Origin of the sequence: Apibacter mensalis, from assembly GCF_001418685.1 — a bacterium.
Classification (GTDB): Bacteria; Bacteroidota; Bacteroidia; order Flavobacteriales; family Weeksellaceae; genus Apibacter; species Apibacter mensalis.
Genome location: NZ_LIVM01000003.1, coordinates 173,014 through 222,676, shown reverse-complemented (window position 1 = coordinate 222,676; position 49,663 = coordinate 173,014). Strand labels below are relative to the sequence as shown.

At 29.3% G+C, this 49,663-nt stretch carries 52 protein-coding genes and 1 pseudogene (1 of these 53 cut by a window edge); 36 read left to right on the top strand and 17 right to left on the bottom strand.

The window, feature by feature from the left end; translation table 11 throughout:
* The 5 genes from ASC36_RS03490 to ASC36_RS03470 all read right to left on the bottom strand — a co-directional run.
* The coding region (locus ASC36_RS03490) for a hypothetical protein (protein WP_141656189.1) at positions 1-197 on the bottom strand (197 nt) is incomplete at its 3' end.
* 30 nt (positions 198-227) lie between these two features.
* Entirely contained in the window at positions 228-842 is a 615-nt protein-coding gene (locus tag ASC36_RS03485) for a P-loop NTPase family protein (protein ID WP_055425104.1), read from the bottom strand.
* Positions 839-1,693, bottom strand: coding sequence for an AAA family ATPase (locus ASC36_RS03480; RefSeq protein ID WP_055425103.1), 855 nt, complete (start codon positions 1,691-1,693; stop codon positions 839-841). Before ASC36_RS03480 ends, ASC36_RS03485 begins: the two co-directional genes overlap by 4 nt.
* Positions 1,694-1,736: 43 nt before the next feature.
* Positions 1,737-3,740: a hypothetical protein gene (locus ASC36_RS03475; RefSeq protein ID WP_055425102.1), complete on the bottom strand. Its 2,004-nt coding sequence runs from the start codon at positions 3,738-3,740 to the stop codon at positions 1,737-1,739.
* 33 nt (positions 3,741-3,773) lie between these two features.
* Entirely contained in the window at positions 3,774-3,977 is a 204-nt protein-coding gene (locus ASC36_RS03470; RefSeq protein WP_055425101.1) for a hypothetical protein, read from the bottom strand.
* A gap of 82 nt (positions 3,978-4,059) precedes the next feature.
* Between ASC36_RS03470 and ASC36_RS10900 the strand changes: the two genes are divergently transcribed.
* The 10 genes from ASC36_RS10900 (at position 4,060) to ASC36_RS03410 (ending at position 13,904) form a co-directional block, all read left to right on the top strand.
* The gene (locus tag ASC36_RS10900; RefSeq protein WP_055425100.1) at positions 4,060-4,533 is read left to right on the top strand and encodes a hypothetical protein; all 474 of its coding nucleotides are present in this window, start codon (positions 4,060-4,062) and stop codon (positions 4,531-4,533) included.
* Positions 4,534-5,310: 777 nt separating this feature from the next.
* On the top strand, positions 5,311-5,943 hold the full coding sequence (locus ASC36_RS03460; protein ID WP_055425099.1) for an O-methyltransferase: 633 nt from the start codon (positions 5,311-5,313) through the stop codon (positions 5,941-5,943).
* 10 nt (positions 5,944-5,953) lie between these two features.
* Positions 5,954-6,724 (top strand): C40 family peptidase, encoded by a 771-nt coding sequence (locus tag ASC36_RS03455; RefSeq protein ID WP_055425098.1) that lies wholly within the window; start codon positions 5,954-5,956, stop codon positions 6,722-6,724.
* A complete protein-coding gene (locus ASC36_RS03450; RefSeq protein WP_055425097.1) occupies positions 6,725-7,321 on the top strand; it encodes a ribonuclease HII in 597 nt (198 codons plus the stop codon).
* 82 nt (positions 7,322-7,403) lie between these two features.
* Complete coding sequence (locus ASC36_RS03445) at positions 7,404-8,270, top strand: decaprenyl-phosphate phosphoribosyltransferase (protein WP_055425096.1); 867 nt, start codon at positions 7,404-7,406, stop codon at positions 8,268-8,270.
* 4 nt (positions 8,271-8,274) lie between these two features.
* A complete protein-coding gene (locus ASC36_RS03440) occupies positions 8,275-9,600 on the top strand; it encodes an FAD-binding oxidoreductase (RefSeq protein WP_055425095.1) in 1,326 nt (441 codons plus the stop codon).
* A 574-nt stretch (positions 9,601-10,174) separates the two neighbouring features.
* Complete coding sequence (locus tag ASC36_RS03430) at positions 10,175-10,891, top strand: hypothetical protein (RefSeq protein WP_055425093.1); 717 nt, start codon at positions 10,175-10,177, stop codon at positions 10,889-10,891.
* A gap of 5 nt (positions 10,892-10,896) precedes the next feature.
* Positions 10,897-11,625: an SDR family NAD(P)-dependent oxidoreductase gene (locus ASC36_RS03425; protein WP_055425092.1), complete on the top strand. Its 729-nt coding sequence runs from the start codon at positions 10,897-10,899 to the stop codon at positions 11,623-11,625.
* A 283-nt stretch (positions 11,626-11,908) separates the two neighbouring features.
* Positions 11,909-13,324: a hypothetical protein gene (locus tag ASC36_RS03415; protein WP_141656188.1), complete on the top strand. Its 1,416-nt coding sequence runs from the start codon at positions 11,909-11,911 to the stop codon at positions 13,322-13,324.
* Entirely contained in the window at positions 13,314-13,904 is a 591-nt protein-coding gene (locus ASC36_RS03410; RefSeq protein WP_055425089.1) for an HAD-IB family phosphatase, read from the top strand. Before ASC36_RS03415 ends, ASC36_RS03410 begins: the two co-directional genes overlap by 11 nt.
* Positions 13,905-13,977: 73 nt before the next feature.
* On the opposite strand, the gene ASC36_RS03405 is transcribed toward ASC36_RS03410, so the two are convergent.
* The 3 genes from ASC36_RS03405 to tyrS form a co-directional block, all read right to left on the bottom strand.
* Entirely contained in the window at positions 13,978-14,403 is a 426-nt protein-coding gene (locus tag ASC36_RS03405) for a DUF6646 family protein (RefSeq protein WP_055425088.1), read from the bottom strand.
* A 15-nt stretch (positions 14,404-14,418) separates the two neighbouring features.
* Positions 14,419-14,913 carry a hypothetical protein gene (locus tag ASC36_RS03400; RefSeq protein WP_055425087.1) on the bottom strand — a complete coding sequence of 165 codons (495 nt, stop codon included), beginning with the start codon at positions 14,911-14,913 and terminating at the stop codon, positions 14,419-14,421.
* Positions 14,914-15,003: 90 nt separating this feature from the next.
* Positions 15,004-16,299: a tyrosine--tRNA ligase gene (gene tyrS / locus ASC36_RS03395; protein WP_055425086.1), complete on the bottom strand. Its 1,296-nt coding sequence runs from the start codon at positions 16,297-16,299 to the stop codon at positions 15,004-15,006.
* Positions 16,300-16,518: 219 nt separating this feature from the next.
* On the opposite strand from tyrS, the gene ASC36_RS03390 reads away from it, so the two are divergent.
* The 5 genes from ASC36_RS03390 (at position 16,519) to ASC36_RS03365 (ending at position 20,545) form a co-directional block, all read left to right on the top strand.
* Positions 16,519-17,523, top strand: a complete 1,005-nt coding sequence (locus ASC36_RS03390) for a lipoate--protein ligase (RefSeq protein ID WP_317038627.1) — start codon at positions 16,519-16,521, stop codon at positions 17,521-17,523.
* Positions 17,524-17,660: 137 nt separating this feature from the next.
* Positions 17,661-18,584, top strand: coding sequence for a 1,4-dihydroxy-2-naphthoate octaprenyltransferase (gene menA / locus ASC36_RS03385; protein ID WP_055425084.1), 924 nt, complete (start codon positions 17,661-17,663; stop codon positions 18,582-18,584).
* Between the two features lie 11 nt (positions 18,585-18,595).
* On the top strand, positions 18,596-19,300 hold the full coding sequence (locus ASC36_RS03380; RefSeq protein WP_055425083.1) for an HAD family hydrolase: 705 nt from the start codon (positions 18,596-18,598) through the stop codon (positions 19,298-19,300).
* 6 nt (positions 19,301-19,306) lie between these two features.
* A complete protein-coding gene (gene rnhA / locus ASC36_RS03375) occupies positions 19,307-19,789 on the top strand; it encodes a ribonuclease HI (protein ID WP_055425082.1) in 483 nt (160 codons plus the stop codon).
* Positions 19,790-19,906: 117 nt separating this feature from the next.
* Complete coding sequence (locus ASC36_RS03365; protein WP_245630730.1) at positions 19,907-20,545, top strand: C40 family peptidase; 639 nt, start codon at positions 19,907-19,909, stop codon at positions 20,543-20,545.
* Positions 20,546-20,713: 168 nt separating this feature from the next.
* Here ASC36_RS03365 and ASC36_RS03360 read toward each other — a convergent pair whose 3' ends face one another.
* Positions 20,714-22,336 (bottom strand): ABC-F family ATP-binding cassette domain-containing protein, encoded by a 1,623-nt coding sequence (locus tag ASC36_RS03360; protein ID WP_055425080.1) that lies wholly within the window; start codon positions 22,334-22,336, stop codon positions 20,714-20,716.
* Between the two features lie 44 nt (positions 22,337-22,380).
* On the opposite strand from ASC36_RS03360, the gene smpB reads away from it, so the two are divergent.
* The 5 genes from smpB (at position 22,381) to ASC36_RS03335 (ending at position 27,256) form a co-directional block, all read left to right on the top strand.
* Positions 22,381-22,839 carry an SsrA-binding protein SmpB gene (gene smpB / locus ASC36_RS03355; RefSeq protein WP_055425079.1) on the top strand — a complete coding sequence of 153 codons (459 nt, stop codon included), beginning with the start codon at positions 22,381-22,383 and terminating at the stop codon, positions 22,837-22,839.
* Positions 22,840-22,916: 77 nt separating this feature from the next.
* Positions 22,917-24,344: an OmpA family protein gene (locus ASC36_RS03350; protein WP_055425078.1), complete on the top strand. Its 1,428-nt coding sequence runs from the start codon at positions 22,917-22,919 to the stop codon at positions 24,342-24,344.
* 240 nt (positions 24,345-24,584) lie between these two features.
* Positions 24,585-25,334, top strand: a complete 750-nt coding sequence (gene kdsB, locus ASC36_RS03345; protein ID WP_055425077.1) for a 3-deoxy-manno-octulosonate cytidylyltransferase — start codon at positions 24,585-24,587, stop codon at positions 25,332-25,334.
* 4 nt (positions 25,335-25,338) lie between these two features.
* A complete protein-coding gene (locus ASC36_RS03340) occupies positions 25,339-26,412 on the top strand; it encodes an iron-containing alcohol dehydrogenase family protein (RefSeq protein WP_055425076.1) in 1,074 nt (357 codons plus the stop codon).
* 181 nt (positions 26,413-26,593) lie between these two features.
* Complete coding sequence (locus ASC36_RS03335; RefSeq protein ID WP_073961200.1) at positions 26,594-27,256, top strand: hypothetical protein; 663 nt, start codon at positions 26,594-26,596, stop codon at positions 27,254-27,256.
* Between the two features lie 82 nt (positions 27,257-27,338).
* Here ASC36_RS03335 and ASC36_RS03330 read toward each other — a convergent pair whose 3' ends face one another.
* Both ASC36_RS03330 and ASC36_RS03325 read right to left on the bottom strand, forming a co-directional pair.
* Complete coding sequence (locus tag ASC36_RS03330; protein WP_055425074.1) at positions 27,339-30,020, bottom strand: reprolysin-like metallopeptidase; 2,682 nt, start codon at positions 30,018-30,020, stop codon at positions 27,339-27,341.
* 375 nt (positions 30,021-30,395) lie between these two features.
* Positions 30,396-30,860 (bottom strand): hypothetical protein, encoded by a 465-nt coding sequence (locus ASC36_RS03325; RefSeq protein WP_055425073.1) that lies wholly within the window; start codon positions 30,858-30,860, stop codon positions 30,396-30,398.
* A 185-nt stretch (positions 30,861-31,045) separates the two neighbouring features.
* On the opposite strand from ASC36_RS03325, the gene ASC36_RS11040 reads away from it, so the two are divergent.
* Both ASC36_RS11040 and ASC36_RS11035 read left to right on the top strand, forming a co-directional pair.
* On the top strand, positions 31,046-31,210 hold the full coding sequence (locus tag ASC36_RS11040; protein ID WP_245630729.1) for a hypothetical protein: 165 nt from the start codon (positions 31,046-31,048) through the stop codon (positions 31,208-31,210).
* 125 nt (positions 31,211-31,335) lie between these two features.
* Positions 31,336-31,515 (top strand): hypothetical protein, encoded by a 180-nt coding sequence (locus tag ASC36_RS11035; RefSeq protein ID WP_245630728.1) that lies wholly within the window; start codon positions 31,336-31,338, stop codon positions 31,513-31,515.
* A 147-nt stretch (positions 31,516-31,662) separates the two neighbouring features.
* Here the strand turns inward: ASC36_RS11035 and ASC36_RS11030 are convergent, their stop codons facing one another.
* A complete protein-coding gene (locus ASC36_RS11030) occupies positions 31,663-31,803 on the bottom strand; it encodes a hypothetical protein (protein WP_245630727.1) in 141 nt (46 codons plus the stop codon).
* A gap of 189 nt (positions 31,804-31,992) precedes the next feature.
* Here ASC36_RS11030 and ASC36_RS11025 point away from each other — a divergent pair, with 189 nt between their 5' ends.
* From ASC36_RS11025 to mnmA, 10 genes are all read left to right on the top strand, one after another.
* Complete coding sequence (locus tag ASC36_RS11025) at positions 31,993-32,136, top strand: anion permease (protein WP_245630726.1); 144 nt, start codon at positions 31,993-31,995, stop codon at positions 32,134-32,136.
* Positions 32,137-32,343: 207 nt separating this feature from the next.
* A complete protein-coding gene (gene miaB / locus ASC36_RS03320) occupies positions 32,344-33,774 on the top strand; it encodes a tRNA (N6-isopentenyl adenosine(37)-C2)-methylthiotransferase MiaB (RefSeq protein ID WP_055425072.1) in 1,431 nt (476 codons plus the stop codon).
* 8 nt (positions 33,775-33,782) lie between these two features.
* Positions 33,783-35,060 carry a sigma-54 interaction domain-containing protein gene (locus ASC36_RS03315; RefSeq protein WP_055425071.1) on the top strand — a complete coding sequence of 426 codons (1,278 nt, stop codon included), beginning with the start codon at positions 33,783-33,785 and terminating at the stop codon, positions 35,058-35,060.
* Positions 35,044-35,553 (top strand): LptE family protein, encoded by a 510-nt coding sequence (locus tag ASC36_RS03310; RefSeq protein ID WP_055425070.1) that lies wholly within the window; start codon positions 35,044-35,046, stop codon positions 35,551-35,553. The genes ASC36_RS03315 and ASC36_RS03310 overlap by 17 nt, the downstream gene beginning before the upstream one ends.
* A gap of 3 nt (positions 35,554-35,556) precedes the next feature.
* Positions 35,557-36,669: a hypothetical protein gene (locus ASC36_RS03305; RefSeq protein WP_055425069.1), complete on the top strand. Its 1,113-nt coding sequence runs from the start codon at positions 35,557-35,559 to the stop codon at positions 36,667-36,669.
* A gap of 1 nt (position 36,670) precedes the next feature.
* On the top strand, positions 36,671-36,997 hold the full coding sequence (gene secG, locus ASC36_RS03300) for a preprotein translocase subunit SecG (protein ID WP_055425068.1): 327 nt from the start codon (positions 36,671-36,673) through the stop codon (positions 36,995-36,997).
* 62 nt (positions 36,998-37,059) lie between these two features.
* Positions 37,060-37,965, top strand: a complete 906-nt coding sequence (nusB, locus tag ASC36_RS03295) for a transcription antitermination factor NusB (protein WP_055425067.1) — start codon at positions 37,060-37,062, stop codon at positions 37,963-37,965.
* A gap of 12 nt (positions 37,966-37,977) precedes the next feature.
* Complete coding sequence (locus ASC36_RS03290) at positions 37,978-38,430, top strand: DUF1573 domain-containing protein (RefSeq protein ID WP_055425066.1); 453 nt, start codon at positions 37,978-37,980, stop codon at positions 38,428-38,430.
* An 18-nt stretch (positions 38,431-38,448) separates the two neighbouring features.
* The gene (gene yajC, locus ASC36_RS03285; RefSeq protein WP_055425065.1) at positions 38,449-38,775 is read left to right on the top strand and encodes a preprotein translocase subunit YajC; all 327 of its coding nucleotides are present in this window, start codon (positions 38,449-38,451) and stop codon (positions 38,773-38,775) included.
* 64 nt (positions 38,776-38,839) lie between these two features.
* Complete coding sequence (mnmA, locus tag ASC36_RS03280) at positions 38,840-40,024, top strand: tRNA 2-thiouridine(34) synthase MnmA (RefSeq protein WP_055425064.1); 1,185 nt, start codon at positions 38,840-38,842, stop codon at positions 40,022-40,024.
* Positions 40,025-40,041: 17 nt separating this feature from the next.
* Here mnmA and recO read toward each other — a convergent pair whose 3' ends face one another.
* From recO to ASC36_RS03265, 3 genes are all read right to left on the bottom strand, one after another.
* Positions 40,042-40,752, bottom strand: a complete 711-nt coding sequence (gene recO / locus ASC36_RS03275; RefSeq protein WP_055425063.1) for a DNA repair protein RecO — start codon at positions 40,750-40,752, stop codon at positions 40,042-40,044.
* Between the two features lie 14 nt (positions 40,753-40,766).
* Positions 40,767-43,013, bottom strand: a complete 2,247-nt coding sequence (gene porZ, locus ASC36_RS03270) for a type IX secretion system anionic LPS delivery protein PorZ (RefSeq protein ID WP_055425062.1) — start codon at positions 43,011-43,013, stop codon at positions 40,767-40,769.
* A gap of 89 nt (positions 43,014-43,102) precedes the next feature.
* On the bottom strand, positions 43,103-44,116 hold the full coding sequence (locus tag ASC36_RS03265) for an acyltransferase family protein (protein WP_055425061.1): 1,014 nt from the start codon (positions 44,114-44,116) through the stop codon (positions 43,103-43,105).
* Positions 44,117-44,381: 265 nt separating this feature from the next.
* Between ASC36_RS03265 and rplM the strand changes: the two genes are divergently transcribed.
* From rplM to tsf, 4 genes are all read left to right on the top strand, one after another.
* On the top strand, positions 44,382-44,837 hold the full coding sequence (gene rplM, locus ASC36_RS03260; protein WP_055425060.1) for a 50S ribosomal protein L13: 456 nt from the start codon (positions 44,382-44,384) through the stop codon (positions 44,835-44,837).
* 5 nt (positions 44,838-44,842) lie between these two features.
* The gene (gene rpsI / locus ASC36_RS03255) at positions 44,843-45,229 is read left to right on the top strand and encodes a 30S ribosomal protein S9 (protein ID WP_055425059.1); all 387 of its coding nucleotides are present in this window, start codon (positions 44,843-44,845) and stop codon (positions 45,227-45,229) included.
* Positions 45,230-45,399: 170 nt separating this feature from the next.
* On the top strand, positions 45,400-46,200 hold the full coding sequence (gene rpsB / locus ASC36_RS03250; RefSeq protein WP_055425058.1) for a 30S ribosomal protein S2: 801 nt from the start codon (positions 45,400-45,402) through the stop codon (positions 46,198-46,200).
* A gap of 23 nt (positions 46,201-46,223) precedes the next feature.
* Positions 46,224-47,042, top strand: a complete 819-nt coding sequence (gene tsf, locus ASC36_RS03245; protein WP_055425057.1) for a translation elongation factor Ts — start codon at positions 46,224-46,226, stop codon at positions 47,040-47,042.
* A 92-nt stretch (positions 47,043-47,134) separates the two neighbouring features.
* Here the strand turns inward: tsf and ASC36_RS03240 are convergent, their stop codons facing one another.
* Both ASC36_RS03240 and ASC36_RS03230 read right to left on the bottom strand, forming a co-directional pair.
* A complete protein-coding gene (locus ASC36_RS03240; protein WP_055425056.1) occupies positions 47,135-47,725 on the bottom strand; it encodes a Pr6Pr family membrane protein in 591 nt (196 codons plus the stop codon).
* A gap of 725 nt (positions 47,726-48,450) precedes the next feature.
* Positions 48,451-49,663 (bottom strand): annotated as a pseudogene (locus ASC36_RS03230) (Nramp family divalent metal transporter) (its annotated part continues 176 nt past the right edge of the window); the annotation flags it as partial.

Here is a 49,663-nt window from a genome sequence, read left to right as displayed (position 1 = left end):
TTAACAATTTCTAATAGCTCAGGTGTTTTTTCAATAAGCCTTGCATTTTGTGCTTGTTTTAAACTTTTCATTCCTATAGGTTCTGGAATTATAGCTATAGGAGTACGAAATCCGTCATTTTCGCTTATTATCCATGCTCCGTTATAGTCATATAAATGGTTATATTCCTTAATCCATTTTTGTCTTATGTTTAACATATGTTTGTGTTTTTATTTGTTTTTTTAAGATTATTCAATTGTTAAACTATATTTAGCTGCACCTTCCTCCCAAATGATATAGCTTTCCTTTCCTCCATATCTACTTACAGCATTTGCTATATATCCTTCAACATAAATTTTAACAAAGGCATCATATCTTACTTTTTTTGCTACACGTCCCTCAGGATTACGTCCTTCCGCATGTGAAATCCATATAAATAATTTGTTCGGGTATTTTTTTAGTAATTCTTTATAAGCTGTATAATTAACTCCCGAATATTGTAAACTATCGATTATTATTATATCCGGTGACTTGTGTAGATTTAACCGTTTATCCAGCTCTTCTATACTATCTTCAATTAATACAAATCTTCTTTTGCATTTATCCATATTATTTCTTTTACAAGCTTCTGCAAAGGACTCGCTGTTTCCTTCTTCTAAGCCGTTGTAAGCTACTCTGCCAAACCGTGTAAGATATTTTGCTAATTGTATTGCGTAGCCGGTTTTTCCATTTCCTGAATTTCCCCAAATAATCCAACTGCCTTTTAATTCGGGTTTTCCGATATGCGCTTCCCATATCCCATCAAATGGTAATACTTTTCTTTTTTTAGTATAAATCTCATGGATGGATATTGCTCGTTTCATTCAGTATCTTTATTTATCTTTTTTATAGCATATATTTTTCTTTTCACCCTTCGCAAATCCCCTTCACTATCTCGCCATATATCTTTAATATGATTTTTATTTTCTATCCCATTAGCTAAGCATATAGAGGCAACATCGGTAGCATTAATTCCTCCAAAATCGACAAAACGTCTGCCAATTCGGCTAAAAATTTCTTTATAGCCTTTTTTGTTTAATTTTAAACCTCTTTTTATTCTTTTTTCTAGGTGATCGGTCGCCATTAAGATAATGGCACAATGATCTTCTAATTGATTATAGAGCGCAATAAAAAAGTAAAGAACTTGATCACTTAATTTATCGGCTTCATCCAGAATCAAACCCGGTTTATATTTTTTTTGTAAAATACGTACAGCCTCAATCATCATTTCTGCAGTTGTTAGTCCGCTGTAATCCTTACCTAATGCGGTCAATAATTCAGCTAAAAAATATTTTCTATTCCAATACTCATTACATTGTAAGAGATAGGTATTAGGTGTATTTTCAACAAATGCTTTTGCCGTTTCTGATTTGCCGCTACCCGCCGAATTTATAACCGCAAAGACTTGGGAATCTTCCACGGCATCTTGAAATAGGGTATGTAGTTTTTTAAAATTAGCTGTTTCAACAATATTCCAATTATTCCTTTTAATACCGATTTGCGCAGCTACATCCCGCCACATTTCGTCTTTTATAAGGGACCAATTCCCATTAAGCATTTGCGATAAGGTTGCAGAACTGATTTTTAAAGTATTTGCAAGTTTATTTTGCGATCCCTTTAATTTTACCAGCTCTCCCAGCTTGATAACAATTTGTTTTTTTTCTTCTTTATTCATATTTTTGTTTGCTTTTATGTTCCCCTTAGGGGGATTTTTTTATTTAATAAAGTTCTCTTACATCTTCTACTGCGGTATACCCGCTTTCTTTTTTCTGCCAGCTTCCTATGTCTTCACTTTGCACCTTTTTACGTTTTCTTCCAACCTTGGAATTTTCTAAACCTTTTAAATTTGGTTTAACCAATCCATAGGACTCTGCATCCATATTGAAATTTTTAAGGATATCATCCATCTCATCTCTTCGTTGTATACGCTTATTCTTATTTTGATTATGTACCTTTTTAATCCATTCCGCCTCGATTTTTTCTTGTTCTTGCTTTCCTCGGTGTATTTCGGTTTTTAAAACGGCCTCTCTAACAAATCGTAATTGTCCTTGCGTATCTTTCTGGTATAAATAAATCATGCTCATATCTTCCGGATCGTGTTTTACGTAGAAAGATTGATCGACGGCTTTTTCGTGAAAATTCAGATCAGGCAGTCCATCTTCACGATAAACAAAATAATCATAGCTTACCTTTTTTTCAGTAAAGGAAAATCCGAAAGAAGACCATTTAACCGGTTGCTTTCTTTCCACCCAGAAGCAATTAACCATATCCCATATTTCTATTTTAGGCGCTTTTTCGTTTTGGCTGTCTAAATAGGTTTGCTTACGGGTTTTTCCGCTTATGGGGTGTGGGGAATTATTCCATTCTTCCCGTACCTTTTTGTAAATTTCTTTTACTTCATCAAGAGAAGGAAGGCTGCTTTTATTAGCTAAAATAAATTCCATGTTTGCCTTGGATATTTCTTTTTTAGCCTGTATGTTCTGCCCGGTGAAGAACCAATAACGGGCAAGATGTTGAGTTTGCAAACGACAAAATGCGTTTTCTATAGTCTTTGATTTACCGTTGTATGGTTGTGTCTTTATAGTTAAATGAGCTATTTTATTTAAAAAATTACCAACTTCGAGTTTTTTATGGCCACCTTGATTATCGAAACCTATTTGATAAGGTTTATGTCCTGAAAATTGTATTGCCATCCGATACGCCGAATATTGAGCTTGGTAGTTTTCTTCTTTACTGATATGATATCCAAGCAAAACTTCACTGTAAGCATCCATAACCTCATATACTGATATGGTTTCCATTTTGCCGTCTTCTGTGAGGTAAAAAAAGTTTAATTTAGTTCCGTCGCTGTACCAGAGCGAATCTCTTAATGTTGGTAATTTAGTTTTTTGCTGGTAGTTGTATTTTTCTTTGTATTTAAGTTCTCCGAATTTATGACCATACCACAGGGGCATAACTTCTTCATCATATATAAAGTTGTAAATGGTTTTTTCTTCCACGGGTTTTAAACCTTCCTGCAAGGCAAACTGATTATATTCATGATGTAATTGCGCAACGCTAGTAATACGTTCTACTTGGTTGCTCCATTTGGCTAATAACCATAACTTGGAGGATTCTGTTAATTTCTGGCTGTTGGTATGACAATAGTTTTTATGTATTAAGATTTGATATCCGTGGTTTTGATATAATTTTAATCGTTCTCGTAAACGGCGGTAATTTTCCGGTAAAGAATGCGGCCATTTACTTTTATCTAAATTTTTTATGATTTCTGCTATATTTTCCCATATTTTTTTTTGATTACCGCCTAAGGCTCTTCTACGTATAAGGGTATCATTTATAATTTTGGAAATTGTGTTTAATATGGAAGCGTTGTTGGTGTATTCAAGTTTTCGGTTTTCCGGGAGAAATTCCCCGCTTTCCAATATATACTCGTTGTAATATTTTTCTGCATTATCATCTTTTTCTAAATACTCAATGAATGAATATTTTTTACCAATTTTATAAGGGTCTCCGGCTAGAGAAATTACTTTTTCTTTAATGTCAGAACGCATACTATCAAATTCTACTAGAGCTGTACGGCCATTACCTCCCTTGCGTAAAAGGATTAAGTGTTTTCTTCTGGTTAAAGTCTTATAAGTAGTTTTCAGTAAAATACCAGACTTTTCAAATAGCCAATTTGATAGCACTCCCCATTTATTGTTATAGAATTCGTATACTTCCATTTTTATTTTTTTAAATACCGGCTTAATCGTATCTTATTGATTTTGTAATTTATATTCTTTGATTATTTTTCTTCTGGTTTCTATAATAATACTTAATGCTTCTTTAGCTTTTTTATCTCCTCTTTCATATCTCATGCGAGCTGCCTGACTGGTGCATCCCAACATTTCTGATAGGGTTACAAAATCACCATATTGTATTTTTTGTGCGTTTTTATTAACATCCTTCGCTCTTTTCATAACTTTGTATAAATGTTGTTACAAATATATAAACAATAGTCTAAATATAATAAATATTTAGACAATATTTTAATGTTTTATTATGAAGGCCATAAATAGAATTAAGCAATATATTGATTATAAGGGACTTAATAATAGTTCATTTGAGAAAAAAAATAATCTTTCTAATGGATATATAGCCATTCAGTTAAAAAGAAAATCAGATTTAGGGGAAGGTATTCTTAATAAAATATTAGACAATTGTTTAGATATTAACCCTGAATGGCTTTTAACGGGAAAAGGGAATATGTTGAAAAGTCACAATGATAAAAAACTATATAAGTTTGAAGAGCCTCAGGTAGAGTATAGTGCTGAGAAAAATAAGGATACTGAAATTATATCTATATTAAAAGATACTATACATGCTTTAAAAGAAAGTTTGGAACTTAAAGATTATAAAATAAACAAGTTAGAGCAGGAAAATGAAGCGTTAAAAAAAGAAATCAATTCTCTTAATATTGTCAAGGATATTACTGTCGCAAAACCATTGGAAACAATAAGTAAAATAAATAAGTAGTTATTAAACAATTTTTATATCAATTATTAAGATAAGAAAACACACGTTTTTTTTGCATATTTACACTCAAAGTACTGATTGTCATATTATTTAACCAAAATTTATATTATTGTTTTTGTGGAATATATATGCCCTATTGTTGTTTTTTAGTTGTATTTTTAACGCTAAAAAGTAATTATATGTTTATAAATTGATTATTTTAACATCATGATTGACTACCCAACTGACTACCCAACTGCATACCCAACTATTTTTTATTGTTTTATAACAAAATTAATACATACAAAAAATGAGCATGAAATATCATACTCATTCTAATTGTAATATATACGTTATACTTGCTTTTAAAAGGGTTTTAGTAACTTTGTAGTAGTAAGTAGGCTATTATTAACCTTACGGGTTTATTAGGTGGTTAAAATGGTAGTAAAATAGTAGTAAATGTACATTTCATTTTTCTAGCCAATATTTTAAAAATTCACTCAATCCCTTTTCTAGATTGGCTTTTTCGGCTTTTTTTAATTTATTAATTATGTACAATTCATTTTAACCCCTATATATAGTATAATTAATGTTAATAGTTTATATTGTTTATTTTATTAAATTTATTTTTTGAGAAAATAATTTTGTTTATAATGAACTTTATAATAGTTAATATTAATTTGTGATTATAAATATTATAAAGTTAAGATGGTAAAATAATTTATTTGGATAAAATGATTTTTAATGTTAACGTTTTTTTTAAAACGGATTATATTTGTAAAAGAATAGTATAAAATAATGGAATTAACCCCTTTACTTGAAGATTATATAGAAAAAAACAGTTCTGAAGAGCCAACTTTATTAAAAGAATTAAGGAGAGAAACATTTCTAAAAACTACACAGCCCCATATGTTATCAGGTTTATTACAAGGAAGATTGTTGAGTATGATTTCAAAATTAATATCTCCTCGTTTAATAATAGAAATCGGTACTTTTACTGGATATGCAACCTTGTGTTTAGCTGAGGGGCTTTCGGAATCAGGAAAGATAATTACGGTAGATAATAATTATGAGACGGCATATATACCTAAAAAATATTTTCAAAAGTCTGAATTTTATAAAAAGATTAATTTTATTCTAGATGATGCCATCAATGTAATACAACGAATTAATGAAGAAATTGATATGGTTTTTCTGGATGCCGATAAAAAGAATTATAATAAATATGTGGAGATGTTAAAGCCTAAATTACGTTCAGGAGGGATCATTATTGCAGATAATATTTTATGGAAAGGAAAAGTTGTTGGGAATTTCAAAGATAAAAAAACGGAAAGTATAAGGGAATTTAATTCATATATCAGATCAGACTCATCTCTAGAGGTAATAATTTTACCTATCAGAGATGGTATAAGTATTATTAGAAAAAAATAAATTTGCATTTATGAGTAAATCTATTTGCCAAGTAAGTGTTGCTCCGGTACGAAAAGAACCCTATGATTCTTCTGAAATGGTTACTCAGTTGTTATTTGGTGAACTATGTGAGATTATAGAAGTAAAACAGCAATGGGTTAAAATTAAAATTTTTTTTGATGGCTATGAAGGATGGGTAGATTATAAACAAATTTCATTTCTCAGTGAAACAGAGTTTACTAATTTTTCTCAAGATAATTCCTATATTTCAGAGCCTTTTAGCCTTTTAATTCTAAATAATCAGCCTTTTCCGGTTACCATTGGGGCAGAAATTCATGGGTCAATTATTGACAATGTTTTTGAATTAGCCCCCAATAAACATTTTTTAATTGAAGGGGTTTTAATAAAAGGAAAACAAAAAAAAGAACAAATTTTAGAGTTAGCCTTTAAATATATTAATACTCCATATCTGTGGGGTGGAAAAACAACATATGGGATTGATTGCAGTGGATTAGTACAAATGGTTTATAAATTAGCCGGCTACAGATTACCTAGAGATGCTAGTCAACAAGCATTAGAAGGAAAGGTTTTAAGCTTTATTGAAGAAGCAGAACCGGGAGATCTTGCTTTTTTTGAAAACCAGGAAGGAAGAATTGTACATGTAGGGTTTATACTTACTGATCAAAAAATACTTCATGCTCATGGAAAAGTACGTATAGATAATTTAGATTATACAGGAATTTTTAATTCGGATCTTAATAAATATACTCATCAATTACGTTTAATTCGAAGAATATTCTAAATGAAGATAAAATATTCTAAATACAAATTTGAAGCTGCTCTAGATGAAGTGGGAAGGGGTTGCTTGGCCGGTCCTGTAGTTGCGGCCGCGGTTATACTTCCCGAAGATTTTTTTAACAATGAGATCAATGATTCCAAACAATTAAGTGAAAAAAAAAGAAAAGAATTAGATATAATTATTAGACGAAATGCAATTGATTGGGCAATTGCAGAAGTTTATCCTCAAAAAATTGATCAAATAAATATTTTAAATGCAAGTTTTTTAGCGATGCATTTGGCTGTAGATCAATTAAAAGTAGTGCCTGAGTTTTTGCTGGTCGATGGGAATAGGTTCAATACATATAAAGAAATACCGCATTTTTGTGCGATAAAGGGTGATGCTAACTATTTGAATATTGCTGCTGCCTCAATCTTAGCTAAGAACCATAGAGATAGCCTAATGAATAAATTCCATGAAGAATTTCCTAATTATAGGTGGAAAAATAATAAGGGATATCCGACAATTGCTCATAGACAGGCAATAGAAAAATTTGGGATCACTTACCTACATAGAAAGTCATTTAAGTTATTACCAGAACAATTATCATTAAATTTTTAAAATAATGATTTAATAGCTTATGGGAAGATCATTAAAATTAGCACAAATGTCATATCTTTATAAATTATAATTTCAAATTCATATAGTGGATTATTTAAGGTTAATAAGAATCAAGCAATGGTTTAAAAACATTTTTGTATTCCTTCCTATTTTTTTTGCAGGTAAATTATTGGATTTACATTTAGTATTGAATTCAATAATTGCCTTTTTTTCGTTTTCATTCATAGCAAGTTCCATATATATAATTAACGATTGTACAGATATTGAAAAGGATAAAATGCATCCTGAAAAAAAAAATAGGCCTTTAGCAGCTGGAAAAATAAAAGTTAATCAAGCATTTATTGTTTTTCTGCTTTTAATCATTGCTGCCTATTTTATGGGCTTGATTATTCATTCATGGGGAGTAATATTAATCATAACTCTTTACTTTATAATGAATTTAGCTTATAGTTTTAAATTAAAGCATATTGCAATTATAGATGTAGTAATTATTTCAATAGGTTTTTTGCTAAGAATTTATATGGGTGGTTTTTCAACAGGATTACCCATATCTGTTTGGGCAGTTTTAGTTACCTTTTTTTTAGCCTTGGTTCTGGCTTTAGGCAAAAGAAGGGGGGAATTGGTAAACGTACAATTAACGGGTCAAACAAGAAAAGCATTAGATGGATATAATCTTCAATTGGTAGATATTTCGATTACAGTTGTTTCAACATGTTTTATAATGTGTTACATTATGTATACATTAGATCCTGTGATAAAAAAGAATTTCCATGACTATATAGTATATACTGCTTTATTTGTAGTAATAGGCATTCTAAGATATTTACAATTAACCTTTGTATATAATAAAACTGAATCTCCTACAAAAGTTCTATATAAAGATTTATTTCTTCAAATAGATTTAGCAGCTTGGTTAGCAATGATTTTTGTTCTTAAATATTTAAATTAAAATTATGAATGATACTGAAAATAAAAAAAATGTAACAAACTGGGGAAAGTATCCGGTAGTTAAAACTAATTTTCATGTAACATCAGACTTAAAGGAAATAGAAAAAATAATAAAAAAAAGCAATTCTATTATTGCTAGAGGAAATGGAAGGTCCTATGGTGATAATTCATTAAATAGTGATAACATTTTATCTACATTACGATTAAATAAGTTTCTATCTTTTGATAGGGAAAAGGGTGTTTTTGAATGTGAATCCGGAGTTATATTGTCTGATATTCTTGATGTAATTGTTCCGGAAGGTTATTTTTTACCCGTAACACCCGGAACTAAATTAATAACTGTTGGAGGTGCTATAGGGGCCAATGTTCATGGAAAAAATAATCATTCAGAAGGTTGTTTTGGAGATTATCTTGTTAATTTTAATATAATTACCCAAGATGGTGAAATAAAAAAATGTTCACGTGAAGAAAATTCGGATTTATTTTGGAATACTATTGGAGGCATGGGGTTAACAGGAGTCATAATTTCTGCTAAATTTACTTTAAAAAGAATACAGACCGCTTATATCAAACAAAAGGTTTTAAAAGCAGAAAACCTTGAAGAAATATTTAAATTTTTCGAAGAATGTGAAAACTGGACCTATAGTGTTGCGTGGATTGATTGCTTGCAAAAAGGCAAACGAATGGGAAGATCTATATTGATGGTGGGGGAGCATGCTACCTTGTCAGAATTACCTACCCAATGGAAAGGAAAACCATTGCAACCTAAGAAAAAATTTAAATTAAATGTTCCTTTTGATTTTCCCTCATTTATATTGAATACATGGTCAGTAAAGGCATTTAATTTTTTATATTATTTTAAACAAAGAAAAAAAATTGTAAGTAATATAGTTGACTATGATACTTTTTTCTACCCACTGGATGCTATTAATAATTGGAATAGGATCTATGGTAGAAATGGATTTATTCAATATCAATTTATAATTCCTAAAAAGGTTGGTAAAGAGGGGATGACAGAAATTTTAAAAACAATAGCAAAAAGCGGTCAAGGTTCTTTCCTTGCTGTTTTAAAATTATATAAAAAAGGTGATTTAAAAGCTCATAATTCATTTCCTATAGATGGATACAGCTTAGCATTAGATTTTAAAATCAATAAAAAATTATCCTTTTTAGTTAAGGAATTGGATGAAATAGTAGAACATTATGGGGGAAGAATTTATTTAGCAAAAGATTCCATGTCAAAAAAAACTCTTATAGATTATGTAAAAGTTCCCGAAACAGGTAAATTTGACTCTTTACAACAAAAGAGAATCGATAATTATTTATCTTAATAGTGACTGATTATAAAATAATAAAATATTGGATTCTCATCATAATTTCACTTTTAAACATCGCTATAATACCTTTATTGAGGCCATATGATAGTATTACTTCTAAAACGATTTCTTGCATTGAAATAGCTAAAGATATTCCGAATTGTAAAATTAATTTATTTCCTATAGGAGATCCTATATTATTAAAAATTTGATGTTTATTTTCAAACGAATTTTATTTCAGTTAACGATTTATTAGTTGTTTAAGTTTTGTAGTTATTATGTTCTTTTCCTGTGTTAAAAAGTTTTATTTTAAAGAAACAGCAATATTAGTTACATTTAAATTTTTAATTTATTATTTGAGTAAATTTTTAACTGAAAACGAACTAAGATTCAAAATTATATTTCGGTAGTTATAGTTACGGTATATCTAACTGTGGTAAGATACATTAGCATATATGGTCTTGTAGTTATATTAATTTACTTTTTCTATTATACTTTAAGATATAAGCTTATATCCAAGAATTATTTTTATTATTTATTATTATCTTCGTTAAGCATATACATATATTTACTCTATAATTACATTGGATTGGGAAGTTTTTTGAGTGTACATAGATTTGCACCCGCGTTGGACAATATAGGGAAATACACCCTAGAGAATTTATTAGGAACATTAAGTGTTGTTAATCCTATATTTTCAATTAAAATACTTGAATCGGTATCCATAATTTTTTTTATAATGATAGGAATAGTACTTATAGGCTTATTTTTTCTAATGTCCTATGTTTGGTTTTACCGAGTGTCATTTAATGCTAAGATAAATTCATTTAATCAATTGTTACTTACCATTGCATGTGTATATTTTACTTGGATGTTTGATTCAGAATATACGCAGGGAATAGAATCTTTAAACACAAAAATGTTGGCTCCGACATTTTTTTGTTTTTATTTTTCGTTTTTAATATTATTTTTTAAAATATATTTAAATAAATTATATTATATTTTTATAATTACCATTTTATTTTTGGTGATTAAAACCATGTATCTACTAAAATCTCCTGTAAATTATCTATCCTACAGACTAAGGGTGATGAAGGTTTTTAAAGAAAGAAAAAATCTGAAATATTTTTTAAGTGATACCGCTTATAGTGTTCCGTTACTAAATAAAAAGATAGAATATATTCATCCTTATTTGCAATCAGGCTATATAAATGCTAATATTGTCAGATCAATTAATCCAGATATTAAATACACCCTAAAAGACAATACAATTATAAATAAAAGTTTAATATTATACAATTCTTAAATAAAATGATAATTCTAGGAGCAACTTCAGATATTTCTCAAGCATTCATCAATAAATTATTATTTGAAAATAAAAACCGGTATCCCAAAATATACTTAATAACTTCAAATCCAGAAGAAACCCAAAGATTGTCAAAGCATATCTTAGTAAAGTTTGAACAAGATTCAGAGATTATAAATTTTGATCTAACCCGAGATTTTGATTATTCTGTATTTGATAAAATCGATTCAGATCTCTTGTTTTGTGCAATAGGCTTTTTAGGTAAAAATACAGAAGAGGGATTATACGATGAGATTAATACACAAAAAATCCTTACTATTAATTACGCCAATCTGGTTCCATTAATAAATTATTTTGCACAAAAGTTTGAAAATAATAAATCCGGAACTATAATTGGATTATCATCAGTTGCCGGACTTCGTGGTAGACAAAGTAATTTTATATATGGAAGTTCAAAAGCGGGATTTATGGTTTATTTAGATGGTTTACGTAATTATCTTTATCATAAAAATGTTCATGTTATGACGGTTGTTCCCGGTTTTATGAATACCAAGATGACCTTAAAAATGGATTTACCTGAGCTGTTGACTTCTTCACCGTCCAAAGCTGCTGACCTAATTTATAAAGCATATAAGAAGAAAAAAAATAAAGTATATATTACTGGGATCTGGAGATACATAATGATTGTAGTAAAGAATATTCCGGAATTTATATTTAAAAAATTAAAAATGTAATTTATGATATGTTAAACAAATGAAAAACATTATATCATATTTTTCTTTTAAACAAATTGATATATATTTAACTGGTTTTTTATGTATATCAACTTTATTTTTTAACTTTTTATTTATAGATTTATGTTTAATCTTTAAGTTAAAGTTTGTCTTATTTGTTTTTCCATTATCCATACTTATATCATATTTATTAGCCTTATTTAAATTTCCAATAAGCAAAGTAAATGGTATTATGCTATTTTTTATTGCTATTATATTAACAACATTATTAATCAATAGCTTTATGATTGATTTTAGTCAGGACGGCATGCTTTACCATAAAGGTATTATTTTGGAAATAAGTAAAAAATGGAATCCAATACATGAAGAAATGACAAAGAATATTCCATTTCAATATGTATATAATCATTATGTAAAAGGAATAGAATTTTCGCAATATTCTGTGTACAGTCTAACGGGTAATATAGAATCTTCTAAAATTATTAATTTTTTATTTTTATTATCATCTTTAAGTTTTACATACTTAAGTATCAAGAAAATATTTTACAGAAATATATTTTCAATAGTATTTACCTTGTTTTTACATGTTAATCCTATTGTAATTAATCAAATATTTACCTTTTATGTAGATGGTATAATTTACTTGTCATTATTAATATGTTTATCACTTTTAATATTAAAATCCTTTGATAAGAAGTGGCCTTACATAGACTTAACATTACTAATGATAATTGTATTATTTGTTAATATAAAGTTGACGTCATTTGTTTTAGTAATATGCCTGTTCTTTTTTTACTTTATGTACTTATTAAGTGCGAAAAGGATTAAAGAAATTAAACATAATTTTAAATTATTAATAGTATCAGGAATAATGATAGGAATTGTTTCATGGTACCCTTTTGGAGAAAATTTACTTAGAAAAGGAAATCCTATATATCCTGTTGTTGGAAAAAATAAAATTGATATTATTGAGCATCAAAGACCTCCATCTTTGAAAGGAAATTTATCAATCATTGCGGCTTTTAAATCTCTTTTCTATAGGGTTAATCATGCACCACATTCTTGGTCAAATAACACAATAAATGAAAATATTGAAGAGTTTAAAATACCATTTTCCTTTAAATTTTATGAGATAAAATATTCATCTATTGCTTGTGCCAGACTTTCAGGATTGGGGTTCTGGTTTAGTGGATTTTTCATTGTTGCAATTATTTTGTTTATTACGATGTTTTTTTATTTAAAAAAAGATCAGATGAACTTAATAATATTATTTACTCTATTTATTTTTTTTAGTATTATTCCCTTCATACAAGGGGCGTGGTGGGCTCGTTTTATACCTCAATTATGGATTTTTCCTATTTTTATTTTTTTTGTAAGTTATTATTTGGGTAATGCAATACTAAAAGTTATTAGCCAAATTAGTTTGGTTTTAGTTGTAATTATGACTTTTATAATTGGTGGATATAATTATAGTAAAACAATATATAATAGTTACGAAAAAAGAAAATGTTTAACTATGTTAAAAAAGTGTTTTGGTGATAAAATAATTCCCATAAAAGTTGATTATGACAGTGAGGAATTTTATTTTAAGGAATATGGGATAAATGCACGGAATATTTCGATAGAAGATTTCGAAAAAGATAAGCAGAATTATTATTTATTTCAAAAATATTATTTTATTAAAAAAGATGGAAAATAATTGTTTATATTTATTTGATTTTGATGGAACCATAACAAACAAAGACACCTTATTCGACTTTTTACAAGTTTCTTTTCCTCTCAAGTATAAGAAAATTTTCATAAAATTTATTCCTTTATTTATATTAGTAAGATTCAAAATATTTGATGCAGGAAAAATTAAACAAAGATTTATTTCTCAATTTCTAAAGGGTAAAACACGTTCAGAAATAAAGAAATTAGTTCAATATTATTTTGAATGTAGGAAAAACACCCTTATTAGACCTAAAGCATTAGAATATATACGAGCATTGTCGAACGAACCTAATAAATACGTCGTTACTGCTTCTCTTGACCTATGGGTTGAACCCTTTGCAAAATATTTAGGGTTACGTTTGATTTCTACCGAAGCAGAATTTATTAATGAAGTTTTTACCGGAAAATTTGCAACACCTAATTGTAATTATGAACAGAAAGCAGTTAGAATTATTAGTGAAATTCAATTAGCTAAATTTATCAAAATATTTGCTTTTGGAGACAGTAAAGGAGATAAAAATATGTTAGAGTTAGCAACGGATCCTTTTTTTCGTTATTTTGAATAAAAGCAAGTAGTAAATTTCATCAGAAAAGGAATATTATTTATTAAAATTTCTTAAATTAATATTCTAAATATTTTTATAAATTTAAAATAATTCCCAAAGAACCGTGGCTACCTAGTTCAACGAAAGCACCAAATTTATCATCAAAGAAATAACGATAACCCATATGCACACCCAGACCCAAGCCTTCATTTCTTCCACCTATATTTATGCCGGGATATAAATCCATATTTTGTGGGAGCCCTAAGATATCATTTAAATGAAAATTAGCCCGCCCAAAAATAAAAAAATTATCATCATCATCGCTCCAGTAAAAATCTGTACCGGCACCAATGGAAAGCCAATCCATAACTCCATAATCATACGAACCAGTAATTCCGGTTCCATATCCAAAAGCATTAATTCCTAACTGTACTTTTTGATCTCCCATGCCTTTAAAACTTTGAGCATTGGTAAAAGAAATAAATCCTAAAATATAAAAAAGTACTATTATTTTTTTCATTCTATATGATTCAATTTAATCGTCTATTTCTAAAATATCGTTTATAAAAGAGCAAGATACCTTAAACCGTAATGGGTCTTCTTGTGTAATGAAATCTTCACAATAGCCTTGCCATATAAGTTTTAAATTACCCTGTTCATCTTTTCCAAATTTCAATTCATTGTTGTCAGTCTCTAAATCTTCTTCGTCATTTAAATTCAGATTTGTATAATATAACTCCTCTACCTCACCATTTTCGTTTTCCTTTTCATCATAAGAAGGTATCTGAAATGACTTCCCATATAGCTGTTGGATAGTTTTCACAGGGATTTCAAAATCTTCAATGGAAAAAGACACTTGTGGGTACTCATTTTGGTATGAATCTTCCTCAACGTGATCTAAATCATCATCTGATTCTATTTCAACTACTAAAGTATTCTTCTTGTTAAGAAAAACTACCTTACAAAAACATTTCCTGATGTGATATTCTAAGGTTTCATCAGGATGATAAAACTTAATAAGCCCTTTCATCTATTTGTTAATATAAAATATAACGTGTTACAAAAATATATATTCTGTTATTTTAATAAAATTTATTTACTCAAAATAATAACTTTTTTATTAAATTCCTTTTAGAATAAAATATGATTTTTTCCCTCTTTGAAGTAAAATGTATTTGCCTTGAATTAAATTTGATTCCTTAATAATAAAATCTTCTCTTACCTTTTCTTGATTAACAGAAATGGAATTTTCCTTTAAAGCTCTCTTAGCTTCATTTTTTGAAGATAAAAAACCGCTTGCTTCATATAATGCATCAAGAATTGAAATTCCCTTTTTTAGTGATTCTAAAGAAACTTCTTTTTGAGGAACTCCTTCAAATAATGATAAAAAAGTAATTTCATCTAATGATAGAAAATCTTCCTTAGTAGATTTTCCAAATAAAATAGAGGAAGCTTTTATCGCTTTAATCGCTTCTTCTTTACCATGAACCCAGATAGTGACTTCTTCAGCTAATTTCTTTTGTAAAACCCTATTAGAAGGATTTTGTTTATGAATTTCAATTAATGATTCAATTTCATCCTTGGACAGGAATGTATAAATCTTTATATACTTTTCAGCATCAATATCTGTTATATTTAACCAGAATTGATAAAATTTAAAAACGGAAGTTCTGTTTACATCCAACCAAATATTTTCACCACCTTCACTTTTACCAAATTTAGTTCCATTTGCTTTAGTAATTAACGGACAAGTTAACGCAAAAGCTTCTTCTCCAATTTTTTTTCTAATGAGTTCAGTTCCGGTTGTTAAATTTCCCCATTGATCAGAACCACCCATTTGAAGCTTAACACCTTTTTCTTTATATAAATGATAAAAATCAAATCCTTGCAAAAGCTGATAGGTAAATTCTGTAAAAGACATACCTTCTTGATATTCACCATTTAATCTTTTTTTGACAGAATCTTTAGCCATCATATAATTAACAGTAATATGTTTTCCGATATCTCGCGCGAAATCTAAAAAGCTGACATCCTTCATCCAGTCGTAATTATTTACCATTATGGCAGAATTTGGCTTATTGCTGTCGAAGTCTAAAAATCGTTCTAATTGGGATTTTATTCCTAAAAGATGCTTTTGTAAAGTTTCACTATCTTGTAAGTTGCGCTCTGAACTTTTTCCGGAAGGATCTCCAATCATACCTGTAGAACCTCCAATTAAAGCAACAGGCTTATGACCATGTCTTTGAAAGTGAACTAAAAGCAAGATAGGCACTAGGCTTCCCACATGAAGAGAGTCTGCAGTCGGATCAAAACCAATATATCCCAGTGTTATTTCCTTATTTAGTTGTTCTTCTGTTCCCGGGATTATATTATGAATTAATCCCCTCCAAGTTAACTCTTCAATAAAAGAATTCATATGTTAGATTTTTCAACAGGCAAATTTATAATTTTTTTCGCTGAATATGTTCCATTATAAGCATAAAATGTACTTTTTTTACGGTTTTAACTAAATAAATTAAAAATATATCACAATATTTATTATCACTTTAATTGAATTATAATAAATATTAATGACCCCTTGAATATTCAGTAGAGAGAGTGTAAAAACTATTTATTGTATTTTTGATCCAAAAAAATGAGAATGTTATTTGTAGATAATAAAAACAATTATAATCCCGAAATTAACCTGGCTATCGAAGAATATCTGGTAATGAATTTTCCCATTGAAGAAAATTCATATCTTCTTTTCTATATTAATGATCCTTCCATTATTATAGGAAAACATCAAAATACAATAGAAGAAATTAATACAGAATATGTTGAAGAAAAAAATATAAAAGTGGTCAGAAGATTGTCGGGGGGAGGAGCAGTCTATCATGATAGGGGTAATTTAAACTTTAGTTTTATTACCAAGAATGACGGAAATAGTTTTTCCAATTATCAAAAATATTTAAATCCGGTTATTAAAGCGTTGAAGCAAATGGGAGTTAACGCAGAAATAAAGGGAAGAAATGATATATTAGTGGAGGGAAGGAAAGTAAGCGGGAATGCTCAATTTGCTACTAATAAAAGAATGTTTACTCATGGGACCCTATTATTCAACAGCAACATGGATGAAGTAGTTAAATCTTTAAAGGTAAGAAAAGATAAATTCGAATCTAAAGGAATAAAATCCATAAGAAGCAGGGTTGTAAATATAGCTGATTTTATTACAACAAAATTAACTGTTGAAGAATTCAGAGATAAGCTTCTATTATCTATTTTTAATGTTGATAAAATAGACGATATTAATAAATACGAATTGACAGAATCAGACTGGGCTCAAATAAAAAAAATATCACAGCAAAGATATGCTAATTGGGATTGGAATTACGGACGTTCGCCTAAATTTTATATGGAACGAACTCAACGATTTCCTATTGGATCCATTGATTTAAAATTGAATGTGGACGAAGGGATCATTACAGCAATAAAGATTTATGGAGATTTTTTTGGAGTAGGTAATCCTGAAGATATTGAGAATAAATTAATTGGAAAAAAATATACAAAAATATCCGTTGCGGATTCATTAAAAGATGTAGATTTATCAATATATTTTGGAAAAATTACGTTGGATGAATTTCTTACCTTAATATACTGAAGAGACTTAAAGCTCTTAGATTTAACTACCATTTTTATTTTTTAATACTGTTATTAATTCTAGTTAGGTTTAGCATTTAATCTATTATATAAATTAGTGTATTTTTGTAATCAATTAAAAAATAGATCAAAAAATAGATGAAAAATTGGATTGAGGCAGCTAGATTAAGAACTTTACCGCTTTCTTTAAGTGGGATCATTTTAGGATCATTACTCGCTAAATGGAAAGGAGATTTTGATGGAATTATTTTTGGACTTTCTTGTCTTACCACAATACTATTTCAAATCTTATCTAACTTTGCTAATGATTACGGAGATGGAACTAAAGGTACCGATAATGAGCTAAGAGTAGGCCCGTCCCGTGCTATTCAATCGGGAGTTATTACACAACATTCGATGTTACGGGCAATTATTATTACCATACTACTATCCTTACTTTCTTCGGTTGTGCTCCTGTGGTATACTTTTATTCCCAATTATAAAAACGAATTTTTTATTTTCATGGGTTTGGGAATTGCTTGTGTACTGGCAGCGATATTTTATACCATGGGAAAAAAACCTTATGGATATATGGGATTAGGAGATGTATTCGTTTTTATTTTTTTTGGATTAGTTTCCGTATTAGGAAGTGATTTTTTATATACCAAAACTTTTAGTTGGGATAATTTATTACCGGCTTCAGCTATCGGATTATTTAGTTGTGCTGTATTGAATCTAAATAATATGAGGGATATTGAGTCGGACAGGGTCAGTAATAAAAAAACCCTTGCATTACGATTGGGATTCCAAAAAGCTAAATATTATCAAATGGTGCTGATGAATTTACCTTTTATTCTTGGTTTAATTTTCCTATTAATTCATCAGAATGAATTTGTAATTAAACTGGAAAGCTGGTCATCATTAAAACCCTTTTTATTTTTTATATTATTTATTCCGAATACTATATTACGTAGAAAAATTCTATACACTCAAAACGCTAAAGATTTGGATTTATATCTGAAACCTACCGCTTTATTGGCATTATTTTTTTCAGTTTTTTTTGGAATGGGGTTAAGTCTTTAAAAGACCTGTGCATGAAAAGAAAGATAAAACATATATTTTTTGATCTGGATAATACACTTTGGGATACAGATAAAAATTCATATTTGACCATTAAAAGTATCTATGAGAATTTAAAAATAGAAGAAAGGTATAAATTGATATTTTCAGATTTTTTTACAAGTTATTATGAAAGAAATGAAAACCTTTGGTTACTATATAGGCAAGATAAAGTAAGTAAGAAAGACATATTGGAGAGAAGATTTAAGGATACATTTTTAGAATTCCATATAGATGATGATAAAATTTGGAATTATTTTAACGATTATTTTTTAACCCGAATAATGAAAAACAACAATTTGATTGAGGGTGCGGAAGAAATTTTGAATTATTTAAAAACAAAAGGTTATCAATTACATGTAGTCTCCAATGGGTTTATTCAACAAACGAAACAAAAAGTTCAAGAAACTTGTATTAAAGATTACCTGACAACCCTAACCAGCGGAGAAGAGATAAATAAAAGAAAACCGGCAAAAGAAGTATTTGAATTAGCTCTTGAAAAAGCCCATGCTTTAGTGAATGAATCTGCATTTGTCGGGGATGATTGGGAAGCCGATGTAATGGGGTCCCAAAACATAGGGATGTATCCGGTATATTTTAATTATAAAAAAGGAGAATATCATAAAACGGCTGAAATCCCTATTATTAAAAATTTATTAGAGTTAAAAAATATCTTTTGAACAGATATGATTGAGATTTATACAGACGGAGCTTCATCCGGAAATCCCGGAAAAGGAGGGTACGGCATAATAATGATACTGAAAGGAACTACTTATGAGAAAAGTTTTTCAGAAGGATTTCGTTTAACCACCAACAACAGAATGGAATTACTGGCAGTCATTATCGCTTTGGAGAAGATTAATAAACCCAATCAAGAAGTTGAAATATATTCTGATTCAAAATATGTGGTGGATGCTATTAATAATAAATGGATTTACGGATGGGAGAAAAAAAAATTTGAAAAGATAAAAAATCCAGATTTATGGATTCGATTTGTTAAAATTTATAGAAAACATAGAGTAACCTTTCATTGGGTAAAAGGACATTATGGACATTCATACAATGAAAAGGCAGATCAATTAGCAACTACCGCAGCTAAAGGAGATACTCTTTCTATTGATATAGGCTATGAAAAGATTATTTCAGAGAAGAAAAATATTTTTGAATAAAGGTTAAATCTATAAGAAATAATACAAAGAACATTTTGTTAATAAACCAGTAATTATGAATTAAAAAAATGTTCATAATTTCATAATTTAGCACAAGGATTATAAAAAATAAAATATATGAAAAGTAGAATTGTAATTTATGTGTCTGGATTAATGTTTTTTTCATTAATAATATCGTGTGTATCTTACGAGACAACTGCTTCATATAAATCACCACATGCACATTCGAAAAGATATACCTATAACTCAAATAACACAAATAAACATATTTCAAAATCAAAACCAACTTATAAATCTCCCCAAATTATAAGGCTTGAAAAGAAAGATTCGAATTTAGAATCAAAAAAATACGGTGAGTATAAAAATAAAAAATCAACAGACGTAATTCTGGTTCTTAAAGAAGCTGAAAAATATAAAGGAACTCCTTATAAATATGGGGGAAATACATTCAGTGGTATTGATTGTTCCGGTTTGGTTTGCAATGCTTATCAAAAAATTGATGTAAAATTGCCGAGACGTTCAATTGACATGTCTAATGTAGGAAAGAACATCAATATATCTCGAATAAAAGAAGGTGATTTATTGTTTTTTGTTACCGGTGGTAGTTCTATAAATCATGTTGGCATAGTCTATAACATATCCGGTTCAGGAGAAATTTCATTTATACATGCTTCAACATCCAAAGGGGTTATCATAAGTTCATTAGAGGAATCCTATTGGAAAAGTAAATTTAAAAAGGCGCAGAGAATCCTTTAAATTATTAATCAAAAATATATGCTTAGATAATAAGCATACTATTAAGAAAGTTAGGTTTTTATAATAAAAAAACCTTTTAATCTTAATGTAGGATTAAAAGATTCTTTTGTTTTATTTATTAAGTGTGAAATAAAAAAGATTAGTTTTTAAAATTCATCCCATTAATCTCTAATTATAATATTGTGCTTTAAGCTCTTTAACTTTTACATCAGATAAATATTCATCATAGCTCATATATCGGTCAATAATACCTTTAGGGGTTAATTCTATGACCCTGTTACAAACAGTTGATAATAATTCATGGTCATGAGAAGAAAGTAAAATAGTTCCCTTAAAATGGGTCAAAGAATTGTTAAGAGCAGTAATACTTTCCAGATCTAAATGGTTGGTAGGTTCATCAAGAAGCAACACATTAGCTTTAAATAACATCATTCTTGAAAACATACAACGCATTTTTTCTCCTCCCGATAAAACTTTGCAAGATTTTAAAGCCTCATCACCGCTAAAAAGCATTTTACCTAAAAATCCACGAATATATTCTTCGTGTCTTTCCTCATCCGTATTTACATATTGACGAAGCCAGTCAACAAGGTTATCATCAGATTGAAAATATTTAGTATTATCTAGAGGAAGGTAGCTTTGTTTAGTAGTTATACCCCAAGAATAGCTACCTTTATCGGATTCTGATTCGCCGGATAATATTTGAAAAAATTCAGTAATTGCCAAGGAATTTCTGGATAGGACGGCAATTTTATCACCTTTTTTTAGATTCAGATCTATATTGCTGAATAATAATTCACCATCTTTAGTTTTTTCCAATCCCTTTATATCTAATATTTGATCTCCGGCTTCGCGTTCTTGTTCAAAAATAATTGCCGGGTATCTTCTGGAAGAAGGCTTAATATCTTCTATGTTTAATTTTTCTATCATTTTTTTACGGGCAGTAGCCTGTTTAGCCTTAGCAACATTTGAACTAAACCGAGAAATAAACTCTTGAAGTTCTTTCTTTTTCTCTTCAGCCTTTTTATTTTGTTGAGCTCTTTGTCGTGCAGCTAATTGACTGGCTTCATACCAAAAGGAATAATTACCGGTGTATAAATTTAATTTTCCAAAATCAAGATCGCAAGTATGAGTACAAACCGCATCCAAAAAATGTCGATCATGCGATACAACAATCACAGTATTTTCATATCCAGCTAGAAAATCTTCCAACCAAGAGATTGTTTCAATGTCTAAATCATTGGTAGGCTCATCTAAAATAAGAACATCAGGATTTCCAAATAATGCTTGAGCAAGTAATACCCTTACTTTGTCTGCATTTTCTAATTCGGACATCATTTTATGATGTGCATCATCTTTTATTCCAAGATTTGATAATAAAGTACCAGCATCAGATTCTGCATTCCATCCACCCATTTCTTCATAAATAATACCTAATTCTCCGGCTTTTACTCCATCTTCATCAGAAAAGTCAGGTTTGGCATATAAAGCATCCATTTCCTCTTTTATATGGAAAAGTTTCTGATTCCCTTTAATAACTGTTTCAAGTACAGGATAAGCATCATAAGCAAAGTGATTTTGTTCTAATACAGACATTCTTTTGTCTGTTTCGAGGCTTACGCTTCCCGTAGTAGGCTCAACATCACCGGATAGAATTTTTAAAAATGTAGATTTTCCTGCTCCATTAGCTCCAATAATTCCATAACAGTTTCCTTTCGTAAATTTTACATTAACCTCATCAAAGAGTACTCTTTTTCCAAATTGTAAAGATAAATTTGATACTGTAAGCATATACTTTAATAAATTTGTACAAAAGTAGTAAGAAAACTTTGATTATGAAATTTGAAAATAAAGTAAATATACTGAACAGAAAAGCAAGATTTAACTATGAACTATTGGATAAATATGAGGCCGGATTAGTTTTACATGGCACTGAGATAAAATCCATTAGATTAGGGAAGGCAAGTATTGCAGAAAGTTTTTGTCAATTTATTAATGGAGAATTATATGTAATAAACATGACTATTGATGAATATTATTTCGGTACTCGTTATAATCATACAATAAAAAGGGAAAGAAAACTGTTATTACATAAAAAGGAAATTAACAAATTAGTAAGGAAAACTAAAGAAACAGGATTAACCATTATACCTACGAAATTGTATATCAATGAAAAAGGAATAGCGAAAATCCATATATATCTTGCGAAAGGGAAAAAATTATATGATAAAAGAGAAGCAATAAAAGAAAGAGAATCCAAACGAAATATTAACAGAATGGTAAAGAAATATTAATTTTTTCTTGGGAGTTAGATAATAAAAATGTTACTTTGCAACCTAAAAATTAGATTTTTTAAATTAGATTTTTATATATGAAAAAGTTCAATTTGTTACTTACAGGATTGGCTACAACGTTAGCAACTACTGTATTTGCTCAAAACATTTCAGATAAATGGTATATCGGGATTGGAGCTCATGCAGTAGACTATACTTCTGTTCGTGGTATCTTTGACGGATATTTTGATACCGATGATTATAGTATTGTACCACCGTTGTCTAAATTAACAGTTGCTAGAAGCATTGGTAAAAACTTTGCAGTTGACTTGCAAGCTTCAATTGGAGAAATAGACAATAAAAGATTAAAAATTAAAGATGAATTCTTTGTTTTAGCAGGGTTAGGTCTTAGATTTACTCCACTTAGTGAATCAAAATCATTAAGATGGTTAGACCCCTATGTGAGAATAGGTGCAAATTACCACAAATATTCTTATAAAGGAATTAGAATTGTTGAAGATGATCCATCCACTCATTTAGATGCTTATGATGATGATTATAACCCTGAGAAAAATTATAAATTAGGAGGGAAATTTACCGGCCATGATGATAATTTCATATTAAATGGAGGGGTAGGTATTAACTTCTGGTTTACTAAAAACTTCGGTATAAATATAGAATCTCAATATAACTGGGCGACAGCATATACTAAAGATTACATAAATTTCTTCCAACATTCAGCCTCAATTATATTTAAATTCGGTGCTAAGAAAGAAGAACCATTACCACCGCCACCACCGGTTGAAGCACCAAGTGATAGAGATGGAGACGGAATACCGGACGATCAAGACAGATGTCCTGACACACCGGGATTGCCACAATTCCAAGGATGTCCTGATACAGATGGAGACGGAATACCGGACGATCAAGACAGATGTCCAACTGCCGCAGGGCCTTCACAATTCCAAGGATGTCCTGATACAGATGGAGACGGTATCCCAGATATAGACGATGCATGTCCAACAGTAAAAGGACCAATTGAAAATAACGGTTGTCCTTGGGAAACTAAAGACGTTACATTCCGATTAAAAAATATTAACTTTGAATTTAACAGCTCCAAATTAACAGCAGAATCTTTACCATTAGTTAAAGATGCAGCTAAATTGTTGAATGATGAAAGCTTTGATGGTAAAAAATTCTTTGTAGACGGACATACCGATAGGGTAGGATCTGTAGCGGTAAACAATAGAATATCCAAACAAAGAGCTCAATCTGTTGTTAATGAGTTAGTTAATAATGGAGTAAGCAAAGATAGATTGATAGCTAGAGGCTTTGGAAAAACAGAATTGTTATGTAAACAAGCAGATATCAATGCTAAGAGAGATGAAAAAGGAAACATTCTTTACCCGGATCAAGAAACTTGTGATAGAGAAAACAGAAGAGTTGTGATCTTAGATCAAACAGGATCAAAAGTTTCTATTACTGAAGAAGTTAAAGTAAAAACTCCTGGTAATAAGAGAAAATAATTTACAAAACAAATTTTACTAATAAAAAAGTCATCCAAATTTTGGATGACTTTTTTTATTAATGATCCTTAAATAAAAGGATCATCTATTTATATATTATGTTTAATAACAAAAAATGATATCTGTATAAATAAGACGAAAGAGTTAAAAAAATAAACACATTTGAAATGTTTTTTAATTATGATAATAACAACGAACAAAAGCTATTTTAGTTAACTTTGTATTTAAATTATAAATAACGTGAAAATAATAGCAGTTATTCCTGCAAGGTATGCAGCCTCTCGTTTCCCTGCAAAATTGATGGGCATGTTAGGAAAAAAAACAGTCATTCGGTCAACTTATGAAAATGCACTCAAAACTCAACTTTTTTCAGATGTATTTGTAGTAACCGACTCCGAAATAATTCATAATGATATTACTAGAAATGGTGGTAAAGCCATTATGAGTAGTAGGGAACATGAAACTGGGAGCGATCGAATAGCTGAAGCTGTTGAAAATTTAGAATGTGATATTATAATAAATATTCAAGGAGATGAACCTTTTGTAAAAATAGAGCCATTAGCTAAGCTAATTGAAGTATTTAAAAAGGATCAAAAAAATGAAATAGATGTGGCTACCTTGATTCGTAAAATAGATGATTGGAAATTAATTGAAGATCCCAATTATGTCAAAGTAGTTAAAGATCGGAATGACTTTGCCTTGTATTTTTCACGTTCAGTAATACCCTATCCTAGGGAAAAATCATTTCTTGCGGATTATTATGAACATGTAGGTGTATATGCTTTCCGTAGAAAAGCTTTATTAGATTTTGCGAAGTTACCTATGTTACAAAATGAACAAGCAGAAAAGGTTGAATGTATAAGATATTTAGAACATGGCATGAAAATTAAAGTAATAGAGACTGATTTTGTTGGGGTTGAAATTGACACACCGGAGGATTTGGAAAAAGCAAATGAAATTTTGAAAGAACAGATAAACGAGAAAATATAAAAATATGAAATTTAAAAATTTTCCAATGGTTCCACGTGTAATTTATGGACGTGGAAGTTTTAATCAAACTTCAGAAATTATTGAAGAAAAAAGAAATAAAGAATATCCATTTATTTTTTTAGCAGATAAAGTGTTTGAAGGAAAAGAACTTGAGAAAAGGATTCCCTTAAAAAGAGAAGATAAAGTTATATTTATAGACACTACAGATGAGCCAAAAACGAAAGGAATTGACACGATCAGAGATTCCCTAAAAGAGGAATACGGAACCGTTTCCGGAGTTATTGGTATAGGAGGAGGAAGTGTACTAGATTCCGCTAAAGCCGTAGCAATTATGATGAATAGTGAAGGATCCTCTTCTCAGTATCAAGGATGGGATTTAGTAAAAAATCCGGCTGTATATCATGTAGGTATACCAACGATTAGTGGAACAGGAGCGGAGGTTTCAAGAACCTGTATATTAACCGGTCCGGAAAGAAAATTAGGAATTAATTCAGATTTTACTCCCTTTGATCAAGTAATATTAGATCCGGATTTAGTAAAAGGAGTCGAAAAAAATCAAGCCTTTTTTACCGGGATGGACTGTTATATTCATTGCATTGAATCTTTAACCGGAACTTATCTTAATGCTTTTAGTAAAAGTTATGGAGAAAAAGCATTGGAACTTTGCCAGAAAGTATATGTTCATAAATCCGTATGGGATGAAGAATCCGATGAAGATTTGATGATGGCTTCATGGCATGGAGGAATGAGTATAGCATATTCTCAAGTTGGTATTGCACATGCAGTTAGTTACGGGCTTTCATACTTGTTAGGAATACATCACGGAGTAGGTAATTGCATTGTATTTGACAGGTTGGAAGAGTATTATCCGGAAGGGGTTAAGGAATTTAAATATATGGTAGAAAAAAATCAGATTGAAATACCTCAGGGAATTTGCAAAGGATTAACAGATGAACAATTTAATGCTATGATTAACGTTTCTTATGGAATGGTTCCTCTTTGGGAAAATGCTTTAGGTAAAGATTGGCAGAAAATAATGACCAAGGAAAAACTAAGAGCACTTTATGAGAAAATGTAGTATATAAAACCGTACTTGTTATATCTTTTTTATCTTAATGTCAGCAAATTGTTAAGTCAGGATATAAATAAATTAGTATCTAAAAATTAATAAAGTATAATATTTTTATAAAATTCCAAGTTTACCTAGTAGTTACTTGGAATTTTTTATAAATTATAAATATGTTTTTCTAATGTTTAATATGAAGAAGTTATTTTTTGTTCTAGGAGTGTTTTTATCACTTGTAGGCTACTCTCAAACAGCAGAACGTATTATCAATAAACATCTTGAAATTACTGGAGGTATAGACAAATGGAAAGGATTTAACTCTATAGTTATAACAGGAGAAATAATTTTAGGTTTAAACGAGACATATCCCATAGAAATTTACCAGCAAAGGCCGGATTTAAATAAAACAGTTATACAAATACAGAAGAAAAAAATTATTTTAAATGGATACAACGGAAAGAAGGCTATTCAATTTAACTTTCAGACTAATACCATTGAAGAAAGTAACAATTATATTTCTGAAGCATTTGAGTCAGATTTAATTGATTACTCCATTAAAGGATTTCATCCTATACTTCTTGGAGAAGAAAAGATTGAAAATGTGAATTGTTATAAAATAAAACTTACTAAAGATAGGGAATCTGAAATTTATTATTTCGATAAAACCACGTACCAATTGATTAGAGAAGATAATGATATGGAAAGTAAAATATACTCAGACTTTCAAGTATTTTCAGGATTAACTTTTCCATGTCGTATGGTGGTCAAAAATAGGGAAGAAGAAACAGAATTTATTCTTATATTTAAATCGCTTGAAGTTAACAAAAAAATTCCTGAAAGAGAATTTAAATTTTAAGTACATAGGATCATTAATAAAAATAAAAAAGCACCTTTTTTTAATACTTAAAAAAAGAGTGCTTAAATGTTAAGTTAATCCATTACTTTTTAATTATATTTTTGGATAAAGAATGTCCATTTCCCGAAATATTTATGGTATATATTCCAGCAGGATAGTTAGTGAGATCTACAGTAAATAATTTATTTTTTTCAACTTTTTTAAATAACAAGCTTCCCGCCAAACTATAAATTTTAACCTGAATAGTGTTTCCTTTAAACCGATTTACCCCTAAATCAATAGTTAAAATTCCACCGGAAGGATTAGGGTAGATTTTAAAAGAAGGGGTTCCAGTAATAATATTCTCAGTATTGAGTTGTCTGTAATTTGTACTGCATACATTTAAAGAAAAGGAATTTAATGTACCAGTACTGTTAAGGTAATAATCAGCAACACCTAATAGCCATTCACCGCTAAATTTTTTCTTATATAATGTTTGAAGTGGTTTATAAGGTTTAATAGTACCTGTAATGGGTGAGGAGCACTTCACTTTATCTCCGGCATCATCAAAAGTTACATGCAACCCAGAATAAGTTTTGTACTTAGAAAAACAATCCAAATTCCATAAAATTGCTTGCTTCCAATCGGGCAAAGGAGATTGTAATACAACATATAAATCACTTATATTTTCGTGATCAATATCTACAGTGGCTTTAATACTTTTTAACTCACCGTAACTATCTTCTTCAGGAATATTAATATTCATAGAAGCATACCCACCTGAAGCGTTATTTCCCTTTCCATCTGGAATAGGTTTAGGAGAACCCATATAAGTATAATTTTTACATATTTCTACCGGCTCGTATCCGATTGAGAAATTATCACTTAAAGCAAAGAATATATTATTTGTTGCCTCAACCATAATTTTAGCCTTTTTAGCGGTTACATTGGCTGGTAAATTAACGGTCGCATTTCCCGAATTCGGAATATTATCAACCAAAGGAGTAATTGTTTGACCATCATCTGTAACTAATGAAATTTTCACATATTGTGTATTAAATGGATGAGCCGTTGTGTTAGCTACCTTCCAAGTAACATTAATAGAACTTTCCTTATTAGCAACATAATCAGCTGTAGGAAATGTTACTATAAATGGACCTGCGGTATTAGAGACAACAACCTCTTTGGTTTCAATTTTAGTTTGAGGCTTATTAGGGTTATTATCGCGAACAGTTACTGTAAAATGAAGGTTTCTTTTGACATTTGAAACAGTTTCCCATGTTTCCGGAGAATGTAGATCAGTGGTTAAAGAAGGAAAATACCTTCTTGAAGATGAAGTTGGGGGAAAAGATCTGAATATAGGACCGGAATCTTGTGTCGGATCCACTTTAATGACCTTGTTAGTAGCATTATCATCTTGTTCCCAACAAAAAGTTAGCTCATCCCCTTCGAGATCAGTTGTTCCTTCTGCATCTAAATAAAATCGTGTGCCTATAGGTATAGTCACACTTGGAGCTCCTACATTAACTATAGGAGGTTTGTTAGGGATATTAAAAGATGTACCACAAATTTTAGATTGTAGATTGTAAGTTATTTGATGAATGCTTGCAGAGTGAAAATAAGCATCGGAATTTTCTTGAACATTTGCATTCGTTATTCCCGCGTATCCCATTATGGTGCTCCCACTTCCAGGTTCTATATTTACTCCGGTATCTTCAATTTTATATGAAAAAGTATGATTAGCTCCCAATTGATGCCCTATTTCATGAGCAACATAATCAATGTCAAAGTGATCTCCTGATGGATTATTATTTGCCGGAGAGGTAATTCCGCTACCTTTACCTAATTTTACAGGAATACCGTTTTGATCTAAGATGGGGCTTACGCAAATGCAACCTATGCACCCTGCATTACCTCCTCCTCCTGTAGCGCCGAACAGGTGGCCTATATCATAGTTATCTTCACCAACTACCGCAGTTAGCGTTTTTTGAAGTTCCATATTCCAATTATCCATAAGAGTGTAATCTGAATAAGGATCAGTATCTGGATCTGCATATATAAGAGAAATATTATTAATCATCTTAAGATTTACGGCAAGGTCTTTTTCCAAAATACCGTTAACTCGGGTTAATGTAATATTTATTTGTTGTAAAGCGCCATTTAATCCATTAAAATGTTGTGTATATTCACCGGTTACTGAAAGAGCTAATCTATAAGTCCGAAATTTTCGATCTCTGGATGCTATTTTATTGGAAATCGATTTTTCAGTAGGAATTTCATCAACGGTATTACATTTAAAATCTTTGAAATCGGGACCCTTTCTTATGCGAACTGAATAAACTTCCCCATCAGTAGTGTAAGGATCAATTAGTTGTATTTTACCTGTATTATCCAAAATCATGGAATTAAATTGATTAGGAGAAATACTAAATCTAATATATTTGTTTTTATCATCTAATCCAATCCCCACGTATGAATACAAATTATATTTATTTTCTATTTCTTCATCTATAACAGGCGCATGATAAACTGAAAATTTTTCAATTTTACCTTCTGCTGTCGGAATATAAACTATTATAGGAGCTTTATTCGTTCCTCTTAATGGGGAAGATTTTAATTGTTTTTTTAAAGAATAAATATCAAGTGCATATAGATCTTCAATGGTTAAATTAATATTTTCGTTTTTTATCTGTTTTCCTGCTAAACTGGTTCTTTTCCAATAATTTTGAGCGTTACTGGGTATAGCAAGAAAAAAAATAAAAGTAAGTAAAAAGAAATTTTTCATATATTTCTGTTTTTTAAGTGTTATTATAATAACAAAAATATACATTATAAATTAAAAATAATAATTTAATCCTTTATTTATTTTTATTAATTATAAAATATATGATATGTTTTTTTGAAAATTTATAAACTAAGTAAGAAATGAAAGGCAAGTTTTTGACTTAATTAATATTAATAATCAATTTAACTGAAATAATAATAATAAAAATAAATTAAATAGGTAAAATAGATTTATTAGATATAAAATGATAATACTTGTTCAATGTTAAGCTATAATTTTATTAAATATTTTGAAAAAAACGAAATTTAATGTACGGGAGGAGAGCAGTTCACATGGAAATATTAAAAAAAATAACCTTCCTTGTATAAAGGATAATTACATATATATTTTTGCCCAGCTTTCCTTTAGAGGTTGTTTAAATTTTTCTTCAAATTCTTTAGAGGTACTAATGGCAAGGTTATATATATATGTGTCCGGAGTAATCTGAGCGGATTTAATTTTTTCCTTGAATGAACTCATAGAAACAGTAGCAATATCCCCACTATCATCTTGATAGCTCACCCATAATCTGTTTAAAAGATCTAATTGATACTTATAGTCAATATGTTTAATACATTGGTTTAATTTATCTATAGAACAACCTGTGGCTTTAGTTTGATTTTCATCAACCGATATAATTATAAATTTATTTTTAATGATCTTAAATTCAGACTTTAAGTCTGCCCCATGAGCAGCCCATGATTTTAAAAAGTTAGAAATAGTATAGCTAATATCTTGTTTTTCTTCAGAACTAAGAAATCTCCTGGACTGAAAAACCCAAAGCTTAGAAAAATTATTCATAATTTATTTTAGATGTACATTTATACTTGTACTATACAAGTACAATATAAAATACAAATTTAAAAATTATTTTCTCAATTAAGGTAAACTGTAAGAGAAAGTGATAAATTTATAATGTAATTAGCAATGAGTCAATAGTTTGTCAAATTTATAAGAGTAGATAAAATTAAATTTAGGGAAATATTATGGATTTCGATTTTCATAGAATTGATAAAGATTTTAAAAAGATTAATACAAATATTAGAGTCTATAGTGATCTTCTTATAGAAAAATCCTTGGATGTTTGGAATATAAAGACTAAAGTCGGACTATTCTTTTTTTCACTCGATATAGCAGTATTAGAGACCTAGTTTCTTTCTCCTTTTTATGTTTATCATTAATAATATCTGATACAACAACATCAGCAATGATTTTAGCAGCAGTTATCCCTTTTTTAGATAAGGAAGGGAAAGATTAACCGATAACAAAAGCAGTATTGATAAGTATACCTGTCTCGGCAACATTTTCCGGAATGGGTAGCCTAATATCTTCACTCCCCAATCTGATAGTAGTAGATGTTTTAAAGTCAAAAGGAATAGAAGTTTCATTTTTTGACTGGTTGATACTTGGATTGCCCGTAGCATTATTATTGTTGCTTTTTTTTGGACCCTATTAAAGTAAAGATATACATCTAAAGTTGAAAAAATTTATTTAAATTTTTTAGAAGAATTATCTCCGATTCCCAAAAAAATTAGATTGCAAAGATTTTTTGTAATACTTATTTTGTTTATAACCGTTTTCTTATGGATGATGGGCTCAAAATTTAAATTCCCAGTGCAGATACTTCCGGTATACCTATTATTTTCCTACCTATGTTAGGGATAATAACAGCAGAAGATATAAGAAAACTTCCGTGGAACACCTTAATGTTAGTTGCGAGTGGATTATCACTTGGGATAGCCATAAAGGAGTTATTGGCGCCGTATTATTCCGAGTTATTAGGAGGGCATCATCTAATGAATATCTTATGATGGTGATATTTGCCATAGTAACGATTATATTTTCCAACATAATGAGAAGCACAGCAACAGCAATAATTATAATTAATATTGCAGCAGTTGTCCTTCCTCCAGAATAAATACTACCTATAGGTTTGGTAATTGGTTTTTGTGCTTCATGCGGTCTATTTCTTCCGGTATCGACTCCACCGAGTGCGATAATTTACAGCACAGGAATGCTTAAGCAGTCAGATTTTTATTTGGGAGGTTTTTATGCGGCAATAGTAGGAACTAGTTAATATGATGTGGGTATTATTTTTGCAAAATTTAACGGGATATTTTGCAATGGTCTTCACCAGTAGATAAATAAAATATATTTACATAACATATATTTTAAGAAATATTTAAAATAATAATCTGTTAACTTGGTATATAAAGTTTTATCTTTGCAAATTATTTTGATTTAGTAATGTCCCGTTACTTTTTTTGTTAGGGAATGATTAAATATGGAAAAAGAAATTATAGAAGAACGACAAGGAGAAATATTAGTACAAGAATGTTCTACTAAAAACACAAAAAAAATGTTTTTGGAGAGTTATGGTTGTCAAATGAATTTTTCCGATAGTGAAATAGTAGCTTCAATACTTAGTAACGAAGGCTATAATACAACATCTCTATTGGAAGAAGCAGATTTAATTCTTCTAAATACCTGTTCTATACGAGATAAAGCTGAGCAGACAGTAAGAAAAAGGCTTTCTCAATTTAATGCAATAAAAAGAAAAAACCCGAATTTAGTTATAGGAGTTCTTGGCTGCATGGCAGAAAGATTAAAAGCGAAATTTTTAGAAGAAGAGCATTTAGTAGATCTAGTAGTAGGTCCGGATGCATACCGAGATCTTCCTAATTTACTAAAAAATACTGATGATGGTAGAAATGCTATTAATGTTCTATTATCCAAAGAAGAAACCTATGCAGATATAAGTCCTATACGGTTAGGGGGGAATGGGGTTACGGCCTTTGTATCAATAACCAGAGGATGCGATAATATGTGTACCTTTTGTGTAGTGCCTTTTACAAGAGGAAGAGAAAGGAGCAGAGATCCTCATTCTATTCTTAAAGAATGTAAAGAATTGAGAGAAAATGGATATAAAGAAATCACGCTTTTAGGTCAAAATATAGATAGCTACTTGTGGTATGGAGGAGGCCCTAAAAAAGATTTTTCAAAAGCTAGTGAATTGCAAAAAGCAACAGCGATAAATTTTGCACAGTTATTGAATATGGTAGCAGAAGCTTGTCCTGAAATTAGAATTCGTTTTTCAACATCTAATCCACAAGACATGCATGAAGAAGTATTACACGTGATGGCTAAGCATAATAACATTTGCAAATACATACACTTACCTGTTCAGAGTGGAAGCACATCGGTATTGCAGAGAATGAATCGTCAACATACACGTGAAGAATATATTTATTTAGTGGATAAAATAAGGGAAATTGTTCCGGATTGTGCAATTTCTCATGATATTATAACCGGTTTTTGTGGAGAAACAGAAGAAGAGCATCAGGAAACTTTATCTCTAATGAAATATGTAAAATATGATTTTGGATATATGTTTGCATATTCAGAACGTCCGGGAACGGTAGCTCATAAAAAAATGGAAGATGATATACCTGCAGAAATAAAGTCAAGAAGACTTAAAGAAATTATAAATCTTCAACAAGAACTCTCATTAGAAAGAATGAAAACGTATATTAATAAGGTACATGAAGTTTTGGTAGAGGGAACGAGTAAAAAAAGTAAAGAACAATGGTACGGAAGGATTTCCCAAAATGCTGTGGTGGTTTTTACTAAAACAGATAATACGAAAGTAGGGGATTTTGTTAACGTATTGGTAAATGGCTGTACTTCAGCTACCTTAATTGGAGAAATCATATAAATAAAAATATGGATTCATTACAGGTAATAAAACAAAGATTCGGGATAATTGGAAATAATCTTGCCCTTAACAGGGCTTTAGAAAAAGCTATGCAACTTGCTCCAACTGATATTTCTGTTCTAGTAATTGGTGAGAGCGGTGTTGGAAAAGAGTTTATTCCCAAAATTATTCATCATCTTTCACCAAGAAAACACAAACAATATATTGCTGTTAATTGCGGAGCAATACCTGAAGGAACGATAGATTCAGAACTTTTTGGACATGAAAAAGGAGCTTTTACGGGAGCTGATAAAATACGAAAAGGTTATTTTGAAGTAGCAGATGGAGGTACTATTTTTTTAGATGAAGTTGGAGAGTTACCATTGCAAACGCAGGTACGGTTATTAAGAGTTCTTGAAAGCGGAGAATTTATGAAAGTAGGATCTTCAAATATTCAGAAAACGAATGTCAGAATCGTAGCTGCGACAAATGTTAATTTATTAGAAGCTATAAAAAAAGGTAGCTTTAGAGAAGATTTATATTACAGGTTGAATACGGTACAGATAGATATACCGGCATTGAGGGAAAGAAAAAATGATATCCCATTATTATTTAGAAAATTTTCAGTTGATTTTTCAGAAAAATATAGAATGCCTCCTGTAAGTTTATCTGAAGAAGCAATTTCTTATATACAAAATTATTATTGGCCAGGAAATGTACGTCAATTAAGAAATTTTACTGAACAAATTACTGTAGTGGAAACTAACAGAAGCTTATCATTAGATAAGGTAAAAGAATATTTAAAAGACATTCCTCATACAACATCTTTAATTAACTTTTCCAAACAAAATGAAAACCATTCGGATATTTCCAGTGAAAGAGAAATATTATATAAGTTTTTATTTGACATGAAAAAAGATCTCAATGATTTGAAAGCGTTGACTTTAGAACTCATTAAAAATAAAGGAGATTTGAGACTAAAACCCAATGATCAAGATCTTTTTCATAGAGTTTATAAAGATTATGAAATTCCTAAATCTGGAGATTCTCTTGTATACTACGATGAAAAACCTGTTATACCAACTGTTCAATCAACTGTTAACGATTACCATGAAATTTTGGATGATTATGAATATGAAGATGTGTCTAATCATTCTGAATCTTTATCTTTACAAAGAAAGGAAGAGGAACTTATAAAAAAAGCATTAGAAAAGTATAATGGGAAACGTAAATTAGCGGCAAAGGAGCTAGGGATATCGGAAAGAACATTATATAGAAAAATTAAACAATATGATATTGAAGAATAAAATCATATTACTTATAATAGGATTTTTTTTTATATCTTTGTCAGGATGTTATTCATTCACAGGGATTTCATTGAATCCCGATATAAAAACTATAGAGATTAAGTCATTTCCTAATTACTCAGCATATCAAAGCCCAAATTTGAGTGTTGACTTTACTACCGCCTTACAAAGTAGATTTAATCAAAGAACTAGGCTTGTAGAGACAAATATAGATCCGGATTTAATTTTAGAAGGTGAAATAACGAATTTTTTTATTACTCCGGTAAATATACAAAGTAATTCAGATGAAGCAACTCAAAACAGATTGACAATAAGTGTTTCAGTTAGATACGAAAATAAAAAGCAGCCAGATAAAAGCTTTGAAAAAACCTTTTCCGATTATGAAGATTATTCGAGCAAAGAATTATTAATTAATGTTCAAGATGACCTAGCGCAGAAAATTAATCAAAGAATTATAGATCAAATATTTTTAGCAATAGTAGCCGATTGGTAATTTATGGATAATAGCAGAATTATACAGTTAATAGAAAATCCTGGAAAACTTAAATTTTCCGATAAGAATTATATTGAAGATTTAATAACTAAATATCCATTTGCTCAATCTTTTCATTTGGTTTATTTAAATTGGAAAAATAGATATATTTCAGATTCATTAAATAAAAAAGACCTTCAAAAGATATCAATTTATACAAGTTATCGAGAGCTTATAAAAAAATCTACAGATGACAATAAGAAGTTAATGAAATCAGTAACGACGACAGAGGATATAATAAGAGAAGAAGAAAATAAAAATTTATTAGCTGATGAAAATATAATTCTTGAAAGTATTGATAGTAATGAATTTATGGAAGAAGAGAATAATTTGATAAAATTGAATGAGATAGATGTAAATTATGAGAAAATTTTAAATAAAATAAAAACATCTGAAGAATTATTAAGTGATAGTAGTAAAAAACTAGATTTTCAACCAGTAGAGGATACTTCCAAAATTCAATTGCTTTCATCTAATGAAGAAGAACTCAGTAAGAAAAGCAATTTTTTAAATAAAGATATATTATATACTAACATAGAAAAGTTAGGAATATCTCATTTATTTACTTCGAATTTCGGAACGCAAATTGGTAGTGAAATTGAAAATTCAGATATAGAAGAATTAAATGAAAAGTTTGATGAAAGCAAAATCAAAGATGCTAGTTTGAATGATCAAAATATTGAAAATGAAAAGGAGAATATTACTTTAGGATTAGGTAAATTAACTTTCAACCAATGGATCTCCCTTTCAAAACAAAAAAATGCTTCAAAAGCTAAAAAAACAATTCCACAACAAGAAAGACAAAACAACATCATTTCAAATTTTATTGAAAATAATCCAAAGATAAAACCGGTCGCAAAAGACACGCAATATAGTAAAGATGTAGAGTTTAAAAAAGAAGAAATTCAAGATATTGCGAATTTAATGACTATTACTTTAGCTCAATTATATGTGGAGCAAGGAAAATATGATACAGCATTAACAGCTTTTAAGATATTAAGTTTGAAATATCCAGAAAAAAGTAGTTTTTTTGCTTCAGAAATAAGAAGAATAAAAAAGATAAAAAATTCAAAATAACATGACAGCAGTATATGGAATACTAATGATATTCATCATTATCGCGTGCATTTTACTAATATTAGTTGTTTTATCTCAGAATCCAAAAGGAGGAGGGTTAAGTTCAACTTTCGGAGGTAGTGGCACACAAATGTTTGGTGTTCAAAAAACAAATGATTTTATGGAAAAGGCAACTTGGACTTTAGGAGGGGTAATAGTATTATTATCAATTTTTGCATCTGTATTGATTGCAAAGCCAACTATATATACATCAACTCCAACCAAAAATTCAAATCAGTCTTCAACTACTCAGCAAGAACAGGCATTGCCAAAAACTAACGTAAAATAAAATACACTATAGTAATTAACACTAAAAATAGTAATTAATAATGTTCTTAAAAATTTATCGATGTGTTAGGAAGAAGGCAAATTAGAGAAAAAATTCTACAGGTTCTATATGCATATAATATAAGTGTGAATGAGTTAGAATATGTTGAAAAAAGTATGTTTCAGTCTATAGATGAGATATATGATTTATACATTTATCAGTTAAATCTTCTATTGGCTATAAGAGATTATGCTCTTGAAGTTATTGAAAGGAAAAAGCAAAAACGTTTTGCAACAGAAGAGGAAAAAAATCCTAATCTTAAGTTTGTTAATAATAGAATATTTGAGTTGTTAGAAAAAAACAAAGCAAGAAAAGAGTATTCAGACAAACATTTAGAATTATCGTGGCATTTAAATAATAATTATCCGGCTATTATCTTTAAAAAATTTCAAACTACCAGAAGTTATTTAGAGTATATGCAAAGTAAAGAAACAGATTTTGAATCTGAGAAAAAAATATTGCTTAAATTATTCTTAAAACATATAGCAGATAATGATATCATGTATGAATGGTTTGAAGAATTGAAGCTTTCGTGGGCTGACGATATACATATTGCAAATAATATGACATTGAAGACTATAAAATCTATGGAGGAAGGTGCGCCATTTGATACATTAATTCAAGTTTTAAAATCGGATGAAGGTATTTTATTTGCAAAAAATCTATTTAGGACAACGGTAAAGCATTATCCGGAAAGTTTAAAATTAATCGAAAAAAGATCAAATAATTGGGAACTGGATAGAATTGCAGAAATAGATAAAATCATATTAGCAATGGGATTTACAGAACTTAATTATTTTCCACAAGTTCCTGCTAAAGTAGTAATTAATGAATGCATTGAATTAGCAAAGGTTTATTCAAGTGCGAAAAGTAATGTATTTATTAACGGTATTTTAGATAGATACGCAAGAGATATGAATAAAGTTTAAACATTCTAACATATGAAAAAATCAGCAGTAGTATTTTTAATAGTTGGTCTGTTAATCACATTCAGTTGCAATAAAAAAAAATCTTCTCAAAAGCAGATAGAAAGTACACTTCAGGATAATACCCAAAATAATAGTAGTCATGAAGTACCTAAAATAACAGAAGAATCTGTTATAAAATTTAGTGAAGATACGTATGATTTTAAAGATATAAAAAAGGGAGAAAAAGTTACCCATATTTTTAAATTTACCAATATTGGAAAACGTCCCTTATTAATTTCAGAAGTACGGCCTTCCTGTGGATGTACGACTCCTAAATATACTAAAGAACCGGTATATCCGGGCAAGAAAGGTGAAGTTACGGTTACTTTCGATTCATCTAATTTTGAGGGAGAGGTAGTTAAAATTATAGCGATTTCAGGCAACTTTGAAACTAAATTAATTAAATTTCAAGCAAAAGTTAATTAAAAATAAATTTAAATAAAAATGTTAACAATAATTTTACAAGCAAAAGGAAGTTTCATGGAACAAGCAGGAGCATTCCTTCCCTTAGTACTCCTATTTGTGGTGTTTTATTTCTTTTTTATTAGGCCGCAAACAAAAAGACAAAAACAAGAAAAGAATTTTCAAGATAATATAGCAAAAGGAACAAGAATAGTTACCACTTCCGGTATTCATGGAAAAGTTGCAGAAATTATGGATGATGGGTTAATTATAGAAACTATGGCCGGTAAAATAAAAATTGAAAAATCAGCAATTTCCAGAGAATTATCCATAGCCAGATATTCGGAAAATTCACCAGCAAAAAAATAAAAGAATATAAATAAAACTTAAGGCATATTCTATAATAATAGAGTATGCCTTTTAATTATATAGAATGAAAGTAGTAGTAGGCTTATCCGGGGGGGTAGATTCAAGCGTTGCAGCATATTTATTGCAACAACAAGGTCATGAAGTTATAGGTCTTTTTATGAAGAATTGGAATGATTCTGAATTTACACTTGAAGATGAATGTCCTTGGGTTGAAGATAGTAATGATGCAATGCTGATAGCTCGAAAACTGAATATACCCTACCAAGTAGTAGACCTTTCTGAAATTTATAAAGAAAGAATTGTTGATTATATGTTTCATGAATACGAATCAGGACGAACCCCGAATCCGGATATTTTATGCAACAGAGAAATCAAATTTGATATATTTCTTAAAACGGCTTTATCTTTAGGAGCAGATAAAGTAGCAACCGGCCATTATGCTAGAATTAATTCATTTGATGGCGAAAATAAAACAATTTATCGGCTTTTATCGGGTTTAGATACCAATAAAGACCAATCTTATTTTTTATGTCAGCTTAACCAATATCAACTGTCCAAAACATTATTTCCTATAGGAAATTTAACTAAGCCCGAAGTAAGGCAAATTGCACAGGAAATTGGTTTAATCACTGCATATAAAAAGGATTCTCAAGGATTATGCTTCATCGGTAAAATTAGATTACCTGATTTTTTACAACAAAAATTAAAACCTAAAAAAGGCAAATTAATTGAAATTTTTTCAGACAATTCTATATATAAAACAGAAGAACAATCGTTTGAATCCAAAGAAGAAGAATTGATTTATTTGTCTACTCCATTAAATTATAATGAAGCAGATGGAAAAATCATTGGAGAACATTCAGGGGCTCATTATTACACAATCGGGCAAAGAAAAGGATTGGGTATAGGAGGACATGTTGAGCCGTGTTTTGTAATTGATACGGATGTAAGAAATAATACGATTTATGTAGGTGAAGGTAAAAATCATCCCGGTTTATTTAGAAAAGCATTATTTATTGATCAAAATGAAGTACATTGGGTTAGAGAGGACTTAAAAATGAAGATCGGAGATACTTTAAGAGTAAGAGTAAGGATAAGATATAGACAATCATTACAAAATGCAGTTTTATATCAATTTGAAAAGAGACTATATATCGAATTCGAAAATTTGCAATCAGCAATAACCCGAGGGCAGTTTGCCGCTTGGTATGTTGACGACGAATTAATAGGAAGTGGGGTTATTTCTTAATTATTTAGCTAAAATTATTAATCGAAAATAAGTTTTAAAATATTTAATGAAATAGGCTTATTAAAATTAGACCAATGCATATCAAAATAAGTTAAAATTTCAGAAAGCATTTGCTTACGCTGTGATGAATTAAAGCAATTTTTTAAAGATTTGAAATCATAAGTAAGTAACAGTTTCCATAGATGTGCATTTTCTTCCCTCGAAACAGTATCAGCCTTTAGAGAAAATATACCCTCTTTAATATTGAAAAAAGGGAAATCTGAATTATTTTCCAGAGGATAAAAACCAATATATTTAGAAAAATGCAGTAAAAAATAAAGATGAAAATCAGAAAAATAACTGTCTTTAACATCTAAATCAATTAAACTGTTTTTTATAAAATTATATAAAGACAAGTCTTGTGCATCCTCTTTTTTAAGAGTTTGGTTCACTATTTCTCCAATAAAAGTTATAATTGATGATTTAATAATGTTCGTATGAATAGTATTAAAAATGTGGGCTTGATGAATTTCTTTAATTAATTTTAAAGAATTGTTATTATTGGAATAAAACGTAATTTCGATTTCATTAAATAAAAAAATAAAATGACTTTTTCTATTTTTCTTCGAAAAAGAATTTTTTAAAATAAAATCTTTGTAACCAAATTTTTCAGTATAGCATTTAACAATAAGAGAAGAATCTCCATATTTTAAAAAAGACAAAACAATAGCTTTAGTGGTTTGAATCATTTATTAAACTTATCTTATCGAATGATTGCAATTTTAGTTGTAGCATGTTTTTTCCCTTCCGAATTGCTTACTAACACTAAATATACTCCGGAAGAGACCGGCTTAGCGTTAAAATTAGTACCGTTCCAAGTTGCAACTCCTCCGGGAGCTTTAGTCTCATAAACGAGGTTACCTGCAACATCTGTAATTTTGACAAAAGAATCGTGGGCTAAACCGCGTATAGTTATATTTCCTGTATAACCGGGCCTGACCGGATTAGGATACGCAACAATATCTCCAAATTCATCGTCGGAATCAACAATGTCGCTTCTATAAGAAACAATACCGGATGGAGTAACAAAATATACTTCTCCGGTTTTATCAATTTGTATATCGGTGATGAGGTTGGAGGGTAGTGGGGAATTTTCTTCAGTAAATCTATTTAAAAGAGTGGTTCCGTCTTCAGATAAATAAAAAACCCCTGAGCTATGTGTACCTATCCATTTCCTGTTAGCAGCATCGGTTTTAATTACTGTAATCTTAGTCTCTCGTAAAACTTCTTCACCTAAACCATTTTGAGTAATAACAATCCTTTCGGTATTATAATTACCTGTTTCTAATGATTGATATGGGTTACGTAATATACGAAGACCACTATCAGTTCCAATCCACGCAGTTCCGGATTTATCTAAATTTACACATAAAATATTATTAGAGGGTAAATTTCCTGAATCCTTATTAGAATCAATTAAATAAATTTTGTCATCAGATGTATTAAGCGGAGTCCGATTATATTTATATACTATTAGTCCATTATTTCTTGGAGAGGGTACCCATATATATCCTTGGGAATCAATATAAGGATTCATAGCTCCTCCGGTAAGATTAACTCTTTTTGGTAAAAGGCTTAAAAATTTAAATTGATCACTTGGAGTTTTTATAATAATGGCATTGTTTACCCCATTGGCAGATTCAGCTGCAAAGGTTTGAATCAAAATTAAATTCCCATCAGCATCAAAATCACCGCCAACCAATCGCTCATATTCAATTATTGGCGAATTAGTACGATTATAAATAAATTTCAATTGATTGTTAACCATCTTTAACAAACCATTTTCATAGGAAAGAATGAAGGCTTCACGAGTATTATTACAATTAGGAATAACTTTCATAATATATCGTTCATCATTAATGCTCTCGGCTGATACATGATCCCATCTTTGTCCATTAAAATGATAAAAACCAAAGGTATTAGGATTCGTTTGATAATAATTATCTATATTTCTTCCTCCCGGGGCTACCCACAATTGATTATCACAGATGGTTAATGAATAAGAACGGTTGTTAAAGGGGCCATCCGGTACCACGTAAGTATTGTTTCTAATAAGACCTTTAAATTGTGTTCCTGCATAAAAAATACCATCAGAATAAAAACCGGTATTTAGATCATCAGAAAATTCCATTGATTTTAAAACTTTTAAGAAATTATCTAATAAAAATATTTTATTTTTTTGAATCAATAAAAGGAAACCATCAATTGAAACGATATCCTTTAAATCAATATAATTACCTTTATTTTGCCAGGTAATACCTCCATCATCACTTTTATAAATAGTATTGTTAGAGCTAATAAATAAGGATGAATTATTTTTAGCTATTTGATTAAAATTAATTCCATTGTTAGTGTGAGTCCAGGCAGAAAAATTAGGAAGCATATTATCTATATCGTGAGAATAAATTCCACTAGTTGAGGCAGCGAATATTTTATTATTCAATATTGCGCTTTTATTGACTTTATAGTAATTGAGACTTTGTTTAAAATAGCAAGTTTCTTTAAATTCAAGTTTTTTTAAATCGAATAAAGTTATTCCAAAATCCATTGAAAGTACCGCATAGTTGCCTTCAGTATATATATGATTAATTTTTTTATTACCTTGATAATTTTTATCAAAAGGGATATCCACAACTAAATGGATCTTATCTTGTTTTAAAATATCTAATTTACCGCTGTTATACCCAACTAGTAAAGTTTTATTACTGGAATTATAAGCAAAAGCAGAAATATTAACTTCATGAAGACCGTTAGCTTTTGAGATTTTTTTTAATTCTCCGGTTGATTTATTATAAGAGAATAACCCGTTTTCAGAAGCACAGAAAATAAGATTATCGACTTGTTGAATTGCTTTAACATTAAAATAAGAAAAATAATCTTTCCATCTTGAACTTTGGCAGTGGCAAAGACCGGTAATAATTAATAAAAGTAAGAAAGTAAACTTCTTCATAGAAATGACATATATAGCATGTAAATTTAATAGATTTAGTGGAAAATTAGTGAAAATAGTATTTATTTATTTGAAAAATATTGAAAAATTTATTTTTTTAGATTTAAAGCTTTAATTTCAATAAAATGCCACGAAAAGTATGCATATGTTGAAGATAAAATGAAAGTAAATATAGCTAAATTAAGTGGATGAATTTCAGGTGAAAAATTAATAATAAATTGTTGTATAACAAAAGCTGAAATATAGATTCCATAGGAAAGATCACCTATGATATTTATTTTATTTAATGGATATATAGATAATAATCCAAAGCAAATTACGATAAAAGGGAAAATAAAATATTGGCAAAATAAAAAATAGTGCTCATCAAAAATTCTAGCAAATAAAAAAAATAACAATAGCGAAACAAAAAAAATAATTTTAATATAATTATAATTAAGTCTGTGGAAATTGAAAACAGAAAATAAAACCCCTGAAATGAAAGAGATAGAAAGGTCTGTAAAGTGAATTTGAATAGAAGAGGGATTATGAGCAGTAAAATAAAAATATAAGACCATGTTAGAGAATAAAACAGTTATTAAAAATATCTTTAAAAACAAATGATATTTTTTTATGAAAAATAAAAATGAAATTAAAATGTAAAAGAAAAATTCATAACGTAAAGTCCATAATGAGCCATTAATTACTTTAGGAAACGGATTATTTTCAAATATTCCCGAGACAGTATATTGCAAGTTGAATAAGGATAAGTTGTTAGGTATATAAGTATAGACATCCTTATTAGTGATATAATCTGAAAAACTCTTATCATAAGCAAAAGGTAATAACAAAATGGTAAAGAATAATGCTGCAAAAAGCCCCGGATATATTCTTAAAAATCTTTTCCAGTAAAAAATAAATAAAGAATAACTCCTTAATAAGCTGTTGCACACTAAAAAACCGCTCATAACAAAAAAACTTTTTACAGTTAAATAAGCAACACTAAATCCAGAAAAATCACTTAAAAAGTCAGTAGTATTATTATTTTTCAGATCATATGAATGAGTTATAATAATTAAAATTGATAACAATAACCGTAAAAAATCAAAATTATTTTTGCGCATTATTAGTATTTAGTTTAATAAATAATAAATAAAATTATAATTAATATAAATTAAAAAATCTAAAATTTTTAATAAATAAAAAAATTCTTACGATCATCTTTTTTGTAAATAAATTGAGCATATAAAATACCTAAAGAACTAAAGGTATATACAATAACTCACATAAAATCGATAAAATGTTCATAAGATATTTGTTAAATTAAAAATATTTTTTAAATTTGCAACCCTATTTAGGGCGATTTTTAATAAAGGAAAAAGAAGAAAAGTGAATACACTAAGTTACAAAACCATATCGGCAAATAAAGAGACTGCAAATAAAGAGTGGTTACTTATTGATGCAGAAGGACAAAAATTAGGGCGTTTAGCTTCTAAAATAGCTAAAATATTGCGAGGAAAACACAAAACAAATTTTACTCCACATGCAGATTGTGGTGATAATATTGTGATTATCAATGCAGGAAAAGTTGTTTTATCCGGGGATAAAACAGAACAAAAAGAATATGTGAGACATACAGGATATCCCGGTGGACAAAAATTTTCAAGTGTTGCCGAAATTAAGGTAAAAGATCCAAGAAGATTGTTGGAGTATGCAGTAAAAGGTATGCTTCCTAAAAATAAATTGGGAAGAAAAGTACTTAAAAATTTATACTTATATGAAGGAGTAGAGCATGAACAAGTTGCTCAACAACCTAAAACATTTGATATTAACGCTTTCATCTAAAAATAATGGCAGTTACACATAAAATAGGAAGAAGAAAAACATCTGTTGCAAGAGTATATCTTTCTGAAGGAAAAGGAGACTTTACTATAAACGGAAAAGACTATAAAGTTTACTTTCCTACAGAAGTATTACAATATAAAATAGCGCAACCTTTTCAATTAACTGAGACATTAGGTCAATACGATATTAAAGTAAATGTATATGGAGGGGGAGTAACCGGACAGGCTGAAGCTATTAGACTGGCAGTGTCTAGAGCTCTAGTATCACTAAATGAAGAAAATAGAACGATTTTAAAGCCTGAAGGACTTTTAACCAGAGATCCTAGAATGGTTGAAAGAAAGAAATTTGGACAGAAAAAAGCGCGTAAAAGATTCCAATTCTCTAAACGTTAATACAACTAATAAAAATACTTATAACCACTATTTTATTGTAGTGGTTATTTTATATAAAAAAATAACGATTTTAATAAACAATTTTAACTTGTCGTTTAGTTTAGCATCCAAACTTAAAAGTTAAATTTTAAGTTGATTGCAAAAACAGCGGAACGTAAACTAAAAAAAATATGGCAAAAGTAGACGTAAAAGACCTTTTAAATGCAGGTGTGCATTTTGGTCACCTTACCAGAAAGTGGAATCCACATATGGCTCCTTATATATTTATGGAGAAAAATGGGATCCACATTATTGATTTACACAAAACCTCTGTAAAATTAGATGAAGCGTCTAACGCTTTAGGAAAAATTGCTACATCAGGAAGAAAAATTCTATTTGTAGCAACTAAAAAGCAAGCAAAAGATATTGTTGCTAAACATGCAGAATCTGTAAACATGCCTTATATTACAGAAAGATGGCCCGGAGGAATGTTAACAAACTTTGTTACCATTCGAAAGGCAGTGAAAAAAATGAATTCAATTGACAGAATGAAAAAAGACGGTACTTTTGAAACTCTATCTAAAAAAGAAAAACTGCAAGTAGATCGTCAAAGAGCAAAATTAGAAAAAAACTTAGGATCTATTGCTGACATGACTCGTTTACCTTCTGCTCTTTTTGTAGTAGATATACTAAGAGAACATATCGCTGTGACAGAGGCTAAAAAATTAGGTATACCTGTTTTTGCAATCGTAGATACTAATTCAGATCCTCAGTTGGTAGACTTTCCTATTCCGGGTAATGATGATGCTTCAAAATCTATAGATTTGATATTAGAAACAGTTACCAATTCTATTAAAGAAGGGTTAAGTGTGAGAAAAGCTGAAAAAGCCAAGGCAAAAGAAGAAGGCGCAGCAGAAGAAGAAGACGTTTTAATGCAAGATACTAATGACTCTGAAGTATCTGATAATAGTGAAGAAAATAATGCAGAATAAAATTAAATTTAAATAAAATAAAGATGTCATATTCACCAAAAGCAGCTGATGTAGCAAAACTAAGAAATGCTACAGGAGCAGGAATGATGGACTCAAAAAAAGCTTTAGTTGAAGCAGAAGGAGATTTCGACAAAGCGGTTGACTTATTAAGAAAAAAAGGACAAAAAGTTGCTGCAAATAGAGCAGATAGAGAAAATCTTGAAGGAGCAGTAATAGCTGCAGTAAACGACGCCCATACAAAGGCAGTTGTAATTAAATTAAGCTGTGAAACAGATTTTGTTGCAAAAAATGAAGATTTTGTTAAATTGGCTAAGGATTTTGCAAAACTTGCATTAAATTTCAATACCAAAGAAGAATTATTAGCAGCCGATTTCAATGGTATTCCTGTAAGTGAAAAACTTATCGAGCAAACGGGAGTAATCGGTGAAAAAATAGAAATATCCGGATTTAAAAAATTAGAAGCTCCATTTGTAGGTTCATATATACATGCCGGAAATAAAATAGCTTCTGCAGTTGGTTTATCAAAGTCTTTCGGCAATGCAGCTGAAGTATCTAAAAATATTTCAATGCAAGTTGCAGCAATGACCCCAATTGCATTAGATGAAACACAGGTTGATTCTAGTGTAATTGAAAAAGAACTTGAAATTGCTAAAGATCAATTGCGTCAAGAAGGTAAACCGGAAGCTATGCTTGAAAATATAGCTAAAGGAAAATTAAATAAGTTTTTTAAAGATAATACCTTGTTAAAGCAAGATTATATAATGGGTGAAAAAATTTCAGTTGAAGATTATGTGAAATCAATTGATCCTGAAGTTAAAATAACCGGGTTTATAAGATTATAATTCAAAAGTTATATATTAGAAAGACTGCATTTATGCAGTCTTTTTTATTTTAGATATATATTATTTAAATAAATTTAAGAATTAGAATTTATTCATTTTTTCAATTTTTTATCCATATATAGTAAGATAAATTCAAGAAATAAAAATAAGAGTATAATTCCACATGTATTTAATACAGCTTGTTGTAAACCTATTTTGTTTGCGTCTAGAAATGGATAGGGATATATATCTGTGAAATGACCTCTTATAAAAATATAAATAATATAAATGAGAGGAGGAAAAATAGCAAAGACAGCAATTTTTTTATCTAATTTTTGTACAAAACCATATAATATCCAGTATAATGCTGATAAAAAAGGAATTATTACGTGTAAAGCTTCGTTGGTTAATATTATAATACCTTTAAGTTTATGATCATGTCTTAGAACAATGTTATATACTATACAAGTAATAGTTGTACAAATAATACCATCTAATTGTAAAATACGAAACCATTTTTTAGAATAATCAGATTTAAAAAGCAATATTAATGAAGTAATTCCAACAGCCAAATTAGATTGAATAGTAAAATAACTGTAGTAATAAATAAAACGATTTAAATAAGATTTTTCATTTAAAATTAATGGATGAACGTCACCATAGATAAAAGTATAACTTTCTGTAGTAATGCTGAAAAAGACCAAAAAAAACAATTGATAAATTAATAAAATATCTCATAAATTTTAAATAATGAGGTTATAACTATTATAAAAGCAAAAAATTGTAAAAGTTAGAAAGCAAAGGTAAACTTTAGATAAATATTAAATAAAATTTATGCAAAATATAAAATTTTTATAAAAAACAAGGTAACGGTTAGATGTAAATGATGTTTGATATAATTGTGTATATAATCTAAAATAATGTGAAACATATAAGAGAAATAATTAATTAAAAATAAGCAGTACGTTAATAATTTAAGTATAAGTATATACGACTAAAATAGGAGTGATCATTTTATTGCATACTCTATTGTCATAATACCAAATGTAATGTTTTACCATCAATACAAATATCAATCTTATTTTCATTACGTGAATTAGGAAGTAAAATCGCAGGATTAACAAATCTTAATTTTGCCTCAACAAGTGTATATACTTATTTAAGCAGGTAATTTTTAATCAGTTGGCTTATTTAGATAAAGTTAAATTTTATCTAAATAAGCCAATATTCAATTATAAATTGACAAATATAATTTTAATGACAGGAAATAATACAATCATTAAAGTAGAAACGTCGAAAAAGGAAATAACTGAAAAACGTAGATCTCCTTTACTAAAATCTGATGCTATACCGATAACTTAAAATGGGCATAATTAATTTTTACTTTTTGGATAAGTAATTGATGAATAATAGATTAATTTTTATGTGACCTCTTTATCCAAGGATATAAAACAATGTTAAACAAGAATAATAATATACCTATAGATACAACCCCTAAAATAATTTTTACGCTTAAAGATATATCTTTATTACTATAAACATTAATTTCCTCATCATAAATTAATTTTATATTTAAAATAATAATGATTATGCATACAATCCAAGATATAATTTTTAAAGGTAATTTGATTGCAAACCTTCCCATTTTATCTTTATCACTAACAAAATGGATGAGAGGAATCACTGCGAAGCCTAATTGCATACTTAATAGAACTTGACTAAAAATAAGCATTTCATTAACGGAACTATCTCCTAATATGCTTATTACCATGACAGCGGGTATAATTGCAAGTATGCGTGTCAACAATCTTCTTAAGGCGGGATTCATTCTAAAGTGGAGATATCCTTCCATTACAATTTGTCCGGCAAGTGTACCGGTCACGGTTGAACTTTGTCCGGAAGCAATTAAAGCAATGGCAAAAAGAACGGGGGCTAGAGGGCCCAATAAATTGGATAACATTTTATATGCATCATGTAATCCATCAATATCATGTAATCCAGCACTATAAAAAGTTGAGGCAGCGAGAACTAATATTGCAGCATTCACAAAAAATGCCAAATTTAATGCGATGAGACTATCGTAAAAGTTATATTTAATAGCTCTTTTTAAAGATTCATAATCTCTTTTTATTTTTCTAGTTTGAACTAAAGCAGAATGAAGATACAAGTTATGTGGCATTACAGTTGCTCCTATAATTCCGATTGCTATATATAGAGCCTCAGTATTGGGAAGGGTTGGTTTAAAACCCTTAGAAACTTCAATTATATTAGGTTTTGCTAAGAACATCTCAACAAGAAAACATCCCCCTATAATCGCAACTAAAGCGATGATAAAGGCTTCCATTTTCCTTATACCAAATCGTTGTAGAACAAGTAAAAGCAGAGTATCTAATGCAGCAAACCAAACCCCCCAGATAAGATCAAGTCCAAATAGAAGCTGCAACCCAATAGCCATTCCTAATACTTCAGCTAAATCAGTTGCTGCTATGGCTATTTCTGCAAAACCATATAAAATATAGTTCATCCATTTTGGGTAATACTCTCTATTGGTTTGCGCTAAATCTAACCCGCGAACAATACCTAATCGAGCACTTAAAGCTTGAAGCAATACTGCCATAATGTTGCTCATTAATAAAACCCAA

Coding starts and splice junctions, on each gene's coding strand:
- ASC36_RS03485 (WP_055425104.1), bottom strand. CDS start 842: ATGAAACGAGCAATATCCATCCATGAGATTTATACTAAAAAAAGAAAA.
- ASC36_RS03480 (WP_055425103.1), bottom strand. CDS start 1,693: ATGAATAAAGAAGAAAAAAAACAAATTGTTATCAAGCTGGGAGAGCTG.
- ASC36_RS03475 (WP_055425102.1), bottom strand. CDS start 3,740: ATGGAAGTATACGAATTCTATAACAATAAATGGGGAGTGCTATCAAAT.
- ASC36_RS03470 (WP_055425101.1), bottom strand. CDS start 3,977: ATGAAAAGAGCGAAGGATGTTAATAAAAACGCACAAAAAATACAATAT.
- ASC36_RS10900 (WP_055425100.1), top strand. CDS start 4,060: ATGAAGGCCATAAATAGAATTAAGCAATATATTGATTATAAGGGACTT.
- ASC36_RS03460 (WP_055425099.1), top strand. CDS start 5,311: ATGGAATTAACCCCTTTACTTGAAGATTATATAGAAAAAAACAGTTCT.
- ASC36_RS03455 (WP_055425098.1), top strand. CDS start 5,954: ATGAGTAAATCTATTTGCCAAGTAAGTGTTGCTCCGGTACGAAAAGAA.
- ASC36_RS03450 (WP_055425097.1), top strand. CDS start 6,725: ATGAAGATAAAATATTCTAAATACAAATTTGAAGCTGCTCTAGATGAA.
- ASC36_RS03440 (WP_055425095.1), top strand. CDS start 8,275: ATGAATGATACTGAAAATAAAAAAAATGTAACAAACTGGGGAAAGTAT.
- ASC36_RS03425 (WP_055425092.1), top strand. CDS start 10,897: ATGATAATTCTAGGAGCAACTTCAGATATTTCTCAAGCATTCATCAAT.
- ASC36_RS03415 (WP_141656188.1), top strand. CDS start 11,909: ATGATTGATTTTAGTCAGGACGGCATGCTTTACCATAAAGGTATTATT.
- ASC36_RS03410 (WP_055425089.1), top strand. CDS start 13,314: ATGGAAAATAATTGTTTATATTTATTTGATTTTGATGGAACCATAACA.
- ASC36_RS03405 (WP_055425088.1), bottom strand. CDS start 14,403: ATGAAAAAAATAATAGTACTTTTTTATATTTTAGGATTTATTTCTTTT.
- ASC36_RS03400 (WP_055425087.1), bottom strand. CDS start 14,913: ATGAAAGGGCTTATTAAGTTTTATCATCCTGATGAAACCTTAGAATAT.
- tyrS (WP_055425086.1), bottom strand. CDS start 16,299: ATGAATTCTTTTATTGAAGAGTTAACTTGGAGGGGATTAATTCATAAT.
- ASC36_RS03390 (WP_317038627.1), top strand. CDS start 16,519: ATGAGAATGTTATTTGTAGATAATAAAAACAATTATAATCCCGAAATT.
- menA (WP_055425084.1), top strand. CDS start 17,661: ATGAAAAATTGGATTGAGGCAGCTAGATTAAGAACTTTACCGCTTTCT.
- ASC36_RS03380 (WP_055425083.1), top strand. CDS start 18,596: ATGAAAAGAAAGATAAAACATATATTTTTTGATCTGGATAATACACTT.
- rnhA (WP_055425082.1), top strand. CDS start 19,307: ATGATTGAGATTTATACAGACGGAGCTTCATCCGGAAATCCCGGAAAA.
- ASC36_RS03365 (WP_245630730.1), top strand. CDS start 19,907: ATGAAAAGTAGAATTGTAATTTATGTGTCTGGATTAATGTTTTTTTCA.
- ASC36_RS03360 (WP_055425080.1), bottom strand. CDS start 22,336: ATGCTTACAGTATCAAATTTATCTTTACAATTTGGAAAAAGAGTACTC.
- smpB (WP_055425079.1), top strand. CDS start 22,381: ATGAAATTTGAAAATAAAGTAAATATACTGAACAGAAAAGCAAGATTT.
- ASC36_RS03350 (WP_055425078.1), top strand. CDS start 22,917: ATGAAAAAGTTCAATTTGTTACTTACAGGATTGGCTACAACGTTAGCA.
- ASC36_RS03340 (WP_055425076.1), top strand. CDS start 25,339: ATGAAATTTAAAAATTTTCCAATGGTTCCACGTGTAATTTATGGACGT.
- ASC36_RS03335 (WP_073961200.1), top strand. CDS start 26,594: ATGAAGAAGTTATTTTTTGTTCTAGGAGTGTTTTTATCACTTGTAGGC.
- ASC36_RS03330 (WP_055425074.1), bottom strand. CDS start 30,020: ATGAAAAATTTCTTTTTACTTACTTTTATTTTTTTTCTTGCTATACCC.
- ASC36_RS03325 (WP_055425073.1), bottom strand. CDS start 30,860: ATGAATAATTTTTCTAAGCTTTGGGTTTTTCAGTCCAGGAGATTTCTT.
- ASC36_RS11040 (WP_245630729.1), top strand. CDS start 31,046: ATGGATTTCGATTTTCATAGAATTGATAAAGATTTTAAAAAGATTAAT.
- ASC36_RS11030 (WP_245630727.1), bottom strand. CDS start 31,803: ATGGCTATCCCAAGTGATAATCCACTCGCAACTAACATTAAGGTGTTC.
- miaB (WP_055425072.1), top strand. CDS start 32,344: ATGGAAAAAGAAATTATAGAAGAACGACAAGGAGAAATATTAGTACAA.
- ASC36_RS03315 (WP_055425071.1), top strand. CDS start 33,783: ATGGATTCATTACAGGTAATAAAACAAAGATTCGGGATAATTGGAAAT.
- ASC36_RS03310 (WP_055425070.1), top strand. CDS start 35,044: ATGATATTGAAGAATAAAATCATATTACTTATAATAGGATTTTTTTTT.
- ASC36_RS03305 (WP_055425069.1), top strand. CDS start 35,557: ATGGATAATAGCAGAATTATACAGTTAATAGAAAATCCTGGAAAACTT.
- secG (WP_055425068.1), top strand. CDS start 36,671: ATGACAGCAGTATATGGAATACTAATGATATTCATCATTATCGCGTGC.
- ASC36_RS03290 (WP_055425066.1), top strand. CDS start 37,978: ATGAAAAAATCAGCAGTAGTATTTTTAATAGTTGGTCTGTTAATCACA.
- yajC (WP_055425065.1), top strand. CDS start 38,449: ATGTTAACAATAATTTTACAAGCAAAAGGAAGTTTCATGGAACAAGCA.
- mnmA (WP_055425064.1), top strand. CDS start 38,840: ATGAAAGTAGTAGTAGGCTTATCCGGGGGGGTAGATTCAAGCGTTGCA.
- recO (WP_055425063.1), bottom strand. CDS start 40,752: ATGATTCAAACCACTAAAGCTATTGTTTTGTCTTTTTTAAAATATGGA.
- porZ (WP_055425062.1), bottom strand. CDS start 43,013: ATGAAGAAGTTTACTTTCTTACTTTTATTAATTATTACCGGTCTTTGC.
- ASC36_RS03265 (WP_055425061.1), bottom strand. CDS start 44,116: ATGCGCAAAAATAATTTTGATTTTTTACGGTTATTGTTATCAATTTTA.
- rpsI (WP_055425059.1), top strand. CDS start 44,843: ATGGCAGTTACACATAAAATAGGAAGAAGAAAAACATCTGTTGCAAGA.
- rpsB (WP_055425058.1), top strand. CDS start 45,400: ATGGCAAAAGTAGACGTAAAAGACCTTTTAAATGCAGGTGTGCATTTT.
- tsf (WP_055425057.1), top strand. CDS start 46,224: ATGTCATATTCACCAAAAGCAGCTGATGTAGCAAAACTAAGAAATGCT.